The sequence below is a fragment of the uncultured Algoriphagus sp. genome (genome assembly GCF_963974835.1).
Lineage (GTDB): Bacteria > Bacteroidota > Bacteroidia > Cytophagales > Cyclobacteriaceae > Algoriphagus.
Genome location: NZ_CAXBET010000020.1, coordinates 1 through 43,544, shown reverse-complemented (window position 1 = coordinate 43,544; position 43,544 = coordinate 1). Strand labels below are relative to the sequence as shown.

The 43,544-nt window shown below is 39.9% G+C and carries 49 protein-coding genes and 1 pseudogene; 22 read left to right on the top strand and 28 right to left on the bottom strand.

The window, feature by feature from the left end; translation table 11 throughout:
* The 4 genes and pseudogenes from AACZ73_RS21875 to AACZ73_RS21860 form a co-directional block, all read left to right on the top strand.
* A pseudogene (locus AACZ73_RS21875) lies at positions 1-500 on the top strand (copper oxidase); the annotation flags it as partial.
* Positions 501-578: 78 nt separating this feature from the next.
* Complete coding sequence (locus AACZ73_RS21870) at positions 579-2,369, top strand: efflux RND transporter periplasmic adaptor subunit (protein WP_339881030.1); 1,791 nt, start codon at positions 579-581, stop codon at positions 2,367-2,369.
* 24 nt (positions 2,370-2,393) lie between these two features.
* Positions 2,394-2,993: a DUF2911 domain-containing protein gene (locus tag AACZ73_RS21865; RefSeq protein ID WP_339881028.1), complete on the top strand. Its 600-nt coding sequence runs from the start codon at positions 2,394-2,396 to the stop codon at positions 2,991-2,993.
* Positions 2,993-3,703 (top strand): PepSY domain-containing protein, encoded by a 711-nt coding sequence (locus AACZ73_RS21860; RefSeq protein WP_339881026.1) that lies wholly within the window; start codon positions 2,993-2,995, stop codon positions 3,701-3,703. Before AACZ73_RS21865 ends, AACZ73_RS21860 begins: the two co-directional genes overlap by 1 nt.
* Positions 3,704-4,267: 564 nt before the next feature.
* Here the strand turns inward: AACZ73_RS21860 and AACZ73_RS21855 are convergent.
* The 22 genes from AACZ73_RS21855 to AACZ73_RS21750 form a co-directional block, all read right to left on the bottom strand.
* Positions 4,268-5,497: an MFS transporter gene (locus AACZ73_RS21855; RefSeq protein WP_339881024.1), complete on the bottom strand. Its 1,230-nt coding sequence runs from the start codon at positions 5,495-5,497 to the stop codon at positions 4,268-4,270.
* Positions 5,497-7,599 (bottom strand): copper-translocating P-type ATPase, encoded by a 2,103-nt coding sequence (locus tag AACZ73_RS21850; RefSeq protein ID WP_339881022.1) that lies wholly within the window; start codon positions 7,597-7,599, stop codon positions 5,497-5,499. The genes AACZ73_RS21855 and AACZ73_RS21850 overlap by 1 nt, the downstream gene beginning before the upstream one ends.
* A gap of 2 nt (positions 7,600-7,601) precedes the next feature.
* Complete coding sequence (locus tag AACZ73_RS21845; protein WP_339881020.1) at positions 7,602-8,342, bottom strand: PPK2 family polyphosphate kinase; 741 nt, start codon at positions 8,340-8,342, stop codon at positions 7,602-7,604.
* Positions 8,339-8,662 (bottom strand): phosphoribosylpyrophosphate synthetase, encoded by a 324-nt coding sequence (locus tag AACZ73_RS21840; RefSeq protein ID WP_339881018.1) that lies wholly within the window; start codon positions 8,660-8,662, stop codon positions 8,339-8,341. The genes AACZ73_RS21845 and AACZ73_RS21840 overlap by 4 nt, the downstream gene beginning before the upstream one ends.
* Positions 8,663-8,799: 137 nt before the next feature.
* Positions 8,800-8,856, bottom strand: coding sequence for a hypothetical protein (locus AACZ73_RS21835; RefSeq protein ID WP_339881034.1), 57 nt, complete (start codon positions 8,854-8,856; stop codon positions 8,800-8,802).
* A gap of 249 nt (positions 8,857-9,105) precedes the next feature.
* Entirely contained in the window at positions 9,106-9,780 is a 675-nt protein-coding gene (locus AACZ73_RS21830) for a rhodanese-like domain-containing protein (protein ID WP_339881016.1), read from the bottom strand.
* 37 nt (positions 9,781-9,817) lie between these two features.
* Entirely contained in the window at positions 9,818-11,122 is a 1,305-nt protein-coding gene (locus tag AACZ73_RS21825) for an APC family permease (protein ID WP_339881014.1), read from the bottom strand.
* Between the two features lie 26 nt (positions 11,123-11,148).
* Positions 11,149-11,832 carry a hypothetical protein gene (locus AACZ73_RS21820; protein ID WP_339881012.1) on the bottom strand — a complete coding sequence of 228 codons (684 nt, stop codon included), beginning with the start codon at positions 11,830-11,832 and terminating at the stop codon, positions 11,149-11,151.
* Positions 11,833-11,852: 20 nt separating this feature from the next.
* Positions 11,853-12,710, bottom strand: coding sequence for a restriction endonuclease (locus AACZ73_RS21815; protein ID WP_339881010.1), 858 nt, complete (start codon positions 12,708-12,710; stop codon positions 11,853-11,855).
* A gap of 324 nt (positions 12,711-13,034) precedes the next feature.
* Positions 13,035-13,289: a hypothetical protein gene (locus AACZ73_RS21810; protein ID WP_339881008.1), complete on the bottom strand. Its 255-nt coding sequence runs from the start codon at positions 13,287-13,289 to the stop codon at positions 13,035-13,037.
* A 654-nt stretch (positions 13,290-13,943) separates the two neighbouring features.
* Positions 13,944-14,414 (bottom strand): universal stress protein, encoded by a 471-nt coding sequence (locus tag AACZ73_RS21805; protein WP_339881005.1) that lies wholly within the window; start codon positions 14,412-14,414, stop codon positions 13,944-13,946.
* Between the two features lie 262 nt (positions 14,415-14,676).
* Positions 14,677-15,696 carry a type II glyceraldehyde-3-phosphate dehydrogenase gene (locus AACZ73_RS21800; RefSeq protein ID WP_339881003.1) on the bottom strand — a complete coding sequence of 340 codons (1,020 nt, stop codon included), beginning with the start codon at positions 15,694-15,696 and terminating at the stop codon, positions 14,677-14,679.
* 4 nt (positions 15,697-15,700) lie between these two features.
* Positions 15,701-16,258: an ion channel gene (locus AACZ73_RS21795; protein ID WP_339881002.1), complete on the bottom strand. Its 558-nt coding sequence runs from the start codon at positions 16,256-16,258 to the stop codon at positions 15,701-15,703.
* An 8-nt stretch (positions 16,259-16,266) separates the two neighbouring features.
* Positions 16,267-17,601 (bottom strand): Na+/H+ antiporter NhaA, encoded by a 1,335-nt coding sequence (gene nhaA / locus AACZ73_RS21790; protein WP_339881000.1) that lies wholly within the window; start codon positions 17,599-17,601, stop codon positions 16,267-16,269.
* A gap of 284 nt (positions 17,602-17,885) precedes the next feature.
* Entirely contained in the window at positions 17,886-18,143 is a 258-nt protein-coding gene (locus AACZ73_RS21785; RefSeq protein WP_339880998.1) for a hypothetical protein, read from the bottom strand.
* A 16-nt stretch (positions 18,144-18,159) separates the two neighbouring features.
* Positions 18,160-18,684: a hypothetical protein gene (locus tag AACZ73_RS21780; RefSeq protein ID WP_339880996.1), complete on the bottom strand. Its 525-nt coding sequence runs from the start codon at positions 18,682-18,684 to the stop codon at positions 18,160-18,162.
* Positions 18,685-19,026: 342 nt separating this feature from the next.
* The gene (locus AACZ73_RS21775; protein ID WP_339880994.1) at positions 19,027-19,239 is read right to left on the bottom strand and encodes an SHOCT domain-containing protein; all 213 of its coding nucleotides are present in this window, start codon (positions 19,237-19,239) and stop codon (positions 19,027-19,029) included.
* 42 nt (positions 19,240-19,281) lie between these two features.
* Positions 19,282-20,562, bottom strand: a complete 1,281-nt coding sequence (locus AACZ73_RS21770) for a hypothetical protein (protein ID WP_339880992.1) — start codon at positions 20,560-20,562, stop codon at positions 19,282-19,284.
* Positions 20,563-20,598: 36 nt separating this feature from the next.
* On the bottom strand, positions 20,599-21,219 hold the full coding sequence (locus tag AACZ73_RS21765) for a YceI family protein (RefSeq protein ID WP_339880990.1): 621 nt from the start codon (positions 21,217-21,219) through the stop codon (positions 20,599-20,601).
* A 25-nt stretch (positions 21,220-21,244) separates the two neighbouring features.
* On the bottom strand, positions 21,245-22,627 hold the full coding sequence (locus AACZ73_RS21760) for an NAD-dependent succinate-semialdehyde dehydrogenase (protein ID WP_339880988.1): 1,383 nt from the start codon (positions 22,625-22,627) through the stop codon (positions 21,245-21,247).
* Between the two features lie 519 nt (positions 22,628-23,146).
* Complete coding sequence (locus tag AACZ73_RS21755; RefSeq protein WP_339880986.1) at positions 23,147-24,013, bottom strand: AraC family transcriptional regulator; 867 nt, start codon at positions 24,011-24,013, stop codon at positions 23,147-23,149.
* A 198-nt stretch (positions 24,014-24,211) separates the two neighbouring features.
* Positions 24,212-24,682, bottom strand: coding sequence for a hypothetical protein (locus tag AACZ73_RS21750; protein WP_339880984.1), 471 nt, complete (start codon positions 24,680-24,682; stop codon positions 24,212-24,214).
* A gap of 780 nt (positions 24,683-25,462) precedes the next feature.
* Here AACZ73_RS21750 and AACZ73_RS21745 point away from each other — a divergent pair.
* Positions 25,463-26,476: a potassium channel family protein gene (locus AACZ73_RS21745; protein WP_339880983.1), complete on the top strand. Its 1,014-nt coding sequence runs from the start codon at positions 25,463-25,465 to the stop codon at positions 26,474-26,476.
* Positions 26,477-26,796: 320 nt separating this feature from the next.
* Here AACZ73_RS21745 and AACZ73_RS21740 read toward each other — a convergent pair whose 3' ends face one another.
* Both AACZ73_RS21740 and AACZ73_RS21735 read right to left on the bottom strand, forming a co-directional pair.
* Positions 26,797-27,276, bottom strand: coding sequence for a DUF305 domain-containing protein (locus AACZ73_RS21740; RefSeq protein ID WP_339880982.1), 480 nt, complete (start codon positions 27,274-27,276; stop codon positions 26,797-26,799).
* A 987-nt stretch (positions 27,277-28,263) separates the two neighbouring features.
* Positions 28,264-28,734 (bottom strand): JAB domain-containing protein, encoded by a 471-nt coding sequence (locus tag AACZ73_RS21735; RefSeq protein ID WP_339880981.1) that lies wholly within the window; start codon positions 28,732-28,734, stop codon positions 28,264-28,266.
* A 631-nt stretch (positions 28,735-29,365) separates the two neighbouring features.
* On the opposite strand from AACZ73_RS21735, the gene AACZ73_RS21730 reads away from it, so the two are divergent.
* The 15 genes from AACZ73_RS21730 to AACZ73_RS21660 all read left to right on the top strand — a co-directional run bounded on the left by AACZ73_RS21730 (position 29,366) and on the right by AACZ73_RS21660 (position 40,886).
* Positions 29,366-29,818: a hypothetical protein gene (locus AACZ73_RS21730; protein ID WP_339880980.1), complete on the top strand. Its 453-nt coding sequence runs from the start codon at positions 29,366-29,368 to the stop codon at positions 29,816-29,818.
* A gap of 117 nt (positions 29,819-29,935) precedes the next feature.
* Positions 29,936-30,205 carry a DUF4134 domain-containing protein gene (locus AACZ73_RS21725; protein ID WP_339881032.1) on the top strand — a complete coding sequence of 90 codons (270 nt, stop codon included), beginning with the start codon at positions 29,936-29,938 and terminating at the stop codon, positions 30,203-30,205.
* A 28-nt stretch (positions 30,206-30,233) separates the two neighbouring features.
* On the top strand, positions 30,234-30,563 hold the full coding sequence (locus tag AACZ73_RS21720; protein ID WP_339880979.1) for a DUF4133 domain-containing protein: 330 nt from the start codon (positions 30,234-30,236) through the stop codon (positions 30,561-30,563).
* A 50-nt stretch (positions 30,564-30,613) separates the two neighbouring features.
* Positions 30,614-33,073 (top strand): TraG family conjugative transposon ATPase, encoded by a 2,460-nt coding sequence (locus AACZ73_RS21715; RefSeq protein WP_339880978.1) that lies wholly within the window; start codon positions 30,614-30,616, stop codon positions 33,071-33,073.
* Positions 33,074-33,097: 24 nt separating this feature from the next.
* Complete coding sequence (locus AACZ73_RS21710) at positions 33,098-33,802, top strand: conjugal transfer protein TraI (protein ID WP_339880977.1); 705 nt, start codon at positions 33,098-33,100, stop codon at positions 33,800-33,802.
* 27 nt (positions 33,803-33,829) lie between these two features.
* Positions 33,830-34,477 (top strand): hypothetical protein, encoded by a 648-nt coding sequence (locus AACZ73_RS21705; protein WP_339880976.1) that lies wholly within the window; start codon positions 33,830-33,832, stop codon positions 34,475-34,477.
* A 7-nt stretch (positions 34,478-34,484) separates the two neighbouring features.
* A complete protein-coding gene (locus AACZ73_RS21700; protein ID WP_339880975.1) occupies positions 34,485-35,123 on the top strand; it encodes a TerB family tellurite resistance protein in 639 nt (212 codons plus the stop codon).
* A 14-nt stretch (positions 35,124-35,137) separates the two neighbouring features.
* Complete coding sequence (gene traJ / locus AACZ73_RS21695) at positions 35,138-36,355, top strand: conjugative transposon protein TraJ (protein WP_339880974.1); 1,218 nt, start codon at positions 35,138-35,140, stop codon at positions 36,353-36,355.
* 11 nt (positions 36,356-36,366) lie between these two features.
* Positions 36,367-36,984: a conjugative transposon protein TraK gene (gene traK, locus AACZ73_RS21690; protein ID WP_339880973.1), complete on the top strand. Its 618-nt coding sequence runs from the start codon at positions 36,367-36,369 to the stop codon at positions 36,982-36,984.
* Positions 36,985-36,986: 2 nt separating this feature from the next.
* Positions 36,987-38,276, top strand: a complete 1,290-nt coding sequence (gene traM / locus AACZ73_RS21685; RefSeq protein WP_339880972.1) for a conjugative transposon protein TraM — start codon at positions 36,987-36,989, stop codon at positions 38,274-38,276.
* A gap of 29 nt (positions 38,277-38,305) precedes the next feature.
* Positions 38,306-39,145 (top strand): conjugative transposon protein TraN, encoded by an 840-nt coding sequence (traN, locus tag AACZ73_RS21680; RefSeq protein ID WP_339880971.1) that lies wholly within the window; start codon positions 38,306-38,308, stop codon positions 39,143-39,145.
* Between the two features lie 60 nt (positions 39,146-39,205).
* Positions 39,206-39,985: a hypothetical protein gene (locus tag AACZ73_RS21675; RefSeq protein WP_339880970.1), complete on the top strand. Its 780-nt coding sequence runs from the start codon at positions 39,206-39,208 to the stop codon at positions 39,983-39,985.
* Positions 39,986-39,996: 11 nt separating this feature from the next.
* On the top strand, positions 39,997-40,305 hold the full coding sequence (locus tag AACZ73_RS21670; RefSeq protein WP_339880969.1) for a hypothetical protein: 309 nt from the start codon (positions 39,997-39,999) through the stop codon (positions 40,303-40,305).
* Between the two features lie 27 nt (positions 40,306-40,332).
* A complete protein-coding gene (locus tag AACZ73_RS21665) occupies positions 40,333-40,590 on the top strand; it encodes a DNA-binding protein (protein WP_339870262.1) in 258 nt (85 codons plus the stop codon).
* A gap of 11 nt (positions 40,591-40,601) precedes the next feature.
* Positions 40,602-40,886, top strand: coding sequence for a hypothetical protein (locus AACZ73_RS21660; RefSeq protein ID WP_339870263.1), 285 nt, complete (start codon positions 40,602-40,604; stop codon positions 40,884-40,886).
* 49 nt (positions 40,887-40,935) lie between these two features.
* Here AACZ73_RS21660 and AACZ73_RS21655 read toward each other — a convergent pair whose 3' ends face one another.
* From AACZ73_RS21655 to rhuM, 4 genes are read right to left on the bottom strand one after another with little or no spacing between them, the layout of a single operon-like run.
* Positions 40,936-41,793, bottom strand: coding sequence for a nucleotidyl transferase AbiEii/AbiGii toxin family protein (locus AACZ73_RS21655; protein ID WP_339880968.1), 858 nt, complete (start codon positions 41,791-41,793; stop codon positions 40,936-40,938).
* Positions 41,790-42,428 (bottom strand): hypothetical protein, encoded by a 639-nt coding sequence (locus AACZ73_RS21650; RefSeq protein WP_339880967.1) that lies wholly within the window; start codon positions 42,426-42,428, stop codon positions 41,790-41,792. Before AACZ73_RS21650 ends, AACZ73_RS21655 begins: the two co-directional genes overlap by 4 nt.
* 38 nt (positions 42,429-42,466) lie before the next feature.
* On the bottom strand, positions 42,467-42,640 hold the full coding sequence (locus tag AACZ73_RS21645; RefSeq protein ID WP_339870266.1) for a hypothetical protein: 174 nt from the start codon (positions 42,638-42,640) through the stop codon (positions 42,467-42,469).
* Positions 42,641-42,646: 6 nt separating this feature from the next.
* On the bottom strand, positions 42,647-42,823 hold the full coding sequence (gene rhuM, locus AACZ73_RS21640; RefSeq protein WP_233753811.1) for a RhuM family protein: 177 nt from the start codon (positions 42,821-42,823) through the stop codon (positions 42,647-42,649).
* Between the two features lie 197 nt (positions 42,824-43,020).
* On the opposite strand from rhuM, the gene AACZ73_RS21635 reads away from it, so the two are divergent.
* Both AACZ73_RS21635 and AACZ73_RS21630 read left to right on the top strand, forming a co-directional pair.
* The gene (locus AACZ73_RS21635) at positions 43,021-43,293 is read left to right on the top strand and encodes a thioredoxin family protein (protein WP_233753812.1); all 273 of its coding nucleotides are present in this window, start codon (positions 43,021-43,023) and stop codon (positions 43,291-43,293) included.
* Between the two features lie 64 nt (positions 43,294-43,357).
* A complete protein-coding gene (locus AACZ73_RS21630; protein WP_339880966.1) occupies positions 43,358-43,507 on the top strand; it encodes a metal-sensing transcriptional repressor in 150 nt (49 codons plus the stop codon).
* The last annotated feature ends 37 nt before the right edge of the window (positions 43,508-43,544 follow it).

Here is a 43,544-nt window from a genome sequence, read left to right as displayed (position 1 = left end):
TCGGACTGAACCTGATGTCATCCAATATCAGAAATCAACTGAACCTGAACTTAGAATATGGATACAACCAGAATTTTGAGGCAGAAGTAAGTTACGAGCGATACCTCTATGATTATTTCAGAGTCTTTGCCGGGGTAAACATGGAAAATGAAATCGAAAAAAGCCTGGATGAAATCAGCACAACGGCCGTGATCGGTATTCGATTCCTAACTCCATACCTATTCAATCTCGATGTAAGAATGGACAGTAAGCTGAGACCAGAATTCCGGATAAGCAGAGAGATTATGGTCTTCCCTCGCACCACCATCTTCGCAAATTATGAATATCAAATGGATTTTGGGTGGACTGATACCCTTCCTGAATCCGGAGAAAACTCAAATTATAAGGGAGAAACTACTTGGTCTGCCGGAGCTAGCTATATCCTTTCCAGAAATTTCTCATTGATGGGAAGTTATGACAATCGCTTTGGCGCTGGTGGTGGATTGACAGTGAGATTTTAACGGTAATCAACAAAAAAGATCTTCGCACTAATTGAAATGCTATAAAATTCTAAAAAAAAGTACACTATCTCTACTCATATGAAAAATATACTCAACAACAAATTTGTCCTGATAGCCCTCACATTGGTGGTCGGACTGGCTATCGGTTGGCTGATCAAGCCTTCTTCGGCTCCAACAATTGAAACTGATGAACATGAACATGTCGAGTCTATAGCGGGTATCCCTATTACTTATACTTGTTCTATGCACCCTCAGATTCGCCAAAATGAACCTGGAGATTGTCCTATTTGCGGAATGGACCTAATTCCTTTGGATAATGACAACTCAGATGCTGACCCTATGGTGTTGACCATGTCGCCCACTGCAATGCAGTTAGCCGGAGTTCAATCAATGGTAGTTGGAAATGAAGATGCTAATAAGTCCATCCGTTTGAATGGTAAAATCCAGGCAGATGAACGTCAGAATTACACACAATCTGCTCATATCCCTGGCAGGATAGAGAATTTGTCAGTCAATTTTACCGGGGAATATGTCAAAAAAGGTCAGGTGTTGGGACAAATCTACTCACCGGAATTGGCTACAGCTCAGGAGGAGCTTTTTCAAGCAGAAAAGATTAAGGACACACAACCAGCACTTTTCAATTCAGCCAAAGAAAAACTCAAAAATTGGAAACTGACTGATACACAGATCCAGCAAATTCTTACTTCAGGGAAAGTGACCGAGCAACTACCAATTTTGGCTAATGTTTCTGGATACGTGACTGAGAAAATGGTGAATCTGGGTGACTATGTAAACCGTGGAGAACCTATCTATCAGATCGCTGATCTCAGCAAAGTTTGGGTGCTGTTTGATGTCTATGAGTCAGAATTACAATGGATTAAGAAAGGTGATCAGATTGAATTTACTGTGCAGTCACTTCCAGGAGAGACTTTCACAGGAAAACTAAGCTACATAGACCCCATGATCAACCCTCAGACCAGAGTTGCGAAAGCAAGGCTGGAAGTCAGCAATTCTAATCTGAAGTTCAAGCCTGAGATGTTTGTTTCCGGAAAAGTAGAAAGCAAAGGATCCTCAAAAGACAACAGTATAGTAGTACCAAAAACTGCGGTAATGTGGACAGGAACGAGATCTGTGGTTTATGTAAAAAACGTCACAGATCAAGCTGTCACTTTTAAACTTCGTGAAGTTACACTTGGAGCATCTTTAGGTTCAGCCTATGTCATTACTTCAGGAATAGAATCAGGAGAAGAAATCGCGGTAAATGGCACATTCAGTATTGATGCGGCAGCTCAGCTAGCGGGAAAACCAAGCATGATGTCTCCTGACGGAGGAGCGGCTATGACTGGGCATAATCATGGAGGCACCTCTGAAGTAAAAATGCAAGCAACCAGTCAAACCTCGGGAGGTTCTGTGGTATTATCTACTCAAGCTAAAAATGAGTTGAAACCAATTTTTGACAACTATTTCAAGCTAAAAAATGCCTTGACCAAGGACGACTTGGCTAGCGCCAAATCAACTGCATCAACTATGCTTGCTTCGGTGGAAAAAGTAAATATGTCTGAGTTCAAAGGCGATGCTCACATGGAATGGATGAAATACGAAACAAAAATCAAAGCTGTACTAGCTCAAATTAAGTCTCAAAAAGACTTAGCTGAAATCAGAAAATCATTCCTACTTATTTCAGATGAAATGCTTGGCATGGCAGAGAATTTCAAGCCTTTGTCCTCCAAAATATATGTGCAGCATTGTCCTATGGCCGATAATAACCGTGGTGCTGACTGGTTGAGTTTGGAGGAAAAAATAGTGAATCCATACTTTGGAGAAGCTATGCTTACCTGCGGAGAAGTCACTAAAACGATACAAAATTAATACGAAACAAAAACATTCAAACTTATGAAAATTAAAATATTAGCACTTGCCCTTGTTGCGGTGGCAGCCTGCAATCCAAAAGAAAAGGAAAACCATGACATGGATCATATGGAACATGAAATGGAAGCAGAATCTCATGAAATGCATGAGGAGAAGCCTGCGGAAGCACCTAAAAGTCCTAGAGCTACAGCTATGGCCATGACCGGTGGAAATCATATTCATATTGATTACAGTGCTCCTAGTGCAAGAGGTCGACAGATTTTCGGTGGGCTTGTGGCTTACGATGAAGTTTGGGTGACAGGTGCCCACAAGGCTACCAATATCAAATTTGACAAGGATGTGATCATAAATGGAGAAGCGATAAAGGCTGGTCAATATGGGCTTTTTACCATCCCTGGTAAAGATGAATGGTCAGTGATTCTAAATCAGGATTGGGACATGCATTTGGCGGACGATTACAAGGATGCAAATGACATTTTACGGATCAATGTTAAACCTGAGACTTTGAACGAAACTGTAGAAGCTCTAACTTTCGATGTGAAAGAAAAAGATACCAAAACAACCACTATAGCTATGTCTTGGGACAAAACCAAGATATCCTTTGACGTATTGAATGCCAATTAATGAGGAAGAATAATCAATATTACGCCCGTAAAATCCATCGGTTTTTGGGCGTATTTATAGGTATCCAATTTATATTCTGGACTATTTCCGGACTATATTTTAGCTGGACAGATATTGATGAAATTCATGGCGATCATTTCCGTACGGAACATATGATGCATGAAAATGCAAATGAACTCATCGATATCAATCAGCTGGATTCTACATTGATGATTGCTACTCTTGAACTAAGGTTTGTCAATCATAAACCCTACTACTGGGTGAATGAAAGCAAATTATTTGATGCTCAATCAGGAGAGCTTCACCCTGAGATATCTGAAGCTGAGGCCAGAGAAATCGCTCAGATTTATATCAAAGAAGATCTTCAAATCAGAGAAATGGAGTACCTGACCGAAGCTGGGGCACATCATGAATACCGAGGAACATCCCTCCCAGCATGGGCAGTGCATTTCGATCACCCAGAAAATCTAGTAGCTTATGTGGATACCAAGAGCGGGCAGTTCACTAAAGTCCGACATAGAGCTTGGCGCTGGTTTGACTTCCTCTGGATGTTTCACACCATGGATTATGCAGGGAGAGACAATTTCAACAACCTCCTATTACGCGTATTTTCCCTTGCCGGATTGGCGGCGGTAGGATCTGGATTCATCTTATTCTTTATGACCAGACAGAAAAAAAACAGAGCAAGAACAAATTCCTCCGCCACGTGAAAATAGTACCAGTATAATCAGAAAATGAATAAGTGAACCAAATAAATTAACTCAATTCAAAAAAAATAAGATGAAAACCAATTTTATCATTGATATTATTTGCCCGAATATCGCTATCACTTATCACATGGAGCGAAAACTGACTGAGCGCAATCCCGAAGAGCATGAACAAGTGTGAATGTAAGGTGAACAAAGAATTAGAAAATGTATCAAGTAGTACTCGCAGCGTACTAAAATATCAGGAATATTGCCCGCTTACTGGAGTTGTGCTTTTTCGCAATTCTTGGCTTAGGTCGAGAACATTTCATTTAAAAATTCTAAATTTTTATTATTTACCTAACTAACAAAAAGTGCCCCGCCCAATTTAGGTGTTTCCCGTTTTTACTAATCATCGAAAGTCTACATGAACGAGTTTTACGGCTAAAATTACGACAGAATCATATTTTATCTTTAAGTTGATTTGATAATTAACTGTTAAACAGCCATATATGTAACAGAAAGTATACCACTTGGTCTCCTAAGTATTTAGCTATTTTTTTCATATTAATTATAGATAATAGCAAGCTAAGACTTATTTAATTTTAGTCCACGCATAGTAAGTAGAGTTATTAGCAGCAGGATTATCCCGATAATCAGAAATGGCAAGGAGCTGCCATAAGAATAAATCCACATACCTAACAATGGCCCCAATACCTGGCCGATGCTATTGGTAGAGGTTTGAGTAGACAAATAAGTCCCTGTATTACTTTCATCAATAAATGAGATCGAGGCTATCAGGTTTGGTGTCACCATCGCCCCGCCTATAGCAAACATTATGATCATCGTGAATACATAGAAGTCAGTTGTTATCAGTGTGAAAATACCCATTGATAAAGCCGCCAGTAAAAACCCTGTAATCAGCTGCAGTCTCATGGGCAGGATATTTTCATCAAAACTGGCAAAGACGGGTTGTAAAACTGCCATGATCAAACCACAGAGCATAAACCCAAGACCAACTTGTGCAGTGTCAAAGACAAGGATATCTTTGGCGTACACGGAAAAAACAGTTTCAAATAGGGTGACGGCCAACTGTATCACTAACGAAAGTAGTAAGAGCCTTAAAAAGACTGGATTGGCCAGCATCGCCGCCATTTTGAGTTTACCTTGCGGGCTATTTGTGTACTGCTCCTTTGGTTTTTTGAGCCATAATACAACGACTACTAAAGCGACTATTCCCAACAATGCAACTACAAGGAAAGGAACACTGAACTTATCCAAAAGCAAGTGCCCAAATCTGGTATTAAAATGCAGATTGGTTTGAGCCAGAAAACCACCAATCATAGGACCGGCAATCACACCTGCACTAACAGCTACTCCTGACCAGGCCAGTATTTTTCTTCGTTGTTTAATACTAGTAAGGTCACTCAGGTAAGCATTGCTCACAGGTATGACAGAAGACGAAAATACCCCCCCTAAAATACGGGCTACATATAGCATGGCTAAAGAAGTTGACAGGCCCGTTAAAACCTGCATGATGACAAAGCCTAACAACCCCATAATAATCAGTACTTTGCGACCAAATCGGTCAGATAGCTTACCCCAAACAACCGCAAATAACAGTTGAAAAAACGGGTAGATACTGGTAAGGATGCCTATGTGATAGTTGATATCCTCATCAGCCACTACACCGGACTTTAGGGCAAGTCGTTCCGTATAGTAGGGTAAAACGGGTAGCAACACGCCATACCCACTCATCACTACAAAAATACTAAGCAAGATAATCGCTATCCTGCCAAGCATTTCCCGATTACCCATTACTTGTTACCTATCTTTTTCTTCAACAATTGAGCATTGATCGCAACAATGATGGTACTCAAACTCATAAATACAGCTCCCACTGCTGGCCCCAATACAAAGCCCGAAGAATAAAGCACCCCTGCCGCGAGAGGAATAGCAATGATATTGTATCCGGTAGCCCATATCAAGTTTTGGATCATTTTATTGTAAGTGGCTTTACCAAATAAAATCAGGTTGGCAATATCATGTGGATTGCTATTGACCAGAATAATATCAGCCGTTTCTGCTGCCACATCAGTACCTGAACCCACCGCGATACCTACGTTAGCTTGCGCAAGTGCCGGTGCATCATTTACTCCGTCACCTGTCATAGCGACAAACTCACCCTTGGCTTGTAACTCCTTTACAATCTCTACTTTCTGATGGGGTAGCACTTCTGAATAGTACCCATCTAATCCCAGTTTATCACTTACAGCTTTGGCAGTCTTCTCATTGTCCCCGGTCGCCATCAACACTTTTATGTTGTTCTTTTTAAATACTTTGATAGCTTCTGCTGACTCAGGTCTAATTTCATCCGCAAGGGCAATGTACCCTGCCAATTTGCCGTCAATTAAAACAAATACTACTGTTTCAGCGGCATCGCTATAAGCATCTTCAGGTATAGCTATTTTTTCATCTCTTAAATACCCAGGACTTACTACTTTGACTTTTTTACCTTCTACATTTGCTTCAACTCCTTTGCCCGTAATCGCATTGAAATTGTCAAGCTTAGGTATTGCCACATTATCTTCCTTTACCTTTTTAATAATCCCGACCGCAATGGGATGCTCGGAACTTAGCTCTAGGGCGCTGGCCAGTCGTAATACTTCCTCTGAACTATACTGTTTATCAACTGATTCAATACGTGTTACTCCAAAATCCCCTTTGGTCAATGTTCCTGTTTTATCAAAGAGTAAAACTGAGATCTTACGTGATTCTTCAAAAGCCGTTCGGTTCCGAATTAATAAACCGTTCTGCGCAGATACAGCAGTAGATATAGCTACTACTAATGGAATAGCCAATCCTAATGCATGTGGACAGGCAATAACCATTACAGTTACCATTCTCTCCAAGGCATACACAAATGGGAATCCTAAAAATAACCAGACGGCTAGTGTGCCAAAGCCTATCGCCAATGCTATATAGGTAAGCCATTTAGCCGCACGGTCTGAGAGATTCTGCATTTTGGACTTAGACTTTTGGGCTTCCTGCACCAGAGTGATCACCTTATTGAGGTAGCTGTCTTTGCCCGTATGCTCTACCTTTACTTTGAGTGAGCCGTTCCCATTGAGTGAGCCACCAATCACTTTATTTTCCAATCCTTTTTTCACAGGTTTTGATTCGCCTGTTAGCATGGATTCGTTCAGATAGCTTTCCCCTTCTACTATAATTCCATCAGCAGGGACTTTTTCCCCTGGTTTGATGAGGATAATATCATCTTTCTTTAAGTCTTCTAATTTCACATCTTCTACACTATCCCCTTTCACTCGATGTGCTTCTGAGGGCATCATACTTACCAGAAGTTGCAAGGCTTTTGAAGCGCCAAGCACGGACTTCATTTCTAACCAATGGCCTAATAACATAATAGCAATTAGGGTGGCAAGTTCCCAGAAGAAGTCCTGTCCAGCAAGTCCAAATACGGTTGCCGAACTGTAAAAATAGGCTACACTGATGGCCATCGAGATAAGGGTCATCATTCCGGGAGCGCCTTGTTGCAGTTCTTCTTTCAACCCCTTTAAAAAAGGCCAGCCACCATAAAAATAAACTATGGTAGAAAGACCGAAAAGGATGTAAGGATTGCCGGGTAATAACCATTCATAACCCAACAGACCTTGGATCATAGGAGAAAAAACCAAGATGGGGATAGTGAGGATAACCGTGATCCAAAAGCGTTTTTTAAAATCTTCAATCATCATTTTATGGTGATCGTGCCCCGCCATCCCCATCGACACATTACCATGGTCATGTTTCATTTTACTATGATCCTTTTTGGAATCATCGTTTTGACCATTGCTTATTTTAGAATGACCCATCTTGGAGTGTTCCATTTCATTGTGCTTATTATGTTCATTATTTTCCATATCTATTCCTCGTTTTGGTTAGGGTATTTCAGATTAAGTTTTTCAAGCTGCTCGGTTAAAATTTTCGCCGCAGTATAATTACGATACCAACGCTTATCTGAAGGGATGATATACCAGGGCAAGTGATCACATGCATTAAGTAGGGTATCGTAAGCCTTCCGGAAATCATCCCATTGGTTGGGTACCAGTTCATCTTCTTTCGTATACTTCCAGCGTTTGTGTGGTTTCGTTTTACGCTCTTCAATACGCTCTATCTGCTCATCAGCAGATATATGTAAGTAGTATTTCAAGATCAAAGTATTATTGGCTAGAAGGTGATGTTCCAATTCATTGATCAAATTGATGCGGTGATCCAATACATCGCCTGATAGACTTTTATTGACGGAAGGCCCCAAAACATCTTCATAATAGGATCGATTAAAGACCCTGATTTTTCCTTTCTCAGGAAAATGAGGATAAATGCGCCACAATAAATCGTGTTTAAGCTCATCAGCCGTTGGCTTTTTAAACGAAGTAACCTGCACACCTTGAGGGTTCATGCCACTAAAAGCATGGCGGATGGTGCCATCCTTGCCCGAAGTATCAAGCCCTTGCAAGACGATAAGCATGCTGTACCTGCCGTCGGCATAGAACTTATTTTGCAACAAAAAAAGCTTCTTTCGGAGTTTTTTCAACGCTTTTTTGGTTTCCGCTTTGATAGCTTCTTTGGATGGTAGCGTGGAAATATGATCAAGCTCAATCATCTGTCATTCATTTTAAGTTTTTGAACCATTGCACCATTGAGGCTGCTACTGTATACCCCATAAGCATCAACCAATATGCCTTTAATACCATTGTTGCCACTGATAGCATACACAATGCTATTATCGTCAGGACTACTCATGCCTTCAAACCGATAAAAAGCATCGACTTCGAAATCTTCCGGATGCAATTGAAGTTTGGAAGTCAGGCATTCCAAGCAGTCAGGTTTTAGATTAAGGTCTTCTACATATCCATCTCTTCTCAAAGCGTTAGTAGCTTCGCTCAAAGTGTCGTAAGAGGCATTTCTATTTGCTTTAGTCATAATGTTCCTGTTTTATAGGTTATCAATAACCCGCCTTAGCCATTGCTGTATCTGTGTGGCATAGTGTGTAGGCGGTCGTTTTTTACCACCTGTATAGATGCCACCGGATCCACTGCTTCCACTTCACCTTTTTTTTTCTATTGCACAATTACATTACTGGGAATCATTATCCCGATTTTGACTTGGGCCTGCAACGCCTTATGCGCAAAGGGCGGATTGCAGGCTCCAGAATTTTGTAAGGACAAAGCTCTTCATCCAGCTTTATTTCAATGTAGCCTATATATAAATTTTAGTTAAAATGCCCAAGCCTTCTTCCTTCACGGCTTCGGTCACATTTTCAATAGCTTCGTTAAAGCATGTGTCTTCCAGTGTTTTCAAAAAATAGTTGTTCATCTTTTATATGTTTTTAAAATTTTATTACCAGAAATGATTCTAGTATTCGCTCATGTTTTGTCAACTGCTAACCCCAATGTTATCCAGTCGTGCATACCGCCTCGATAATATAAAATCCTATCGGCCGGATAACCCACTTCCAAGAGGCTTTTTATGGCTGTAGTAGATTGCGGGCATTGCGGGCCATTGCAAAAGAAGATGGTAAGCTGATTTTCATCTAACTCATCTTTTCTGGCCACTATCTCATCGTAAGGGATGTTTTCAGAGCCGGGAATGGTTATCCCATCGGTAGTATCTGGTTTTCTGGCATCAACAATGGGGTGCCCCTCTTTTTGCTGTTGGTACACCTCCAATTCCCCGACTGTTCTTACCCCCGGGGCAGCCTCTATTGGCTGAATACTTCCCCACGTAGTATCGACCTCCACCAGTCCTTTCTCAATGGTTTTGGGTATCATATGGTTCTGGTCCCTTTTCTCTGTCCTTATTTCCAAAATGTTCATGTTTCTCATTTTCAATTTATTTATCGTATCCATATCGGGCATGCCAAATGACTCTACCTTTTCGTCCACAATCAGTAGCGGAGAATGTTTGAAATGATATTTTTCAATTAGATCCGAGTGTTCTTCAAAATATTTTACCGTATAGGATAAATCTGCACTTTGCAATTCTTTTTCAAGTATTGGCCTGTGTTGACAATCTTTTGTTGCTACAATTAAAATTTCCATAACAGTTTTCTTTTTTAATTATTTAGTGTTGAATAAATTATTCCGGTTCATCTGTTTTCCATTGTAAAAACCATCGTTCACCTATAAATACAATACCCATCAACACAATGGAAACCACTACTACCAAAAGATCATTGGATACTTTTATCCAGATGAATGCGCCCAATACAATCAGATCAAGAAGAATGGCGGTAATAACAATTGCCACATTGACATTTATTTCTTTTCTGAGATTTTTTAACACGCCCCATTGAAGTATGACGTCCATCGTTAGGTAAAAAATGGCTCCTAGCGACGCAATGCGGCTCAGATCGAAAAATGCGGTGAGTAAAATGGCAACCACTACGGTGTAAACAAGCATATGCTTTTGCAATCTTCCAGCCATTCCGAAATGTTTGTGTGGAATTAGATCTATTTCCGTAAGCATGGCCGTCATTCTTGAAACAGCAAATATGCTGGCAATAACCCCTGAAATAGTAGCTACAATCGCAATACCCACTGTAAACCACAAACCATACTTTCCAAATGCAGGTTTAGAAGCTTCGGCCAGTGAAAAATCTTTGGCTGCTATTATCTCAGGGATTGACAAATTGGCTGAAACTGCGAAAGCCACCAATACATACACCAGGGTGCATAAAAAGAGTGATATTATAATGGCACGTCCCACGTTTTTATTGGGATTCACAATCTCCCCTCCACTATTTGTGATGGTGGTAAAACCTTTATAAGCAAGGATGGTAAAAGCCAATGCCGCTATATTACCGGATACTGAATTATCGCCGGAGATAGAGGAAGGCACGACCTCACCAAATGAAAAACCTGCTGCCCATAAACCGCCAATGGCAAAGATGACTAGGCCCCCGATCTTTATAATTGCCATCGCCAAGGAAGAACTGCCAATTACTTTGTTGCCGGCAATATTAATTAAAAAGGCAACCACCAGTAATACAACACCCAACACAGGCACCCAGATGCTGTTTTGCTCTACATCAAAAAGCTGAAGGGTATAGGACCCAAATGTGCGTGCCACCAGGCTCTCCCCAATAACCATTGAAAAAGCCATCAAAAGAGATCCCGCAGCAGTGATCGTACCTGGTCCATAGGCCTTTTTTAGGTACATAGCGATACCACCTGCTGATGGGTAAGTATTGGATAATTTTATGTAAGTATAAGCACTAAAAGAAGAGATGACTGCACCTACTAAAAAAGCTAAAGGAAACAAAGCCCCTGAAAGCTCCGCTACCTGGCCAAGCAAGGCAAAAATACCGGCACCTATCATCACTCCGGTGCCAAGCGCCACTGCTCCGGTTAAACTTAGGCTATTCTTTTTGTAGTTATTCATTATTTGGATTTAGCGAAGTTGAGTCATTAGTTTTCACCATTATAACTCATAGTAAAATAAGCTCCGTCATCCTCAGTAAATTTCTGGCGTAGTAGTACATAACTTTCTGTTAGATACTCTTCTACAGTATAATTGATCGTTTTGATTTTAATGCCCATGATGTAGGCTTCGATAACAGCAGTGCTAGTAATATTAACCTTTCCATTTTCTGTTTTCCTGTTTCTGTTTTTAATCGTAACAAGGCTTTTCGATCCGAAAAAACTCAGCACACCTGACTCTATGCTCATCTTTAATTCGATATCTTTTAACGATTTGGATTTGCTACTTTGTAAATCATATAACTGCTTAAAATCTCTCGAGATCACCTCTACCTTTATCTTTTCATCATCAGGATCACTAAAAGGAAATACGTTAAGCAGTACATCAAACTCTTTAGGATTGCATTGGAAAGTGGTCGAGTATTTTTCATTTAACTGGCCCTTTTCATTGTACAACTCTGTAACCACTTCCACTTTGTACATTTCTCCCGCTTGACTCAATTCTCCTATTATGAATAGTTGTTTCCCTAAAAGCTGTCCATTTTTATCAAAGTTTTCACGTTCTATTTTTTTTCCTGCTATTTGCTCTATTAACATTTCCTTCCCCTGACCATGCGAAATGAAGGGAACTAATTGCAGAAATGTAATAAGGAGGAAGAGAATGTTGCGCATGTTATTTTATTTATTTTTAATCAGGCTATGTTGTTTGTTTCAGTGCAAATCTCCTTTGCTTCCTTAGTGACCCGTTTGATTCGGGATTCAGAAATCCCAATTTCAGTTAGTAGTTCTGGGTTTTCACAAAGTTCCTTACATAGTACCACCATGTTATCAATCAGCATTTTCTTTTCAGGTTTCGTGAGTGTGGTGAGGCAAGTAATAGGATGTAAACCAGATACATTAATCCGATCACTTAAACTTCCCTGTTGTGGATAATCCCAAGCTATGAGTATCAATCCAACGCATTTTCCATATTGGATAGCATCTTCAGTAAAGCGAGTATTAGTGACCACCCAGCCTTCGTGAAACTTATTGGCATGGTCTTCACCTTTTTCCCACTGCTTTTTCACATCCTCAAACCGAGACTTGATATAGAGTGGGATTTTTACATTGCATTTATATCCCTGGCGGTTATGAAACTTACACTCCACCATAAAATGTTTATTATCCTTTTCGGCTACTACATCTATTTCGTGACTAACGCAATAGCCCTGAATAATTACTCCGACTTTAGTAAGGTATCCCTGATGTTTGAGAAGTTCACCCACAAACTTTTCAAAGGGATAACCTGAAGGCCCCAATTCTATAATAGCTTGCTTGATTTTATACCTTCCTGCAACAGATCTTGAGTCCTTACGGAGTATTGAAAATGCCTTTCCATAGATTTTTTTTGTCGATATGCCATCAAAAAGCAGATTCTCAATTTCGCTCACAATCCGATCTATTACAGCTAAGTCAGCCCCTGCTCTTTCAAGAGATTGCCGCAGCTTAGCCTCTGAAAAAGGGGCTTTTTCTCCAGATGCTTTTGTTATAAAAATAGTCTTTCTCGGCATTTAAGCTACTTTAACGATTCAATGTTAAAGTTAGAATATTACCCCTTGAGGAATTTATGATATCTCACTTACGATGTATGAAATTATGACCTTATTAGGGCCAAAAAGCATAGATCAGATAAACGCACTTTTTCGACCATTAAAAGGTATTAGATCCCAACTATACTAAGCTCTACCTGCATATGCTCCTTACTGAAGATGCGTAACCATCTTCTTTTCTGGCTCATAAATGAAGGGGAAACATGTCAATTCACTTTAAAAACTTAAGTACTTTATATCATTCTAATATATTGAGACTTCTTAATTATACTTTGCATAAGAACCTTAATTCCCTCCACAGCAAGAGGAACCCTTGCTTTTGATAGATTCTATACCACAGATCGTTGCTATTTCTTTAAAAAGAGCAGGATATTCGTCTTTGATTAAAAATGCTAAATTTTTTGTAGTACCTGGATAGGACGTTATCATATCTAAAAGTATTTCAAAAGCTGATTCCAGCATTTTGGGATCATTCTCCAATATTTTATAGAATGGCTCCAAGTCAACATTTTCTCTATTTTCTAAATTTTGAGTTTTCATATTATATTTATTTTTTGTTTTTCATGATGACCAAAAAGGATCAGGATAAATACGTAAATGTTCACTTCTGATAAAATAAACACGTTTCCATAATATTCTAAAGACCAATAATTATATTATCCGATTGATATAATCTGATAACGAATAGATCAGATATAAAATTAGAGTATTTCAAACTCAGATATTTATAATATACCGCTTTTCATGTATGAAATTATGTTACAAAATAATTTCTACCTTTCTTAACTGTAGAAACAGTTTAAAAATACTTAAAATCGCCCGTAGCCGTGTTCCTAAAATACACTTGCAATAACAACTAAAAAGACTATCATCATAGCCAATGTAATAGTAATCCCCAAATCCTATTCCCAACAAACGGATTGTGTCGTTAAGGCAAAGTCTTATGCCTGATTATTTCGGTGCTACTCAAACCTCGAGAAACATCCAGTGACAAGGCCACATAAATTAGCGTGAAAATAAGAATGGACAAAGACCAGACCTACAAACCCTCCACCAATGATAACCACATGAAATAATATTGAAATCCTTAAGATCGCTTTCATCAGTGAACTTGCAAGCCGATTCCTTTATGCTAGTTTGATCCTGTCCATATTTAAACAAATTATCAGCAATTATTTATTGCCGAAATCATCTTCACTTCTCATCTTTATTTCTTGCAATCATTACCGAACACTTGGCGTGCGTTGCTATATATTGTGAAACAGAACCCAATAAAAGACGAGAAAGTGCGCCATGGCCCTGGGAACCGAGTACAATTAAATCTGCACCAAAGGCTTCAGCTTGTTCTAAAATCTCTTTTTTTGGAAGACCACTTACTACACTGGTGGTTATTTTAAGTGTACCATTTTTGTTTTTCAATTCATTTGCAGCTTCGGAAACAATTTTCTCTGCCGATTTTTCTGCCGATTTTTCTGCTCTGGAAATAACCTCTTTATAGTAGGGGCGAACGGTTTCCATCGTGAGTAGATCTGGAGCCCAGACGGTGGGATGCTCATATACGTTCATGACACTAATTTCACTGTCATTTGGCAATGGCATTTTTGCAAGTTCCTTAACGGCCGATTTACTAAAATCTGAACCATCTATTGCTAATAGTATTTTCATAATCTGAATGTTTTGTCAATTACGTTGTTCTATTAAATGTTTTTAATTAAAAATAGCTGGGCATCTTCTTTTGAAGCGAAGTGCAAAACACTTGTACTGCTTTTATCTTAAACTACAAGTTTCAACTGAGGTTACTCAGAATTTGATACGTTTCAATTAGTTTAAAATTAACTACGTGCATTATCAAAGTAAAACTGTGCATCGTACTCCTCACCTGAGCTATTGAGGGATTTAAGGGTCTATATTTCTGAATCAAAAAGATTCATCTTACAATCCCCAGGCTTATGTTAGTTTTAAGGATTGACTTTTCTGCATTTTCTTCCATTCCAGTGAGGGCTCTAATCGCATCTATCGTTTCGGGAATGACGATCGCCTGATTGTCCACCACATACGCATAATACAGTTCATTGCCTTCTACTTTCAGCATGTCCTGCCAGAGCGCCACCTCATACATATCACCCCAAGGTCTTCCCATATCCAAGTACATTTCTTTGATCGTATTGTTGGAAACCAAACCATCACTATAATTTATAAAAGTGATCCGAGTTGACGTTTGAAGTACATCAATAATTTCTTTCTTGTCAGCTTTTCTGGTAAGCCTTACGTTCCAATAATGAAGGTGGCTGAGTGTTTCTGGGACTTTTACTGCCATGGTAACTACGTCCAATTCAGGGTCAACACTTTGGGCATCCGGTCCCTGATGACTGGGGATATCTTTTTCTGGCACCATCGTATTCATGATACCACCAAGGTGGCTTTCCCAAGGATCGGTCGCTCTTCGTAGCAAAGTTCCACAAGCATTTTCTAAAAGATTTGCTTTTTTAAGAGTGGTGAGCGTGCGTAGAATGGATGTAGTATTGCAGGAAACGACTCGTGTACTCTCTCGATGTAGAGCAGAAGTATAATTATTTTCTGCGCTAAAAGAATGGCCCGTTGTCTCGTGCTTCTCACCTCCTTGCAGAATAAATTTGATTTTATGCTCTCTATATGTTTCTACATTCTGAGCTGCAATCTTTTTTGGGGTACAATCAACGACAAGATCAGCTATATCTAAAAGGTCAGCCATGATGCCTGCCAAGGGAACCCCTGCCTGCGCCATGCTAACTTTTGCCGCATCAGTAGCAGCATAAATGGGATACCCTTTGCTTACCGCAGTTTGTATCCGCCAGTCGCTGATCACATCACAAACTCCGGCTAATTCCATATCATCTTGCAGAGCGATTGCATCAGCCACTCTTTTGCCGATTACGCCATATCCGATAAGTGCTATTTTCTTTTTCATGATATCATTGGTTTTTAATTGAGGTATGAATATTATTTATATTCGATAATCCGAATACGACCAGCACAAAACTCTGCCCGATTTCCATAATCACCAAGAGTTTGGCAGGAGTCGTTAATGGAACTATGTCACCATAGCCAATTGCGGCAAAGGTGACTACACTGAAGTAAAAGAACTCGAATAAAACACTTAGATAACCGAGGCTACCGGATGCTTTCAAGCCGTTAAAAGACGCAGTGTTGGTAGCAGCAATGCAGTTAAAATCTGCGGCATAAGAGAATATGATAAGGAATACCAGTAAACCAAAAACCCAGAGCAGTTGCCTAAAGGAATGACATTGTTTGATAGATTTATTTACCTGCCTGAAGGTGAAAAATGTAAAGTATATGGCTTTAATTAGTGCAAATAAAACCACCAAGTAGGGTACCCAGACAAGATCATGTTCAACGAACTGCATAAGATATATATAAATGACTGTCACTACAGCCAGCAATACCACTGAAGAACTTATCTGTTTAAGTAATTGCTTTAAAAAGAATCCGGTTTGAGTTCTGAATGTCATGGCTATACTTATTGACTATTATCTGTATGAGTACTACTTGAATGTATTTTTTTACTGGAAGACCAAAGTATTAGCCCCCCAACTACTCCTGCTAATAAAGAAGTAAACAGGATACTGAGCTTTGCAATGAATACATACTCTTCACTTGTAAATGCGAGTTCCGTGATAAATAATGACATAGTAAAACCTATGCCGGCAATAGTAGCTACTCCACATAGGTGCATCCATGACACACCTTCTTGTAACTCTGCTATTTTCAGCTTGACGAGAAGCCAGCTAGCTCCCATAATACCCGTAAATTTCCCAACTAATAACCCAAAACCGATACCGAGGCTCACTGGGTGACTTATGATTTCAATAAAATCACCATGTATGTGAATTCCTGTATTGACAAGGGCAAATAATGGTAGGATAAAAAATCCTACAATGGGTGCCAGCTGATGCTCTATTTTTTGCAGTGGTGTTTCGGCGTCATTCGTTTTTTGTTTGATCTCTTCCAGAATGTTCAGTTGTTTTTCTGAGATGAAACTTCCTCGGATGGACTCTGTCTCTAAAAACTGCAAGTGAAGTTTTTGCAGGTTCATAAGATAATCTTCTTCCTTGATTTTGACCTTGCCGGGTATGGCAAATGCGGTAAGTATGCCTGCAATAGTAGGATGTACACCTGAAAAGAAAAATGCCAGCCATACACCGCCTATACCAACAAGTGCGTAGAACCAGGCTTTGCGAATTCCAATATAACTACCCCCCACCAATACAAGAAAGAATAGCACACCATTGAGCAAGTCCATATAAGAAATGCCTGTAGTGTAGAAGATAGCTATAACCAGTACTGCACCCAAATCATCGACTATCGCCAGTGCTATCAAAAATACTTTGAGTCCCACCGGTATCCGATTTCCAAACAAAGCAAGTACGCCTATGGCAAAGGCGATATCAGTAGCCATTGGAATACCCCAACCTTGCTCGGTAGCAGAGTTGAAGTTGAAAATAAGATAAATGACGCCCGGCACTACCATCCCCCCGATTGCCGCTGCAATGGGTAAAATGGCTTTCTTGAATGAAGAGAGTTTCCCCCCTATAATCTCCCTTTTTAATTCCAGACCCACTTGCAAAAAGAAGATTGCCATTAGTCCATCATTAATCCAAAGTAAAAGAGATTCTGACATTGAAAATTCACCAATCCCGAGCGAGATTTCAGTATGTATAAAGCTTTGATACAATCCTTTCCAGGGCGAGTTGGCCCATAGCATGGCCACTATCACTGCAAGAAAAATAGCTATTCCTGATGCGGATTGATTTCTAAAGAGATTATTCAGTGTCTTACTAATTTTTGTTGTCATAGCTTTCTATTAAACTATGTATATGTAAATCGGTAAGATAATTTTATTGCAGATTTTCCCCATTATTGGTGTTGAAATAGACTACTTTGGACATGTCAAAAAGTAAAGGAAGACGCGAAAATTCAGGAACAAATAGTGATCTGTAAGGTCGAAAACCATGGCGAAAAGGTTAATCCTGAGCACCCATTTTCTATATTATTTTCTAAGGACAAAGATCAATAGGAAAAAAAACGCACGAATCCTGAGCTAGGCATTGTAGAATAATTACTATTAATACTAGTTCCTTACATTTTCTCATCTGTTACGTTTCTATATTTTTTTATAGCAATTACAAATTTATAAACAGCTGGAATAAGCAAGATGAAAGTAAGAATATGATAATAGCTTTCTTTTACACCCTCAAAATAAATGAGCATCTCTATTAACAAAGAGAGAAAAAGCCACATAATCCCATAACCTAATTCACCCTTTACTATATTCTTCTTCGCTTTTAGTTCATAATTTACTTTCATAGTATTATTTTCTAATTCAAAACTATTCATGTTCCAAAGCTGCTACTTATAATTTTAAGATTTTTTTACTCAGCTCAAAAACGATCAGTGGCAAAATGGCAAACTGCAAAACCGGGGAAAGACCTACTTCAACAATAGGAATCAACGGCATTGTATCCGCATACGACCAATCGCCACGCCAAGTATGCCATATCTCTGCCAATATAGCCCCTACTCCACCAACTAGTATCAGTACTAAACTTCTATTGAATCTTACAGGTACAATCCAAAGCACATTTTTGTATATAAGACCAAACGCAAAGAGCAGAATCAATACCATTAACATATCTGCTACTGAAGCCAGCGCACAAAAAGAAACATGTCCAAAATCATATTGGAATCCTTCATATAAAGACCCTTGAGCTACTTCCCAAGCAAAGTTCAGTATAAAGGCCATAAATGCTGTGGTTACTATGAAATACTTATAATTGAGCTTATCTATTACCCTATTAAGGAAATGGACATATCCCATGATTATCAAGATTAAAGCAATAGTGGGCACAACAAAAATACCAAGACTTAGCTTATCCATTAGGGTAGATTTTCTATTGATGTTGAAATAGTATTACGCATTTATATCGTATTTTCTCGTTTTCAAAAACCACTTTTCGTTTAATAAAACCAAAAGAAGAGCAATAGTCGCTACTGCATTTAGTAACAAATCAGTCCATCTTTTTATCAATAAAAATGCGTCCAGCGCAAATACACTCAGTACATTGGCAGTCAAGAATATAAAACCTTTTACTTCGATTTATTCACGTAATTTTCTGTAAACTCCTCATTAAACGGTATTGTCCATAATGAGATAGAAAATGGCAATATCTGCAGCCCGATCAGCAGTCTCTGAAAAATCAGGTGGTTGCTGATATGTTTTTCATCTTTCTAGATCTTCTCTAATGCTGTTGTACTCATCCTTGCTAATTTCCCCCTTTGCATATCTTTTTTTCAAAAGATCAAATGGGGTTTCATTTTTTGTTTTCTGACCCGGAATGTCCCATGGTGTAGCAAAAATCCAAATCAAAATTATTACCCATATCGCCCACCAAATAATGTGCATACCCCAATAGTTTCCTTCTAACCAATGCATAGTATCTTCGTTTATATATAATTAATTTCATTCATTCTCTTCTCAAAAGCTTATTACTGCCTCAATATCAAACCCATTGAATTTTGCACCCGCGAATCGCCCTGTCCAGGCTGTACCCATATATTCTTGATTTACATATTCTAGTTTGGCCAAAATATTTTTTGAAATAAACCATCCGCCTCCAACATTCATTCTATTGATTTCAAGATCACTTGCTGTGCTTTCCAGTGTTTTTCCTTTTACCGAATTATATCTTCCTGCTATGTAAAATTTTTCATCGGTACCAAATCGGTAAACAAACTCCGCTGCCAGCTGTGTAAAGGCCCCCTCTTTATCCACTATAGGCTGAGTAAAGGTATTACTTCCACTTGCTCGCTCATAAATACCAAAGAATTCAAGTCCCTTATATTTTATAAAGGGGTTTATTTGTAGCGCTGTAAGTTTTGTAAAGCGTGCATTGTAACGACCATCAAAACTACTACCCTGTGTATTACCCTGTGAATCTGGCTGGGTATGTAACACACTATAATAACGGCTGCCTGCACGATCTCCACCATATAGCCAAGTTCCGGTAGTAGTACCCTTGTTTAAATAGAAAGATCCTGTTAATCGAAATCTTAAATCCTTGTTAAAATGTTTATCAAATCCCAACTTCCCGTAAAGAGATGGTTTATTATCGGATGAATTTGTGACCACTACATTCTGATTAAGTTTACCATTTGAAGCGCCAATTACGAATAGTAGTCCACTCTTTTGAACAGTGACCTCCCCAAATGCTTCCGTTGAAAAGGAATCCATAATATAGTTTCCTATAAAGGGATTAAAAATTGCCCTGGCATTATCCGATCTTCTGAAGTGAGCATCTCCATAATTAAATTCATCCAACCCAATTGTTAAGGTAGTATACCTCATTATTCCCTCAAGAAATCCCTTTCGAACAAAATCGAGTTTATCAATTTGAATATGCCCTCCCTTTATCCAAGTTTCATTATGGTTTCTTGAAGATAGATATGTACGCAAATGCATACGTAAACCATCTAAGAGTTGGACGTCAAGATTTAGATTTGCAGAGGGCAAATTAAAATCGGTACCCAATTCCACTAGATTGTTAGCATCATTACTTTGATTCAGCCCTTGGAATTGCATAGCGAAATCCCCACCCACTCTGACTTTTACACCATCAAATATTACGGAGTCAATCTTGGGAGTTTCAAATGTATTCAAGCCACGTTGATCATTAGGCCTGAAATACTGAAGGTTAGGTTGTTGTGCTTTCAAAACAAAAGAAAATACACAAAACATTAATACTAGAGAAGTTCTCATTTTTTTATGATTAAATAACATGTTGAATAAGATATATTAGGTTCCCATAGATTTTGAATAGGTCACATTAAATTCAAGTGTGATAGCATCACCTGTTTTCATAGCACCAAGCAAAAAAGATGGTGGTTCAACATTGAAGTCGGTCATATTTAGCTTGCTTGATCCGGTACAGTTGATACTGCCATTTACATTAACTATACAAAGAACATCCATCTTAATTTCCCTACTAACTCCCGCAATTGTAAGTTTACCGTTAGTCTTTAGTAAATATTGATTACTCTTTTCAGCCTTTACTATTGCAGATACTAATTCATAATTTATGTCCTTATACTTATCTGATTTTAATGCCTTATAGGCGTTTTTATCAAGTCCTTTGTTGTCACTTTTCAAATCTTCAACTTGCAAAGAAAATGATAAAGACTTTACAGAACTAAGATCACTTTTACTTCCAGCTTTAAATATAAATTCTCCCGTGCCTAATGCTGATGTGGCTTGCATCTCCCAATCGTGCAATGTAGATGTACCCATTAATTTTATGTTTACATCTTTTGAGTCTTCAATTTTATAAGTGGATTGTGAATTCGCCCTGTGATTAAGTCCTATAATAGAAATAAGCATTAAAATAAAGCCCGTTATATACTTTGGTACTGCTTTCATAATTTTTAATTTATTGATTAGCCTTCTAAAATGGATCACTGAGAGCACTGATACGAATCAATTTCTTATTCACAAACTCCTGAATCCCCAACTCTGATAATTCACGTCCAAAGCCTGACTGCTTGGTTCCTCCAAATGGAAGATCGGCTTGCGTCCAGGTGGGATGGTTAATAAATACCATTCCGGTATCAATTTGATCGGCTATCCTTTTACCGCGTTCGATATCTTGTGTGAATACAGATGCGCCCAAACCAAAATCAGAATCATTCGCCAGATCTATAGCGGCCTGTTCGTCTTTCACCACATATAAGGATGCCACAGGACCAAATAATTCTTCGTGATAGGCAGCAATACCAGGCTTCAGATCGGTGAGTATAGTAGGCTCCATAAAGGCCCCCTTCCGATCAGCTCGTTTACCACCCAAAAGAATTTTCGCACCTTCATCAACAGAACGTTTAACCTGGTCGGCTAAATGCATTGCAGCTTCTTCACTACTTAAAGGGCCTAATTCAGTTTCGGGATCCATGGGATCACCTACTTTCATTTTTGATAACTTGTCCTTAAACTTTTGAATAAATTCATCAGCTATTGCTTCCACTGCAATAAAACGCTTGGAGGCGACACAACATTGACCGTTATTATTCATCCTGCCTACCACTGCCCACTCCACCGTTTTTTCCATATCAGCGTCTTCCATTATAATGAACACATCATTACCACCTAGCTCCAGTACAACCTTCTTCAAATGTTTTCCAGCTTCAGCGGCAACACTTGCTCCGGCTTCTTCACTTCCCGTTAAGGAAACGCCTTTTATCCTTTTATCAGAAACCAATGCAGATGCATGCTTGCCGGAAATGAATAGATTGGTATATAATCCTTCAGGAGCATTTACTTCTTCGAAAAGTTCTTCGATAGCAGCGGCACATTGTGGCACAATGGAGGCATGCTTAAGCAAGATAGTATTACCCACCATGATATTGGGAGCAGCAAAGCGAGCCACTTGATAAAAAGGGAAGTTCCAAGGCATCACACCCAACAAAACACCAATTGGACTATTTCGAATTATTGCTTCTCCATACTCAGGATCAAGCACTTTATCTGCTAAGAATTCTTCACCATGGTCTGCGTAGTAATCAAGTATATCTGCGCTCAAGTCTATTTCTCCCTCAGCCTGAGCAAGGAGTTTACCCATTTCTAAAGTGATGGTTTTGGCAAGTTCAGATTTCTTGAGTCGCATGATTTTAGCTACTTTATGTAGCAAATCAGCACGTTGCTGGTAGCTCGTTTCTTTCCAGTGTGTAAAAGCCAGTTGAGATTTAGATATTTTCGAATCAACTGTTTTCTCAGTCATTGCTTCGAATGACTTAACTTTCATATTGTTGGTGGGGTTGATTGTATGTATGGACATAATGCTAAAATCTAAATTTATATAAGCATAGGACATTCCTATTATATTTATGAAAATAACACTTAAGGTTTTATGACATTAAATGTTTAAACAAAAACACATTGATTATTTTTTAATTTATTATACTCAAGAAATTCACTTCCAGATCAAGTGTCTTATAGGCTTGTATTGACACTAATTACTTAATTTATTTGTTCTATTTTTATATACTAATTATAATTATACTATTACCTAATCTAGAATACATCAAGAACCTGAAAGATTCCAAATGAAAAATTTCACCAAGATTACCATTCATATAATGAGCAAACCTAATTACTTTATCTCAAAATAAAATCTATACCGTGGAGTTGCCATGTCTATAGATCCTCGAGAAAATTGCGAAATAGATTCATTTATATTATAGAATAATACAAAATAACCGACTCATTCCATTGCTGATATATTTTATTCAAAAGTAGCACTTTGTCAGCGCCCAACTTTTGAAATCTTGTCTTTGATGTATGATATTCCGTCTATTTATAAGGTTAATTTTTCTTTCGAGGTATTGTTCACTTGGGCAGAAAGCTTCTTAAAAAAATCCTTTTTTTTAAGGTTGCTTTTCTCAATTAGGAGACCCTTCAAGCCATCCTTTGTTTCTATACCGTAGATCACCGACTTACCTGCTGCATTTTCATTTTCATCAAAACGGTAGAACTCAGAAATATTTAAATCCTTTATCATAAAGCTTGCGCAAAGATCTTTACATTCCAGACAATCATTTTTCTTGTTAAAATTATAGGAGTATCCTTTTTCTCTGAAATCGTCAATTGCTTCAGATAAATTTTTGTAGTAACTGTTCTCCTTTCGCATCTCTTCCTTATAATCAGATACTGAAATGCCGGTAACTCGTTTAAACTGACTTGATAGGTAATGCACCGAACTGTACCTTAGTGCGATAGCAATCTCACTTAGATTGAGCTCGTCATACTTTAGGAGTTCTTTTACCCGATCTACTCTTTTGTTTATGTAGTAGGTCTCTACGGTGATTCCTTGGCTTTTGGAAAAGTGTTTGCTGATAAAATTGTAGTTTTTACCTATTTCGTGTGCAAGAAAATCGGAAAACTTAACCTCTTGGGAGGAACTTTCCAACTTTTCTAAGTACTGCTGGACACAAAGTTTTATTTCTTCAATAAAAATCTGCTCTTTGTCTTCGAGCATTACAAACCCATAAGAATTTAACCTTTCTGCTATTATGCTCTTGGTTAATGATTCAGGGGCATGTATAGTCACATGTCCAAGAGTAAGGTTAGACACGAATGCTCCCAAAGATTCTAATTCATTTTGAACTACCAGAATACACCTCTGGCAAACCATATTTTTGATATTTAATTTAATAGGTTTCATCTGTTGAAAAGTTAAATTTTTCTGATACTGGATCATTTCAGTCATGCGAAGGAGATACTAGGCGATCAAAACTTGCCGACCAAGAGTAACTCCCCTCAGAAAAATGAGAGTAATAAAATCGAGAAAAAGGGGGGATAAGGCTGAATAGCTTTCAGTCTGGGAAAAAGCAAATAGGTATATCAGCCTAACAGATGAAATCTAAATTAGGAAGGATTGAAAAAAAATGCGAATACGGTAGCCACTAACGGGTGGTGGCAGATTTGCATATAAAAATGGAAGTAATTTTTGATGGAAGATTTCTGCTTGAAAGTCAAGAGCAAATACTTGATACAATAAGTGAAATACAGGTGTTTCTACAGGAATTTGTTTTAAGTCATATTTAATTAATGATGCATAGAGATTTTTTACAATTTCGTCACAGCATTCTTCTTCATCGTTTTCTTGCTGCTCACTTGAGCCATGGTGCTCGTGGGCCAAGGTTTCATCAGAATGATGACCATGACCTTCATTTTGATGATGATCAACTCTCTCTACTATAGCTGTAGGACTTCCCCAGGAAATTAAACCCAAATCACAAAGTGCATCACACACAAAAACACTCACAAACCCTGTCAGGAGCAGAGTAACAATGAATTGTTTCTTAAAATGTAATTTTCTTATTCTGATCATCGGTGCTCAAAAGATATTACACAAATTTAGTGAGAAATAAGGAAAAAATTCGGGAAAAATGTTTAATAGAAACATGATAAAAGTCATAAAATAGGATAAATCTGTCAACGCATTATATTATTGGATGTAAATCCGCGGATTCAAACTATTTTTCATCTCATCCTGCCTCTTTAACACTATTATATCTATGACTGCTTAGCTATTGATGTTACCGAAGGCGTTCTGCTAAGCAATATCCTCAATTCAATGCCAGGAAATGATCATTCCCCTTCTAACCAGAGCATCTTGATCTATTTCAGGGTTTGTTTTGAGATATCATTTCAAGCTCTCTTACTGGACAGCCTTACTCCATCTTTTTAGAATGGCTTTATATCTTGGAAGTAGTCCAGTTTAATCAGACTCGAATGATTGGGTCAGTTCTTGTTAGTATTAATTTTTTAAAGGAGTTACATTTTTTTTCTCCTCGGAGGAAATGTAAGTAGCAAGCTTCAGAACAACAAAGGGAGTTTAATGCCTATCAATTTTTCAGCTTGCGGATTACATACTGTTTTCCTATTACAATTTATCTGGGCAGAGCAAGTGTTGCACAGTAATTTAAAATGTTTGCAATGTTTCTATTAATGAAGAAGGCCAAAACCACATCTTTTCCCTGTAAGCACGTTGGGGTGAGGAGCTTTATTCTATCCATGTGAAATTACTTTTTCTGCCACAGACCATTTTTCTTACCAAATTATCTCCCACACACTTTAACTTAGTAACTAATCAGAACAAACCTTTCCTATGAACTTCTTATACTTCACCTTTGGGACAATAATATTTCTACTGATCGTAGCGGATATTGTTAAAACTGCTTTTTCATCAAATGGAGGAGGAAAGTTAACCGCCTGGGTTTCTTTAGGTATATGGCATGTTTTCTTTACAGCCGCAGGAAAAAAAGGAAACAGCAAGCTATTGGAATATGCAGGACCGACTGTGCTGCTTTCAATCCTATTGGTATGGGTAATCGGAATGTGGTTTGGCTTTTTTATTGTGCTGCTGTCTGATGTCGATTCTGTTATAAATAGTACTACAAAGGCGAAAACAGACACATGGGAGAAGTTATATTACGCGGGCTTTACGCTTTCTACCTTGGGGATTGGCGATTATATCCCCTCAAATAACTTTTGGAGGGTTTTTACCAATATAGCAGCCTATTCTGGCCTAGTTTTCATCACAACCTCTATCACTTATTTTGTTCCAGTGCTTTCAGCAGTTTCCTTGAAGTCCAAGCTGAGTCTATACATCAACAGTTTGGGGAAATCGCCTCAGCAAATTCTGTTAAATAGCTGGAACGGAAAGGATTTCAATTCATTTTTTGACAATGTATCGGATCTATGCCAAATGCTGATCCATCATACCATGAATCACCATTCCTACCCCGTCATTCACTACTTCCATAAGAGTAAAATAGACTTAGCTTTCGCTCCCGCCTTTGTGATGCTAGATGAAGTTCATCAATTGCTCTCCAATGTCATGAAAGATGACATATCAATTGATACTCTAAAAATGAAAATGCTCATGACAACTTTGGACCAACACTTGGAAATGCTTCAGAGAAGTTATTTGAATGACGAGTCTCCAAATGAGGTAACACCTCACTTAACACAACTGTTAATAGAAAAAGAAGATTATTTTAAAAAAACGGAGGATAACACATATTATGATAATAAACTGAAGGAACGTCGTAAGTTTCTTACTATTATGCTGGAAAAAACTGGATGGAGTTGGGACGCCGTTCATGATAATACAGACTAGATAGTGTTGAGGAACATGGTATCCAATTCTTTCGATGCACTTTACCAATTTCCAATACTAAAGCCAATTTAGGCATTGAAGTAATAAAACAACACATGGCTAAAGATTTAAATTTTCCACAAAGCTCGAAATAATTGTTCAATTTATATCCTAAGAAGATATCATTTTTGAAAAATGAAATAGCCCTGCCTCTTTGAGACACGAGGCTATCTAATTATAATATTTCATCCAAATTTGCTTATGTTTGGAATAAAGCTAAACTTTACTGATTTTAAAAGCTACATATTACATTTCCCGCCATCATAACGCTGTTTCTTAAATTACTCTTGACTCAATCTTTTTATCATTGCTTTCATCTCACCAATTTCTCTTCTTTGAGCTTCAATTATATCATTGGCCAGCTTTTTCACTTCTGGGTCTTTTATATCTGCACGTTCACTAGTTAATATTGCAATAGAATGGTGTGGAATCATGGCTTTCATCCAAAGTACATCACCGATTGGTTCTTGTAACCGTACAAGAAATAAAGCACTTCCAAACAATAGAAAACTACCAACCAGAATTGCTATATTTTTTTGTCTGTTATTATACATTTTTTTCATGTATAGAAACATAATAACAGCCATGGCTGAAATACCCAAACAGGACATGTAAAATCTGGTTAAACTAAAATAAACATGATCAAACTGATAGGTATTGAGATACATTGTAATATACATTGCAACAAACGACCAGGCCAACATATAAACAAATGTAGTATAATGCCCTTTCATTTCATTATTTTTTTTAGTGTGTTCCATTTGAATAATTTTAGATTAAGTTAAATAAAAAAAAGCTATAAATTCATCACTAACTTTACTTGAGTAATTATTATTACAAAAATCTACTTTGGTTGGCTTACTTCGAAAAATTCACTACGGAAATAGATGTTATAAGATTGTAAGTAATTTCGTTAAGCCCTATAAATACATCATATTTATTGTTTAAGTAAAAACTTATAGAGTGATCCCGATTTACGGCAAATGTAATACAATCATTTAACAGCAGCATGGAGTAAATTATTGATCATAATAGTTATTACGTTATAAATAAATTATTTAAGTAGTAATAATCAAACTTCAGGTTTTACTTTTATTTAAGCATTTAAGCGCTTCATTATAACCTTAGCAGGAGAAAACTTTATCGAATTAATACCAAACATTTTTAATACCTGATCCTCAAGCCTGTGAATAAATTTGTCAGACTCATCCTCTACTGTAATATAATTCAATTAGCACCTATGCAAAATTGACAATTATATTAATCGTCAGACTAAAATTGTCAATTCAACCTTTATGGGCCAGAATTTAACAATTCTTCAAATACTGTACCATCCATTCTATGTACTATACTAAGTTATTTTTAAAATTTCCGGGAAATATTTTCCCCGAGATTGAGGCTTATTTTTCCTTTTAATTTTTAAAATGAAATTATCACCGATTTATTCTATTGTCAAGATCTACAAATTTGAACTCTTCATATTAGGATATGATATATGTTCAAAGGTCAACTTATCAGAGTCTTCACTCAAGTAAAAGAATATCCGTATAACTCAAAAAGACCATGATTGACACAAAATAGACTCAAAATATTATAGAGGCTTAAGCTAATACTTATTAAATTAAAACAGTAGAAACTTACCAACGACAATCGTTTAGAAAGCCTAAAAATTAAGTTTAAACAAACAACCCTTTAAACATTTCTATAATGAAGGAAATAAACTTTATATTCATAAACAAAAAAGTAGCCTAAAGCTCTCCTTCATCTGCAAAAGAATAATATCCTTCTACCGTCATGATCATATGATCCAACACCGGGATATCCAGAATATTTCCTGCTTGCTTGATCCGCTGGGTTAATCTTTTATCCTGCTCAGAAGGTATCAGATTTCCAGAGGGATGATTATGTGCTAAAATCACTGAACTGGCATTTGCTTTAATAGCTGCTGCATAGACCAGCTTTACATCCACTACTGTGCCTGCTGTCCCGCCAGAACTGATGGTTACAATTCCAAGGACTCTATTAGCTCTGGATAGCAACATCACTTTGAAGTCCTCCACAAACTCTATCCGTTCCTCATCCCATGCTTGAGCGAATACCTCGTATACCTGTCTTGAACTTTCTACTCTTGGTCTCAGGGATGATTTTACTTTGGCACTGTAACTCAGCTTAATCTCAGCTACTTCAAATAAATCAATTTTTCTTTCTTGAGTCTCCATAATCTTTTTCGTTTTTGTGGAACAATGAATTATGAAGCCTCATCAGGTCTGGGGCGACAAAGACCGAAAGGAAAAGGAATAAAAAGCGCAGAGAAGCAAGCGGCTTTATGCCGGAAGCTTTCGGTCGCCCAAAGCCCAAAGGCCTAACTTTGTGAGGAATTCAGGGATAAAAAATCATCAACTCATAACCAGCCTTTATAAAATATCTGGTAAACATTCCCTCTGTTTTTAAAACAACTTTACATAGGTCTTAATCGAACTAGATCAGCATTAACCTGTCTTTCATTAGGCTGTTTCAAAACCGTTAGGGATTGAAATGAAAATCCTCCGATAGGAGATTGGAATGAAAAGCCCGTCCGTAGGAGCGGCCATATCTTCCTTATCCAGCTAGAAAAAATGCCAGGTTTCTAACTAGTCACTCAAGAAAATATTCAATAACCTTCACCTCACAATCCCTCCACTTCTGATAAAGCACACAAAAGTTCCTACCGCAGCATTTCCAAAAGCGTAAAATAATTTTTCAAATCTTTTTTTGGTAGCTACCACAACAGTGTAAAAAACAGGGATTTACCTTGCCCACATTTGCTTCTGTCAGCGGGAAACAAACCCGCTTCAACAAAACAGAAATCCAATGTTAGAAGCAATTACCTGGAACACATACTTCAGCACCTTGGCAATAGCCGCGGCAGCTTACTACATTATCATTATCGGATTATACTATCCACAGAAATTTCGCAGCCTTTTTTCCGGCAGGATAAATAGGATCAGTCAGGACCGTCAGCAGGAAGAGGAGCAGCACCGCAGGAGAACTGACGAAAAATCTACTGATCATTTTGAAGAGTTGGAAGCAACCGTTGCGGAATTAAACGGCATCCTCGGGAAGGCGGGGCAGAACAGGACAAGCAAGGAAAAACTGCTTAGGCAACTGATCCATACGCTGTCAAACCACACCGGGCTTCAGGAGCCCGCCTACCGGGTTGCCGTTATCAATTTCATTTTAGAACACGCTGAGAAGCAATGTCGGATTTCCTTCAGCGAAGCAGAACTCGAAGAAGCTTGGGCTTCGCTTAATTCCTCATTCTAAGAAATCACCACAGTCCTTCAATCAAACTTCATCACAACAACCACTAAATACTATCACATGAAAAAGAACCAGCTTTTCCCTACATCATTTAAATCAAAAGCAGGACTATCTGTCCTAATGCTATGCTTATCTACACTTACCGCAAAAGCTCAGGATGGATTGGCAGGAATAGCCGAAGCAGACCGTCAGGTCAGAAGTTACTTCGCAGCAGGCACCAGTCTGATGTATGCCATCGGTGCCATTCTCGGACTGATCGGGGCAGTCAAAGTCTATCAAAAATGGAATGCCGGAGATCCTGATACCGGAAAAGTTGCTGCTGCCTGGTTTGGAAGCTGTGTGTTCCTAGTGGTAGTAGCCACTGTCATCCAATCCTTCTTTGGAGTCTAGTCAAACATCTTCCTAAATCACCAAGACCATGTCCAACAGCATCTACAAAATCAATAAGGGGATCAACAAACCCATTGAATTCAAGGGATTAAAAGCCCAGTACATCTGGTACCTCGGCGCAGGTGTGCTGGCACTACTTACCCTTTTTGCCATTCTATATATTCTGGGAATCAATCCCTTTATCTGTCTTGGCTTAGTGGGTATGTCAGGAATCCTATTGGTCGTCCAAATCTACCGGCTCAGTAAGACTTATGGTGAACATGGATTAAGCAAAAAACTTGGCTATCGCCAAGTTCCCCATGCAATCCGCATCAAATCTAGAGGGGTTTTCTGTAAGCTGAGAACCACTAGCAAATAATCGCATCATACAAAACTAAAGCAATCCTTAATCCCCAATCAGCGATTCCCATGGAACGATTACTAGAAAAGCATTTTCCCATTCTTAGTGTAGAACAGGACTGTATCATATCCAAAATGGGAGATATCACTATCGCCTATGAGGCTATCCTTCCTGAAATATTTACGCTCAGTAACCGGGATTATGAAACATTTCATCAGGCCTGGGTCAAAGCAATTAAAACCCTTCCTAAAAACAGTATTCTCCATAAACAGGATTGGTTTACAGAATGCAGTCATCAGGCAAATTTCAGCAAAGACAAACAGAGTTTTCTGAACAGAAGCAGCGAGCATTTTTTTCACGAAAGACCCTTTCTAGATCATTCCTGTTACCTGTTTCTTACCCTAAAACCCAAAAACAGAAAGCTATCCAGCAGTATGTTATCCACCTTACTCCGCTCTCATATTATACCTGAAGAGCTGAACTTAGCCCAGGCACTTCCCAATTTCTTGGATGCATGCGGACAGTTTGAACGTATCCTAACTGATAGCGGATTTGTTGGCCTCAGCAGGTTGAAAGAGGATTCGCTATGTAGCAACGCCACCCAGGTGGGAGTTTTGGAAAAATATTGCAGTTTGGAAGGGGATAAAAAAGCTAACTGGATATCAGATATCAGTTTCAAACCCAGCTTACAGATAGGAAATAAATCCTGCAGACTCTTCAGTCTTAGCGAGCCGGATGATCTCCCTATGCTATGTGGCAGCCGTATCAATTACGATAAATACAGCACCGACACCAGCAAATTCAGTGTTGGATTTGTTTCCACCTTAGGCCAGTTGCTCCCCTGCAACCATATCTACAATCAGTACATTTTTACCTGTGACACCCAGAAAACTCTCAAAGAGCTTGAGTCCAAACGGCTACGGCTTCAATCCCTGGCCAACTATAGCAGGGAAAATGCCATAGCACGGGATTCAACTAACGATTTCCTCAATGAAGCCATCAGCCAGCAACGGATTCCTATCAAGGCACATTTCAATATTCTGGCTTGGACTGAAGACCCAAATCAACTTCCAGAAATCAAAAAGAAGGTAAGTTCCGCCTTTTCCCAAATGGACGCCTCTGTAAAGGAGGAAACCGTCGGAGCACCACAACTCTTTTGGGCAGGAATACCCGGAAACAGCGCTGATTTCCCCATAAATGATAGTTTTGACACATTTATCGAACAGGCAAGTTGCTTCCTCAATTTGGAAACGGGCTACCGAAGTTCTATTAGTCCCTTTGGCATCCGGTTGGGTGACCGCCAAACAGGAAGGCCAATTCATGTGGATCTCTCAGATGAACCTGTGAAAAGAGGCATCTGTACCAACCGAAACAAATTCATCCTCGGCCCTAGTGGTTCAGGTAAGTCCTTTTTCACCAACCACCTGATCCGAAGTTATTACGAGCAAGGCACCCATGTGGTCTTGGTGGATGTGGGACATTCCTACAAAGGCTTATGCGATATGGTCAAGGGCTACTATTTTACCTATGATGAGAAAAAACCTATCCGCTTCAACCCATTCTTCATCGCTAAAGAAGATCAACTGGACACAGAAAAGAAAGAAAGCATCAAAACCCTCCTGCTTGCCCTTTGGAAAAAAGACAATGAGACGTTCAGACGCAGTGAATACGTTGCCCTTTCTAATGCATTAAAAGGCTACTACGAAAAGTTGCATATCAACCCTAGCCTATTCCCCTGCTTCAATAGTTTTTATGATTACCTGCAATCGGACTTTCAGGATACACTCACATCCGAACAGGTTAAGGAAAAGGATTTTGACATTGGAAATTTCCTCTATGTACTGCGCCCCTATTACAAAGGAGGAGAATTCGATTACCTCTTAAACGCCACCGAAAATCTTGACTTGCTTCAGGAACGCTTCATCGTCTTTGAGTTGGACAATATCAAAGATCATCCCATCCTCTTCCCCGTGGTGACTATCATTATCATGGAAGTTTTTATCAACAAAATGCGCAAGCTCAAAGGCATTCGCAAACTGATTCTGATCGAAGAGGCATGGAAAGCCATTGCCAAGGAAGGTATGGCCGAATACATCAAATACCTGTTCAAAACTGTCCGAAAATTCTATGGAGAAGCCATAGTGGTCACTCAGGAAGTAGAGGACATTATCAGCTCTCCTGTGGTAAAGCAGGCAATTATCAACAACAGTGACTGTAAAATCCTACTCGATCAGTCCAAATACCAAAACAAGTTTGACCAGATACAGCAACTCCTTGGACTTACCGATAAGGAACGGGCTATGGTGCTTTCTGTGAATAAAGCAAATGACCCAAAACGCAAGTACAAGGAAGTATTTATCAGTCTGGGAGGCACACTTTCCAAAGTGTATCGGACCGAAGTGTCCAAAGAAGAATACCTGGCTTATACCACCGAGGAAACAGAAAAGATAAGAGTCATGGAATACGCTGAACGCTTCGGCTCCATCCAAAAGGGAATTGCAGCCCTTTGTGCTGAATCAACTACTTAACCCTCAATACTAAACCATTCACTTATGAAGAACTACAAAAGCATACTCAGTAGAAGCCTGATTCTGACCCTGCTGTGCTCCTTCCTTACACTATCCCCAAGGCAGAGTGAAGCAGCAGTTCCGTTGGCCATCCTTGAAATCATCAAAGCCGGTGTGAAGAAAGTCATTGTTGCCATGGATCTGAAGATCCAACGCGAGCAAAACAAAGTGCTCTGGATGCAGAATGCCCAAAAGGTTCTGGAAAACACGCTATCCAAACTCAAGCTGGAACAAATCGCCAATTGGACCGAAAAACAGCGGGAGTTATACCAGAAGTATTTCAACGAATTGCAGACTGTCAAATCAGCCATTTCAGGATTTCAGCGGATCAAAGATATCTCCCAGAAGCAGGCCCTGATCGTATCAGAATACAAAAAAGTCTGGGCAGTCATCCAGCAGGACGGGCATTTCACCCTATCGGAAAAAGAATACATGGCTAGGGTCTATGCTGGCATTTTGGTAACCACGGTGGAAAACCTGGACCAGATGGCCCTCTTGGTCAAATCCTTTACCCTACAGATGAGTGAAGGGGAACGACTCGCTCTGATCAATGAAACCGCAAATAGGGTGGACCAAAACTATCAGGATCTCATTGCTTTCAACCTTAGCAACGGGCAGCTCAGTCTGCAACGGGCTGAAAACACCAAGGAGATCAACCAGATTCAATACCTCTACGGAATCACCCGCTAAAGCAGCACCCAATTAAACTCCAAAAACATGAAACGACTGATTCTCATTTTCTATCTGGCAAGCATTTCCCTGCCTTCCCATGCCCAAACTTGGAATGAATGGTGGAAGCAGAAAGATACCCAAAAGAAGTATTTGGCAGAGCAGCTCATTGCCTTGAAAGCCTATGGAGCGGTACTCAAAGAAGGCTATGAAGTAGCATCCAAAGGATTGGGTTTGGTGCATACCATTCAGAACGGTGATTACGCACAGCATGAAACTTATTTCAGCTCATTTTCTGCAGTCAATCCACAGGTCAAAAACCATCCACAGGCAATGGAAACAGTCGCCCTTTATTCAAAAACCAGGCAACTGACACTGCAGATTCCGAGCAGGCTATTTCTGGAAAACCGGTTTACAGCTTCAGAAGAAAAAACCATCCGGCATGTGCTTCAGTCCATTGCTACTGACTGCGATGATATACTGGCTGAGCTCCAAACCCTGCTGGAGAAGGATCATTTGAATCTCAGTGATTCTGACCGGATGGACCAACTCAACCAAATCCATAAACAGATGCAGGAAGCCCATAGCTATACCATCCGGTTTTACCAGAACTGCCATAATCTAAGCCTTTCCCGGCAGCATGAATCCCGGGCAATCGAACATCAGAAAAGTCTATTTCTCCCATTCCAAGACTAAGCCAGCAATGAAACCATTCCTAATTTTCTTACTTCCGATATACCTGTCACTTGGACTTCAGAACTCCAATGCCCAGGCCGACGAGGCTGCCCAGCTCCTGCTCAACGTCACCAAACTCGAACAGCTCAAGCAGATCCTTTCAGATCTGGAAAAAGGGTACACCACCCTGAGGACAGGCTATTCCCAGATTGAAAACCTGGCATCGGGAAACTTCAACTTGCATGAAACCTTCCTCAATAATCTCCTTCAGGTCAGTCCTGCTGTCAAAAACTACCACAAAACAGCAGAAATCATCGGCTATCAGTTAAAGCTGGTCAGGGATTACAAACGGGCATTTTCCGACTTCAAGGCATCAGACCAGTTTACAGTAAATGAAATATCCTACATGTCCCAGGTTTATGGAAATCTATTTAAAAAGAGCCTGCAACAGCTGGATGAATTGACGCTGGTTTTGACTGCCGGAAAACTTCGAATGTCCGATGAAGAACGGCTGGAAGCCATAGATCGCATCCATCTGGATATCCAGGACAAGCTGATATTCCTGACCGCATTCAACCAGGAAACCCAGCTACTGGCTATCAGCCGATCCACGGTCAAGCAGGAGCTGGATGGAATCTGGAACCTCTACCAAAAAAGCGACAATTAAGCCTACCATGCATCATGAAAGCACTTCTTAAATCCATCACTATCATTCTATTCTCCTTCCTTATTCCACTGACTTCCCATGCCCAGGTGGGCTATGACAGGGGACTGCATGGAGTATTGGAAGAGCTATATACCGAAATGATGCCGCTGTGCAGCCAGTTGATCAGCGTGGCACAGGGAATAGCTGGGTTTGGTGCCTTATGGTATATCGCCTCCAGAGTCTGGCGGTCTATTGCCAATGCGGAACCCGTCGATTTCTACCCGCTGTTCCGCCCCTTTGTCATTGGCTTTTGCATTCTTCTTTTCCCCTCAGTTTTATCCCTGATCAACGGGGTTATGAACCCAACCGTCACCGCCACAGCAGCCATGGTGGACAATTCCAATCTGGCAATCGAGAATCTGTTAAAACACAAAGAAGAGCTTGTCAAAGGAACCATTCAGGGAGTGATGTTCCGCAACAATCACCACGAAGGAGATTATGAAAAATGGCTCAAATATACCGAAGGATTACCTGAGGGAAGTGATTCAGGTAAATCCTGGTGGGAATCCCTCAGCAGCAAATTAGAATTTGAAGGTGCAAAATGGAGTTTCAACTTCAATCACTGGATCAAGCAAGCTCTTGCAGAAATTTTACAACTGCTCTTTGAAGCAGCAGCGCTTTGTATCAATACCTTGAGAACCTTTCAACTGATTGTTCTATCTATTCTAGGACCATTGGTTTTTGGTCTATCCGTCTATGACGGCTTCCATCACACATTGACTGTCTGGCTAGCCAGATACATCAACATTTACCTCTGGCTACCTGTGGCGAATATCTTCGGTGCTATCATCAGCACTATACAGGAAAAAATGCTGGTGCTGGACATAGGACAAATCGAAAGCACTGGGGACACCTTCTTTTCAGCCACAGATACAGGATATCTGATCTTTTTGGTGATCGGTATCATCGGCTATTTCTCAGTCCCATCCGTAGCCAACTACATTGTCCATGCTGCATCAGGCGGAGCACTTCCTCATAAAGCATCCAGCTTTTTCACCCAAGGTGCAATCAGCACAGTTTCTATGGCTGGAACCGCAGCTGGAATGGCTACCAAAGGATCTAGCATGTCCACAGATTCCTATGGGGATAAGGCAGGAAGAATGAACCAATCCATGGCCTCCCGTGGCACCTCTTCCGGTTATTTCAAGGAGGATAGCGATTATCAATCCGGAAAACTTAAAGGCAACTCTTAATTCTACGACCCATGTTTACCAAACCAAAAAATATCGATACTGCCTTCCGTCAAATCCGGCTGTTCACATTGGCTGTAATCATCGGATGCCTACTCTTTTCCGGGTTTACCCTTTACCAAAGCCAGCAACTGACTGCCGGATTGCAGCAAAAGGTATATATCCTGGCCAATGGGAAAGTTCTGGAAGCTTTGTTGACTGACAGAAGAGACAACCTTTCTGTTGAGGCCAAAGACCATATTTCAACTTTCCACCGGTATTTCTTCACGCTGGACCCCGATGATATTGTAATCAAAGCCAATACTACCAAAGCCCTTTACTTGGCTGATGCTTCCGCTAAAAGGCAATACGATAACCTGCGGGAAAGCAATTACTACTCCAACATCATTGCAGGAAATATCAGCCAGGAAATCCAGACTGACAGTGTGCAGGTGGACCTAGAGGAAACCCCTTACTATTTCAGGTACTACGGCAAGCAGGTTCTTACCAGAACCGGATCCATTGTCACCAGGCAACTGATCACAGAAGGCTACTTAAGAACTGTCTCCAGAAGCGGGCACAATCCCCATGGATTCCTCATTGAAAACTGGACTACCCTTGAAAATTATGACATCCAAATCCAAACACGATAGTTATGAACCATTCAAACAACCAAAAATTCCGGCAAAAGCGACAGCAGCTGCTCATGATCCCAATCCTGACTGTGCCCTTCCTGACCCTGACCTTTTGGGCATTGGGAGGAGGCAAAAATCCGGGTGATTTACCTGTTGGCGAAAAGCAGAAAGGCTTTAATCTGGAGCTTCCAGGAATAACAGAAGCAGGGGAAAAATCCCTTGATAAAATGGGGCATTACCAGCGCTCCTATACCGACTCCAGCCGATACTTTCAGGAAGTCAAAAAAGACCCTTATTACAGGATGGCATTCAATGCCGAAACAGAAAAGGGGACCAATCCATCACTGGAATCACAAGAGATAGAACCTAGATCTAATCAACACCTTTCCAATAACCTGTACAGTGATACCCAGGAAGAATTGATACTGGAAAGACTGGAAGCACTCAACAAAACCCTTTCTGAAAGTCCTGAACCCGTGACTACAGCAGCTGCTTATCCTGATGAAGTCAGTACTGCTTCAATGCAATCAAACTCAGGATTGGATGCGGATCTGGACCGGCTGGATCAAATGATGCAGCAGATGCAGAGTACAAACGCTCAGCCAGATCCCGAATTTCAGCATATGGCAGAACTGCTGGACAAGATTCTCGACATCCAGCATCCAGAGCGGGTGCAGCAACGGGCTGAAGCAGAACGAAAAGCAACTTTATCAGATCAAACCCCAGTCATTTCACCAGTTTCCAACCCCCAATCCACAAGTCTGCATAACTCATCACCGAATGAAATTCAAAATGAAAGCCTAGCCCAAAACGGCTTCTTTGGATTGGAAACCAATGAAACAGAACCCAAGGTCTCCCAATCAATCCAGGCGGTAATCCATGAAGAACAGACACTGGCTTCCGGAGAAACGGTCAGGTTGCGGTTAACCCAAGAAACCAACATCGCAGGCAACTTACTCCCCAAAGACCAGCTGGTGTATGGGATAGCTTCTTTGAACGGAGACCGGCTGAAGATTTCCATCCGCCATATCCGGCTATCCGATGCTATTATTCCAGTAGATCTCCGCATCCATGATGCCGACGGCATGGAAGGAATACGGATTCCCGGTTCCATTTCCCAGGAAGTCAGCACACAATCAGGAAGTCAGGCCTTACAGGGACTGGGCTTTAGCAGCTTTGACAATTCCCTTGAAGCCCAAGCTACCAGTGCAGGAATCGAAACCGCAAAAAGCTTTCTGGGCAAAAAGATCAGACAGGTCAAAGTAAATCTCAAAGCAGGCTATCAGGTCTGGATTGTTGAAAACAAGTAATTATTCCCCGACCCCTTAAATCTAATCACATGAAAATTACCCATCTCATTCTATTTGCAGCTTTGGTTCTGCTTACTACTGTTGATTTAAAAGCACAGGGTATTTCCAGAGGTTCCTCACAGACCATTCCTGCCTCCCAGCTCCAAATCAGCGATCAGATGACCACCAACCTGATTTTTCCCTATGCAATAAAAAGCGTGGACCGGGGAAACCGGAACATTCTGGTCCAGAAAGCCAGTGCTGTTGAAAACATCCTACAGGTCAAAGCTGAAAACAGTGAATTGCAGAACAGCAATCTTACGGTAATAACTGAGGACGGCAGCTTCTATTCCTTTGCGGTGGAGTACCAAGAAGTCCCGCAAAAGCTCAATCTGAGAATCCTGCAAACAGGTAATTCAGACTTGGCAGATTTTGGGAATCAGATTCAGGCAGAATCTGAACTGGCAGAGACAGCAAGAAAAGTTGCCACAAAAAACAGGTCCATGCCCGCCCTCCGCCAGCGGAGGTTTTTGACAGGGGTTGCTCTGACCGGAATTTACATTGAAAAGGACCTGCTCTACTTTCAGCTCAGGCTGGAAAACCAGACCAATATCACCTACGACATCGAGCAGTTTCGACTGTTTATCCTGGACAATAGGCAAAGCAAACGCAGCGCATCCCAGGAGCTGGAACAGTCTCCACTCTTGGTTTATGGGAATGCAGAGCGCATCCCTGCCCAATCCACCCAAGTTTTGGTTGTTGTACTACCCAAATTCACCATTCCTGATCAAAAGCACCTGAAAATTGAACTGATGGAACAAAACGGAGGACGTCATCTGCAGATCAAAGTAAAAAACCGATACCTGATGAACGCCATGCAGGTGGACTAGATATCAAGCAAATTCAACACATTTCACATACCTAAACTTTAACCACAAAACACAAAAACCATGAACGAGCAAAATTTTGATTACCTCAAAAACCAGGTCAAGTACAGCGGGTTCGGAGATTCGCTGGAAGCGCCCCTGAAGGAACAGATCCAAAAAGGAGAACCTGATTTCTCGCTTAAACATCAGGCTGATTTCGGAGGAGATACGGTCAATGCCAATCTCCACTTCAGAAAATCAGCCATGACAGATATGTATTTCTTCAACAAGTACGATCTGAGCCTCACCAAATCAGGGCAGGATGAACCTGCCATCAACCAGACTTTTTACATCGGAAAGGACAACAACATCACCCTCAAAGAGGGCTATAATCTCTTGGATGGAAGGGCAGTCAACAAGGACCTGGTCAACAAGGAGCAGGAAAAATACAATGCCTGGGTGCAGTTGGACTTTAAGGAAACCGATAATCAGGGAAACTTTAAACTCAAGCAGTTCCATGAAAATTATGGTTTTGACCTGAATAAAGCGCTGGAAAAACACCCGATCAAGGAGCTTAATAACCCTGAGGATCTATCCAGGCTGCAGGATTCACTTAAAAAAGGAAACCGCCAATCGGTCACATTCCAACTGGAAGGCGGTGAGCAAAAACGCTTTATAGAAGCAAGTCCCCAATTCAAGAACCTCAACGTGTATGACTCCAACCAGATGAGGACTTCAGAATCACAGAAAGAAAACGCCTCAGCATACCAGTCTAAATCCGAGAAAAAGGATGTCGCTGAGGAGTCGGATGATTTACCCTCGAAGAAAACTAGAAAAAGAAAAAGTGCAGGAATAGCCGGTTGATTCACCCCAAGATGGAGCAGATAAAAAAAGCACTGGAGAACTTTATGTCCGGGATTGATAAAGATCCAAGGATCAGTCTGTCCCATATCGGGCTGTTCTCCGTGCTGCTCCATGTACGGGAAGAATTTGATGGTGAAGAACCCTTTCCCATCAAGCGGGACGAGCTGATGAAATCAGCCAAAATATCCAGCACAGCCACATACTTTAAGATCATCCGCCAACTCCACGAATACGGCTACATACACTACCTGCCTACTTTCAACCGGATGAGTCAAAGCAAAGTAAGCCTATCCTCCAAAGAAGAAACTGTCCAAAACTAAATCTAGACCATCTAAAAACAGAAAACCATGGAAACTATCACCAAAGAAGATCTGGAAACTCTACGCTTTCAGCTGTTTGCCGACCTGAAAGAACTGCTAGAAAAACAGGATGAACCCCAAACGGACAGCAAGGAATGGCTAAGAAGTAGGGATGTCAAAAAAATGCTGAGCATCTCCGATGCAGCCTTGCAGAACTTACGCATCCGCGGAGTAGTGCATCCTGTCAAAATCTCGGGGCTATATTACTACAAAAGCGAAGAGCTGAAATCACTTTTCAAACAATAAATCTGCGACTTATGACAGCTCTCAAAATGGAATATTGGGTGGAAAAGATCGTTAAAGAAAAAGGACTGCAGCCAAGTCGGATTTCAGTTTATTTGGCGATTCTCCAACTCTGGAAAGAACAGAAACACAGTAATCCTTTTCAGATATCGCGACGAAAGATCATGAAACTTTCAGGGATAAAAAGTATCGTAACGTATCATAGCTGCATTAGTGAGTTAAAAGACCGTGGGATGGTGGATTATCGGCCTTCCTATCACCCGAAACTTGGGAGTGAGGTCAAGCTAAAACCAATGTAAACATTTTAGCTGTTTCAAATGAAATTACTTCAAAGTAATAAAGACCAACTTATCCCTCCTTGAATTTCAAACTTTCTATGAGGTCTGTAAAATATTGCGGACTCCAGATTGATAATGATGAATCATCTTGGATAAATCGGATTACATCTTCCCGAATACCAGTAAAGTCTACGCTTCGGATTTTGTCTCTTAAAAGTTCTAAAACCTGCTCTTTTGTAATTGATTTTCCCTGCCAATCGCCCGTGTCTATTGCCCTAAGTAGAAAATGGGAAAGATCTAAAGGAACTCCCTTTTTGATATACCATTCCAGATCATACCAATCCCTCCCCTTCACTCTTTTTTGCCATTTTCTGAAAAGCAATGCATGCATTTTGCCTGCAAATAAACTTGGAGGCGTAAAACATTTAACATAGAAAGAAAATGGGCGCAACAGCAATTTCTCCTCAGTTTCAAAACCTAAAGGTGGAAGTCTGTCAACTTCCAATTTAATCTTTATACTAGGCATCAATTTAACACCTGATTGGGGGATGATACCTTCCAATACCAACTCTTTCCAAACAGTTGCGGATTTGAGAAAAGCGGAATCTATACTTGACTCTTTCTGCTTTTTCTTTTCAGCAATTGTGACCTTCATCCCAAGAGCGTCAAATTCCGTGATAATAGCTTCAAAGTAAATATCCAGTGAAAATTCAGGATCAACTTCCAACAGTGAAAAGTCAAGATCTTCAGAAAATCTTTCCAGTCCATAAAAAATCCGTAATGCCGTTCCTCCATAAAATGCGGCTTTCTCAAAAAAACCCGCACGCTGCAGTCCTGCCAAAGCTACCTCCTGCATGATTTCACGTAAAGCTGAGAATGCCTCATCCTGTGATTTGGGATCATATTCGGCTAGCCACTCCTTTATCATAAATTTCGGATTGTTTTGATGAGCATGAGTAGGCTGTTTTGTTTTGGAGCATCAGAAATCCAGGTTTCGATCACATCTACTTTCAAACCTCGAATTATGTCTTCGTCAATTCTTATGTCCTCTGTTAAAAATCCCATTGCTTGTTTTATACTTCTCAAATTCAGTCTACTTGTCATAACAATTTTGTCACAAATAGCCTTTTCAGGTGATGCAATCATCACTGCCTGCTTTGGAGTAACATCAACCGTTCTGATACCAAAAGAATAATAAGGCAACGAAGTGCGCTTATAGCTAAATCTCCCAAGTTCAGTCTTGAATGTCTTAGTAGGTTTAACTGTCACTGAAGTGGTTTCATAGACCCGTTCAGGTATAAATCCCCAGTATGAAAGGGCTGATTCCATAGAAACATAACTTGGCCCCCACAGGTGATTTGCAATAAGAAGGGATTCAGGCAACAACAGTTTACTTTTTGGCCCTGGAACATACAAGCCATTTTTCAAACCAATCAGCCATCTGGCCTTTATCAATTCAGATATTTTATCATTAGGCCGCTTATAGTTCTTCAATAGCGACAAAATAACCTGCCTCGTTAGTGGTTCTTCTTGGTACTCAGATAAAAGATCTTTAAACTCCATACTGTCACAATATAGCTCAAGAATCGGAAATAATCCGATTATTTAATAAAAATTTGACAATAACTAAAGCCATCTTGTTTAATTAGATTAACACGGGTTTTATCCAGATTCTCATGATCATAACCATCCAGTAACTCAAGCCCCATAGCAAATTGATTGAGCCACTCCAAGTTTTGATCCAGGGCCTTTTGCTCAATTGCCCGGCTTAACATCCTGATTCAGTCTTTCAAGTTCTGGACTACTTGTTGCTCCTGAGAAAGTCTCTGTTCATTAATTGCATAGCCCTGAACGAGGAAATCTTTAATTCGTTGGGTTACCCATTGACGGAATTGTGTGCCTCTTTTGGAATAAACTCGGTAATCGACGGCGACTATTATATCCAAGTTATGCCTCATTGTAGGACGCTGACCGCATATTCAGACACATATGATTTTCCCGAAACTCACGGCAAATGCTGAAAACCAAAAGAGGCTGAATATTTGCCAACGCCACAAGCTTAAAAAAAGAATTTGAAAAAAAAATTTGGCGACCACCCCCTGACCTGACACATCTTTGTAGCGTAATTAATATTAATCATTAAAAACGTAAAACAATGAAACGACAAATTGAAGTATTTACAGCCGGGTGTCCGGTATGTGAACCAACTGTAAAAACAGTAAAAGAAATGGCTTGCGACTCTTGTGAAGTAACCGTTTACGACCTTGTTAAACAATGTGACGACAAAGTCTGTATTGAAAAAATGAAAGAGTATAATATTACTTCCCTACCAGCGATTGCAGTTAATGGAAAATTACTTGCTTGCTGTCAGAGCAGAGGCGTAAGTAAGGAAGAATTAGCAGCAGCAGGTATCGGTAAAGCTATTTAATTTATTAACCATTACCACCCAACTTGCAAATAATGGAGTCTGGGTGGTTTTTAACTTAATTAATATGTTGCCAAGAGATTTGACAAAAGATCTTAAAGACCGACTAAATAGCATTAAAGGTCAGGTTGTAGGAATAATAAAAATGCTTGACGAAAGCAATGACCCTGCCCAAATATTAAACCAGTTTAAAGCGATCAACTGCAAAAAACGATGAAGTTGACCCCCGGCTGACGATTTAAACTGACCCCTCG

Bases quoted from the DNA above. Each gene is read 5' to 3' on its own strand.
- AACZ73_RS21870 (WP_339881030.1), top strand. From the start codon at position 579: ATGAAAAATATACTCAACAACAAATTTGTCCTGATAGCCCTCACATTG.
- AACZ73_RS21865 (WP_339881028.1), top strand. From the start codon at position 2,394: ATGAAAATTAAAATATTAGCACTTGCCCTTGTTGCGGTGGCAGCCTGC.
- AACZ73_RS21860 (WP_339881026.1), top strand. From the start codon at position 2,993: ATGAGGAAGAATAATCAATATTACGCCCGTAAAATCCATCGGTTTTTG.
- AACZ73_RS21855 (WP_339881024.1), bottom strand. From the start codon at position 5,497: ATGGGTAATCGGGAAATGCTTGGCAGGATAGCGATTATCTTGCTTAGT.
- AACZ73_RS21850 (WP_339881022.1), bottom strand. From the start codon at position 7,599: ATGGAAAATAATGAACATAATAAGCACAATGAAATGGAACACTCCAAG.
- AACZ73_RS21845 (WP_339881020.1), bottom strand. From the start codon at position 8,342: ATGATTGAGCTTGATCATATTTCCACGCTACCATCCAAAGAAGCTATC.
- AACZ73_RS21840 (WP_339881018.1), bottom strand. From the start codon at position 8,662: ATGACTAAAGCAAATAGAAATGCCTCTTACGACACTTTGAGCGAAGCT.
- AACZ73_RS21830 (WP_339881016.1), bottom strand. From the start codon at position 9,780: ATGGAAATTTTAATTGTAGCAACAAAAGATTGTCAACACAGGCCAATA.
- AACZ73_RS21825 (WP_339881014.1), bottom strand. From the start codon at position 11,122: ATGAATAACTACAAAAAGAATAGCCTAAGTTTAACCGGAGCAGTGGCG.
- AACZ73_RS21820 (WP_339881012.1), bottom strand. From the start codon at position 11,832: ATGCGCAACATTCTCTTCCTCCTTATTACATTTCTGCAATTAGTTCCC.
- AACZ73_RS21815 (WP_339881010.1), bottom strand. From the start codon at position 12,710: ATGCCGAGAAAGACTATTTTTATAACAAAAGCATCTGGAGAAAAAGCC.
- AACZ73_RS21810 (WP_339881008.1), bottom strand. From the start codon at position 13,289: ATGAAAACTCAAAATTTAGAAAATAGAGAAAATGTTGACTTGGAGCCA.
- AACZ73_RS21805 (WP_339881005.1), bottom strand. From the start codon at position 14,414: ATGAAAATACTATTAGCAATAGATGGTTCAGATTTTAGTAAATCGGCC.
- AACZ73_RS21800 (WP_339881003.1), bottom strand. From the start codon at position 15,696: ATGAAAAAGAAAATAGCACTTATCGGATATGGCGTAATCGGCAAAAGA.
- AACZ73_RS21795 (WP_339881002.1), bottom strand. From the start codon at position 16,258: ATGACATTCAGAACTCAAACCGGATTCTTTTTAAAGCAATTACTTAAA.
- nhaA (WP_339881000.1), bottom strand. From the start codon at position 17,601: ATGACAACAAAAATTAGTAAGACACTGAATAATCTCTTTAGAAATCAA.
- AACZ73_RS21785 (WP_339880998.1), bottom strand. From the start codon at position 18,143: ATGAATAGTTTTGAATTAGAAAATAATACTATGAAAGTAAATTATGAA.
- AACZ73_RS21780 (WP_339880996.1), bottom strand. From the start codon at position 18,684: ATGGATAAGCTAAGTCTTGGTATTTTTGTTGTGCCCACTATTGCTTTA.
- AACZ73_RS21775 (WP_339880994.1), bottom strand. From the start codon at position 19,239: ATGCATTGGTTAGAAGGAAACTATTGGGGTATGCACATTATTTGGTGG.
- AACZ73_RS21770 (WP_339880992.1), bottom strand. From the start codon at position 20,562: ATGAGAACTTCTCTAGTATTAATGTTTTGTGTATTTTCTTTTGTTTTG.
- AACZ73_RS21765 (WP_339880990.1), bottom strand. From the start codon at position 21,219: ATGAAAGCAGTACCAAAGTATATAACGGGCTTTATTTTAATGCTTATT.
- AACZ73_RS21760 (WP_339880988.1), bottom strand. From the start codon at position 22,627: ATGTCCATACATACAATCAACCCCACCAACAATATGAAAGTTAAGTCA.
- AACZ73_RS21755 (WP_339880986.1), bottom strand. From the start codon at position 24,013: ATGAAACCTATTAAATTAAATATCAAAAATATGGTTTGCCAGAGGTGT.
- AACZ73_RS21750 (WP_339880984.1), bottom strand. From the start codon at position 24,682: ATGATCAGAATAAGAAAATTACATTTTAAGAAACAATTCATTGTTACT.
- AACZ73_RS21745 (WP_339880983.1), top strand. From the start codon at position 25,463: ATGAACTTCTTATACTTCACCTTTGGGACAATAATATTTCTACTGATC.
- AACZ73_RS21740 (WP_339880982.1), bottom strand. From the start codon at position 27,276: ATGGAACACACTAAAAAAAATAATGAAATGAAAGGGCATTATACTACA.
- AACZ73_RS21735 (WP_339880981.1), bottom strand. From the start codon at position 28,734: ATGGAGACTCAAGAAAGAAAAATTGATTTATTTGAAGTAGCTGAGATT.
- AACZ73_RS21730 (WP_339880980.1), top strand. From the start codon at position 29,366: ATGTTAGAAGCAATTACCTGGAACACATACTTCAGCACCTTGGCAATA.
- AACZ73_RS21725 (WP_339881032.1), top strand. From the start codon at position 29,936: ATGCTATGCTTATCTACACTTACCGCAAAAGCTCAGGATGGATTGGCA.
- AACZ73_RS21720 (WP_339880979.1), top strand. From the start codon at position 30,234: ATGTCCAACAGCATCTACAAAATCAATAAGGGGATCAACAAACCCATT.
- AACZ73_RS21715 (WP_339880978.1), top strand. From the start codon at position 30,614: ATGGAACGATTACTAGAAAAGCATTTTCCCATTCTTAGTGTAGAACAG.
- AACZ73_RS21710 (WP_339880977.1), top strand. From the start codon at position 33,098: ATGAAGAACTACAAAAGCATACTCAGTAGAAGCCTGATTCTGACCCTG.
- AACZ73_RS21705 (WP_339880976.1), top strand. From the start codon at position 33,830: ATGAAACGACTGATTCTCATTTTCTATCTGGCAAGCATTTCCCTGCCT.
- AACZ73_RS21700 (WP_339880975.1), top strand. From the start codon at position 34,485: ATGAAACCATTCCTAATTTTCTTACTTCCGATATACCTGTCACTTGGA.
- traJ (WP_339880974.1), top strand. From the start codon at position 35,138: ATGAAAGCACTTCTTAAATCCATCACTATCATTCTATTCTCCTTCCTT.
- traK (WP_339880973.1), top strand. From the start codon at position 36,367: ATGTTTACCAAACCAAAAAATATCGATACTGCCTTCCGTCAAATCCGG.
- traM (WP_339880972.1), top strand. From the start codon at position 36,987: ATGAACCATTCAAACAACCAAAAATTCCGGCAAAAGCGACAGCAGCTG.
- traN (WP_339880971.1), top strand. From the start codon at position 38,306: ATGAAAATTACCCATCTCATTCTATTTGCAGCTTTGGTTCTGCTTACT.
- AACZ73_RS21675 (WP_339880970.1), top strand. From the start codon at position 39,206: ATGAACGAGCAAAATTTTGATTACCTCAAAAACCAGGTCAAGTACAGC.
- AACZ73_RS21670 (WP_339880969.1), top strand. From the start codon at position 39,997: ATGGAGCAGATAAAAAAAGCACTGGAGAACTTTATGTCCGGGATTGAT.
- AACZ73_RS21665 (WP_339870262.1), top strand. From the start codon at position 40,333: ATGGAAACTATCACCAAAGAAGATCTGGAAACTCTACGCTTTCAGCTG.
- AACZ73_RS21660 (WP_339870263.1), top strand. From the start codon at position 40,602: ATGACAGCTCTCAAAATGGAATATTGGGTGGAAAAGATCGTTAAAGAA.
- AACZ73_RS21655 (WP_339880968.1), bottom strand. From the start codon at position 41,793: ATGATAAAGGAGTGGCTAGCCGAATATGATCCCAAATCACAGGATGAG.
- AACZ73_RS21650 (WP_339880967.1), bottom strand. From the start codon at position 42,428: ATGGAGTTTAAAGATCTTTTATCTGAGTACCAAGAAGAACCACTAACG.
- AACZ73_RS21645 (WP_339870266.1), bottom strand. From the start codon at position 42,640: ATGTTAAGCCGGGCAATTGAGCAAAAGGCCCTGGATCAAAACTTGGAG.
- rhuM (WP_233753811.1), bottom strand. From the start codon at position 42,823: ATGAGGCATAACTTGGATATAATAGTCGCCGTCGATTACCGAGTTTAT.
- AACZ73_RS21635 (WP_233753812.1), top strand. From the start codon at position 43,021: ATGAAACGACAAATTGAAGTATTTACAGCCGGGTGTCCGGTATGTGAA.
- AACZ73_RS21630 (WP_339880966.1), top strand. From the start codon at position 43,358: ATGTTGCCAAGAGATTTGACAAAAGATCTTAAAGACCGACTAAATAGC.